Raw genomic sequence first — 57,671 nt, 5'->3', positions numbered from 1 at the left:
GATAATACTATTTCTACAGCTATGAATCCAACCCATATTTTTGAGCAAGAAGGTAATTATACCATTATTTTAATTTCTCTAAACGAATTGGGATGTAGTGATACAACCTCCTATAGTTTAACCGTTGGCGCACCAATGAGTATTTTTGTTCCGAATGTATTTACACCAAATGGTCAGGGCAGTAACCAAGAATGGAGATTTGACGTTTTAGGTATAGATATTTATGATTTCTCTGTATTGCTTTTTAATCGTTGGGGAGAAGTTATTTGGGAAAGCAGAAATCCAAATGCCGGCTGGGATGGAGTTTATAATGGAACTCCTGTAAATGCAGGCGTTTATGTCTGGAGAATGGAATTTACTAGTCCAACTAAAAATGAAAAGCAAATATTAAATGGACATGTAACGTTGCTCAGGTAAACTTTTATAATGGCTTGGGATCGATTTATGGTCCATCATGCTATTGGTTTTTTTATATATTTACTGAACCTTTTCTTTAAAACCTTACTCTATAATTTATGAAAATTGCTTTTATTATATTTTTAACCTTTTTCTATATGGGTTATGCGCATACTCAAAATGCAGATTTTGAATGGGCAATTGCCAATGGTGGTAGTTTTATTGATGTTAGTATGGATAACCATACAGACCTGAATGGTAATGTATATACTAGTGGTTATTTTTATACTACTGTAGATTTTGATCCAGATATTGCTGTCTTAAATTTAACTTCAAACGGAGATGAGGATATTTTCATCCAAAAATTAGACGCAAATGGCTCATTACTCTGGGCTAGGTCGTTTGGCGGTACAGGAGATGATAGAGGCGCTAATATAGTTACGGACCAATTAGGTTCCGTTTATATATCTGGTACTTTCAATAATACAATGGATGCAGACCCAGGTCCAAATGTTTTTAATTTGATTTCAAATGGCTATTCCGATTTTTTTATACTTAAACTTGATTTAAATGGTGATTTTGTTTGGGCAAAAAGTTTTGGAGGATTAAGTGCTGAATATTATATTAATATGGATGTAGACGCTGGTGGTAATTTGTATTTATCTGGAAGTTATAGAGATTCTTTAGATTTTGATCCATCCAATGCTGTTTATCAATTACAGGCAAATGGTAACACGGATGTTTTTGTTCAAAAATTAGACACATTTGGTAATTTTGTTTGGGCAAAATCGATTGGTGGTGCAGAAGCGGACCTCAATAATGGTATTAGTACGGATAATTATGGTAACGCTTATTTGACAGGTAGCTATCGAAATACAGTAGATTTTAACCCTGGTAATGGTGTTTTTAATTTAACTTCAAGTGGAATAGATGATGTGTATTTGTTAAAGTTGAATCATACAGGGGATTTTGAATGGGCCAATAGTTTTGGTAATGTAAATAACGAAAGTGGACGTGCTATTCATGTAAACGACTCTGGCTTTATATTTCTTGCTGGTACCTTTCAAAATACAATTGATTTAGATCCTTCAGGTGGAATTTCGAATGTAGTGTCTAATGGAGGTAATGATGTTTTTGTGGTTAAAATAGATACTAGTGGCGCTTTTGAATGGGGTAAATCTTTTGGCGGGACAATGTATGAAAGTTGTAGTCAAATAATTTCTAATCCTGCCGGGGAATTATATATTGTTGGTAGTTTTTTGGGTACAATAAATTTTAATCAAACCAATTCGATTTCTAACTTTACGTCAAATGGTTATAATGATATTTACATTTTGAAATTGGGGAGTCTTGGTGATTTTCAGTGGGCTAAAACTATTGGCGGTCCTCATCAAGATGCTATGTCTTCAGTTTCATTAGACCTTTCGCAAGACTTATATTTTAGCGGTAATTATCAAAATACGGTGGATCTTAATCCGGATACAGGAATTCTGAATTTTACAGTTAATGGCTATACCGATTTTTTTGTGTTAAAACTAGATCAATGTATCGTGAATTATACAACAGATACCATTATCGCTTGTGAGAATTATACCTGGATGGATGGAGTAACGTATAACACGAGCAACGATACCGCAACGCATATATTGACCAATGTCGAAGGTTGTGACAGTGTGGTAACCTTAAATTTGACGATTTTGTATGGCAATTCATCCATGGATACTATAGTTGCTTGTGATAATTACACTTGGATGGATGGAATAACTTACAGCAGTAACAATACTACTGCAACGCATGTATTAACAAATATATCTGGTTGTGATAGTGTAGTAACCTTGAATTTAACGGTGTTGAACTCTAGTGCCGCTACTGAAGTAATCTCTGCTTGTGGTCCATATATGTGGATAGACGGGATTACTTATGCTGCAAGTAATAATACAGCTACTTACACTTTACCGAATGCAGTGGGTTGTGATAGTGTGATTAGCCTAGATTTAACTATTGACAATGTAAATACAATGACGAGTTTGTCAGGGATAACCATTACAGCTTTGGGGACAGGGACCTACCAATGGTTAGATTGTAATAAAGGGTATGCAGTGATTGTTGGGGCAAATGCGCAAACTTATACGCCAATAGAAAATGGAGATTATGCAGTAGAGCTGTCTAATTCTAATTGTGTGGATACTTCAGCTTGTATCCAAATTACTGGTTTAGGAGTGAATGACAATTTCTCCATAAATGATATCCATATTTTCCCAAATCCTACCAATGGAAAAATAAACGTAACCTTAAGCGAACATCATCTCGTGTCAAGGGTGTTTTTAATTAACATAGCTGGAGAGGTTATTCAAAACCTATGGATAGACAGTGAGCATTTAAATATTGATTTAGAAGCGTTGACACCAGGGCTCTACTTTTTATCTTTTGAAACCTTAAACGCTGGTCGATTAACTTATAAAATAGTTAAAGAATAATATTGTTCAATATGCTTAAAGGCAATGAATAATGCTTTCCTCAATTTATTTAAAAGTATAATTCACTTGGTAGTCTGATGGACATATATTGTAGGGCATGCTAGCCTGTGGGCAATGATCACCGTCAATAAATTCATCATCTAAAAATAATTTAATTTCGTTTTCATTACAATCATTATAAGCGTGGCCTATGGTGTCACCAAGTCCATAGTAAACTTGGCTTTGACAAAAATTTTCTACTACAACTTCAACTACATCTCCACTGTCTATCAAAAATTCCCGCTTATCCATTTCTTGTGAATTCAGCTTAATACTTAGATTTTTAAAATTTTCGTGACCAATCTCGATACGCATTAAATGATTAGCGCTCTCCATAGTTTCGCTTGGAACAGTAGGGGTGGGTATGTCTTTTTTAACACAAGAAAAAAATAGGAAAATGATTGAAATGGCCTGTAAATATTTCATGATATTTGTTTTTGATCTACTTTACTAAACGTATTCAATCCTGATTTAGTTGGTTAAAAATTATATTCTTAGCGAATGAATTATACATTATGAAAAATAATACAGCATCCCCTTATTTGTCTTCGCTAAAGAAAAGGTAAAGTATTATTCGATAAGTTTATGCCTACTGTTTTGTACATTTATAATTTTTAGCCATAATTTTTGTAAAATACAATGACGCCTGTAGTAATCTTACCTATCGTTTTTTCAGTAATTCTCGTGCTTACTTATGCTTATTATGTTAAGTTTTTTCGGACAAAAAAATGGCGAATACCAACTGCTAAAATGGATAAGGCATACAAAGCTATCCTGGAAGAAACAGTTTGTTTTTATCGCAATTTGTCGCCTGCTGAAAAGACTAGATTCGAATTTAAAGTACAATCCTTTTTATTGAATCATGAAATTATTGGTGTGGAATGTGATGTCAGTGTAAAAGATAATATTTTGGTTGCCGCCAGTGCTGTTATTCCAGTTTTTAATTTTGATAATTGGCATTATTCTAATTTAGACCGCGTATTATTATACCCTTCCCAATTCGACGAACATCATCAAGTAAAAGGTAAAGAACGTGTCATTTTAGGGCAAGTGGGAACCGGAGACCTAGCAGGGACCATGGTACTCTCAAAACCATCACTAGAACATGGGTTTGAAAATGAGTTTGATAAGCAAAATACCGCCATCCACGAATTTGTACATTTAATTGATATGCGTGATGGCACTGTTGATGGCGTGCCGGAATTATTAATGGAAAGACAATATGTTATTCCTTGGCTGGATTTAATTCGGACGGAGATCTTGAAGATTAATAAGGGGAAATCACCTATCCGTAATTATGGTGGGACAAATAGTGCTGAATTCTTTGCTGTAGCCGCTGAATTCTTTTTCGAACGTCCTAAGTTATTGGCCAAGAAGCATCCAGAACTGTATGGTTTTATGCGTGAAATGTTTGGTGAAAAGCACTTGATGGATTAAGTAAAAAAACAAAAAAGTAATAAATGTTTCATAATCAGTTGTTATACTTTTTTGTGCCCTTTATGTCTTCATTTACCTACTTAAAATTTTTTCATGGATAAATAATATTGAGATACTGTATTTTAGGTACTCATCAAAACATTAATTATTATGAAAAGTCTATACTTAATTGCGACATTAACCTTGACAATTTCATTGACGTCTTGTAAAAAAGAAGATCCCACTGCTTTGTTTAGTACAAATTCTGAATTGTTTTATATTGGAGAATCGGTCAGTTTTACAAATGAAAGTGATAATGGATTGTCTTATTATTGGGGTTTTGGAGATGGAAATTCTTCCAGTTTAAAAAATCCAAGCTACACTTATCAGGCAGTAGGTGAGTATACTGTTACGCTTCAAACCCAAGGTGCGAAGAAAACGGAACCTAAAGAATATAGTAAATCGATTTCGATAGAAGAGAGAACCGATATATTGAGTAATACTTATTGGAAGGCAGATAGTGTGAATAGTCTTTATTATAATTGTGATGGTTCTACAAGTGAACTTATTTTTGATGTTGACGATATATTTATCAAATTTGATCAAGATGGAACTGCCTTGCGTTATAATGGTAATTATTCTTTCAAAGAAAGTTATACATACATCAATGATGGTCAATTATTGTTTACCAAAGTAGGCTATTATATTGGACAACTTTTTCAATTTGAACGCACAGAAACTACTTTGAAATTAGTGTATGACGATCGAACGAATTGTTCAATGGATGGTAGTAATACAAATATTAAAGGAACTTTTCAAACGTTTTATTATTCCAAAAAATAGATTATATTTCTTATTTACAGTCTATTAAGATTAATAAAGCCCAGTGTTAATATGCTGGGCTTTATCGTTTCAGTGCTAACTATAAAATGTGAGTGGATAAAAAAAACGGATGTCAATAGATAGGTTATAGAGAAGGTTACCAAATAAATAGAAACTAACATGCTGCTAAATTTAGCAGTTAAGCAGCCATTACTTGTATCGTATCGTCTAAACTTTACTTACTTTTGAGCAATATAAAACGATATACATGCGATTGAAAATTATTCTGTTTACCACTTTATTAATGAGTGTAGTGTCGAGCTTTGCTCAAATTACTTCTGGAAATGGTACCCTGACCAATCAAGGATTACCGGTAGATGTTACCAAAGATTATACTTATAGTCAGTTTATCTACACACCAAACGAAGTGGGAAGTTCAGGAGGAATTGACGGATTAACATTTTATAAAAGCGGCAATAGTTTGCAAAATATCGATCAGTGGGACGTGTTTATCGGAACAACGACTAAAGATGTTTTTACAAATGATTCTGATTGGGTGGCACATGCCGATTTAAATTTATTGTACTCAGGAACTGTAATGCAAAACGCGTTAGGCGAGGTGACCGTCAATTTCACAAGTACTTTTGTTTATAATGGAATCGATAATTTGGTCATTGCGATAGATGAAAATTCCGCTGGACAAGGTGGTGTATACGATAAATTTTTTGCGAGTTCAAAATCTGGTTTGCGCAGTATGGTATATGCCAATGATGGTATTGGAAATAACCCTGATCCAGTGAATCCACCAAAAGCCATTGTGACATTAGGTGGACTAAAAGCGGCTGCTCCAAATGTTACATTTCTGGGTATTTCAACAGATTGTAATCAGCCAAAGAGTCATATCTATACCCAAGGTTTTGAAAACTATATACCTACATGCTGGGAAGAAAAAGAAGGCAAGTTAGGTACCGTGAATACCAATTTTACAAACACCACGAGCTCTGATTGGAATGATGGTAATTATGCAAATGTAGCAGGGGAGATTGCAGCAAAACTTAATATTTCCTATAGCAATCATAGGGAATGGTTAATTTCTCCTTCTTTCGATTTAGGAACAGAAAATTATGCCCTAGCCTTTGATCTGGCTTTAAATTACACCTCCAATACGGATGCAGCTGCATTAGATGCGGATGATACACTTGCTTTTGTAATTTCAACGGATGATGGAATTACTTGGAACAATACCAATATACTCCGCATGTGGACCGCTGGAAACGCCATATCAAATGTGGGCTCACATTATGAATTAGATCTTTCTGCTTATTCAGGCATAGTAAAAATTGGTATTTATGGTGCGTCTTCAGGGTTTTCAAATTACAAAATACTATCTGTCGATAATTTTTCAATTTCAAAAAGTTCATCTTGTCTAAAACCGTTTCAGCTTTCCGTAAATAATTTAACGGTGAATAGTGCCGATCTTTCGTGGGATAATGGAGCTACTTTAAATACACAAATTCAATATGGGTTAATTGGTTTTCAATTGGGATCAGGAACAAATACGTTAGCTACCGGTACCTCTTATACCATAAATACATTAGCTGCTGGAGCAACTTATCAGGTGTATATGCGAAATATTTGTGCCGTAGGCGATACCAGTGATTGGTCGATACCTATGACTATCTCTACACCTTGTCCAATTAGTTTTACGCCACCATACGCCCAAAATTTTGAAACTTATTTACCTGCGTGTTGGACAGAAGGACAAGGGACTTTAGGGGGGACAAACACCGTTTTCTCTGCTGGGGCGACTTCACTTTGGGACGGATGGGCATTCGCAAATATTGGTTCAAATGGGGCTAGACTGGCTTTGCAATCAACAACTAATCGAAGGGAAGAATGGTTAATTTCTCCTACTTTCGACTTGGGAACGAGTAATACTTTTCAAGCTGAATTCGAAGTGGCATTAACGCAATGGAATAATGCAGAAAATAATACGTTTGATGCAGATGATACCTTGGCATTTGTTATTTCAACAGATAATGGGGTGACTTGGTCGACGGCTAATATTTTAAAGACCTGGAAAAACGGTGTGAATCCTTCTGGTGCCGGTGATTTTGCAAGTTTTGACCTTTCGTTATATACTGGAACTGTAAAGTTTGGTTTCTATGTCGCTTCTTCAGCAAGTGCATCCGCTAGAAAAATATTTATCGATAATTTTAAAATTGTAAATGCTCCAAGTTGTAACCAACCGCAAACGTTTATTCTGTCTAATCCAACAATAAATAGTATTTCTATAGACTGGACTATACCAACAACAAATGGTGTTGTCATTGAGTATGGACCTGTTGGGTTTGTGCCTGGTACTGGAGTTATTGCTACGGCATTAACGGCTCCTTATACTTTGACTGGTATACAGGCAGAAAGTGAGTATGATATATACATCAGAAACATTTGTGCGATTGGGGATACCAGTGATTATTCTATTAAAAGAACATTTACTACGCTTTGCGCTGTGGTCATTCCTCCTTATTATCAAGACTATTCTATGTATCCTACTAGCTGTTGGGAACGAGACAGAGGTTTTCTTAATAATACAAATACTGTTTTTTTAGGCATTGGCTATTCTAGTTGGTTGTCTGATGGATTTGGAAATGTTGGCTATACAGGTGCTATGCGTATGAATATTGCTGGGTCTTCGAATAAGGATTGGTTTATTTCTCCCACAGTCGACTTAGGAACAACGAATACTTACGACTTAACATTTGATGTCGCATTGACTTCATGGAGTGGCACCAGTTCTTCTACTTTAGGGAATGATGATACCTTGGCAATCGTAATCTCTACTGATAATGGGGTTACATGGAAGCAAAGTAATATTTTACAAGTATGGAGAGCAGGGACCGAACCGTCAAATACTGGGGATGCGGTCAGTATTGATTTATCTTCTTATTCCGGTTTGGTTAAGTTCGGCTTTTATGCCGCGTCAACGGTGAATGGAGGTGATAAAAATGTTTACATTGATAACTTTAGAATTGATAATGGTATCACTTGTGCTAAACCAGCAGGTTTAACAGTTACAAATATTACTAGTCAATCGGCTGATGTTTCTTGGGCCACAGGTGGTGCCGCAACAGTTGAAATTGAATATGGGCCATTTGGATTCGTTCCTGGCACCGGATTCAAAGTGGTAACGAGTACTAATCCAACCACTTTATCGGGCTTGACGGATTTGACAGCATATGAATTTTATATCCGTGATATTTGCTCTCCAGGCGATACGAGTTATTATTCAAGTCCAATAAGTTTTACAACCACATGTCCTGTTTATGCACCAACGTATACGCAGAATTTTGGTGTTTTTCTACCAGATTGTTGGGAAGAAAAACAAGGAGAATTAAAATTAAATGGTACAGTTTTAAGTAGTATTAATTCAAATTGGATTCAGTCAGGTTTTGGAGGGACTTCCGGTTCTGCTGCTGCAAAAACGGTAATTAATGGCGCTAATATTGATGAGTGGCTCATTTCTCCAACCATTGATTTAGGTTCCGGAGCAATTAATTATCATGCTGAATTTAAAATAGCAGTGACGCCGTATTATGCGACCGCAAGTTCAGTTAATTTTGATGCGGATGATACATTGGCTTTTGTTATTTCTACTGATAATGGTATTACTTGGACCCAAGCAAATATTTTGAAAACATGGAAAATGGGTGACCAGCCTGCTATGACAGGAGATTATTTTGCAGCTGATTTATCGGCTTATACAGGATTGGTGAAGTTTGGTTTTTATGCCGCAAGTTCTACCAATACAACAAGTTCAAATGGGTTTATTGATGATTTTAGAATCATGCCGATTCCGAGTTGTGTTACACCAACTAATATTTCTATAAGTAATTTGCTCGCAAACTCGGTGGACATTGCTTGGACTAACGCAGCGACTAATGCCCAAATAGAATATGGAATTTCTGGGTTTTCACCAGGTACAGGTAACTTGATTACTACTACATCAAATCCTTTTAGTCTAAGTGGTTTGACTGATCAAACTACCTATGATTATTATGTCAGAACTATTTGTGGCCCAGGTGACACCAGCAATTGGTCTTTGGTACGTTCCTTCACTACACCTTGTCCAATTTTTACTGCACCATATTTTGAAGGCTATGATACTTATCCTGCAAATTGTTGGACAACCTTTAATGCCAATTTTGTAAACGGTAACTTAAATTGGAATAATTCTAGTAACTGGTGGGCACAAGATGGATTTGGAAACGTTGGGTTTACTGGGGCTGCAAAAATGCACTATTGGTTAACCACACACAACGATTGGTTGGTTTCTCCAAGTATTGACCTTGGAACTAGTGGGAATTTTAGACTTGAATTTGACATTGCATTGACAGACGATAACAATACGAATCAAGGTAGTTTTGATGTGGATGATTCATTGTTTTTATATATTTCTACGGATGATGGTCTAACCTGGAATCAAACAGATTCATTAATGAGATGGTATACAGGAAAAGAACCTACTGCAGCTGGAGATTTTATTTCAATTGATTTATCAGCCTATACCGGAGTGGTTCGATTTGGTTATTATGCTAGGTCATCTGCACCTGGTGGAGATATTAATGTTTATATCGATAATTTTGAAATTCCTTATTGCCCACGTCCATTTGATGTCGCTATGGAAACCCTCACGGCAAATAGTGCTTTAATTAGTTGGAACACATTTGGAACACATACTTTTATTGAATACGGTGCGCCCGGATTTACAATTGGTACAGGTACCACATTGTATTCCGATTCGAGTGAAGTATTAATTGATGGTCTAACCCCAATTACGGATTATGAATTTTATTTAATAGATTCCTGTGGGATTGGAACTTTAAGTCGCTGGAATGGACCGTTCGAATTTTCAACTCCTTGTCCAAATTATATTCCGACTTATACGCAAGATTTTACTGCTTTTTTACCACAATGCTGGGAGAAGTATAGTGGGTTGCTTTCTGCAACAGCCGTAGGTTTAAATTCACCTGGTTCATTTGGATGGACAACAGATGGCTTTGGGAATGTGGGTACCTCAGGTGCGGCAAGAATGAATATTGTTGGCAATGGCATTCATGAATGGTTGGTTTCGCCTAGTATCGATTTAGGAAATGGAACTACTGGATATCAAGTAGAATTTGATTTAGCCATGACCGCTTGGTCAAATTCGAGTGTGGATATTTTAGGGGCTGATGATACTTTAGCTTTAGTGATTTCATTGGATAATGGCGCGACTTGGACCACAAACAATATCTTAAAAACGTGGACATATAACAATCCGCCATCTAATACAGGAGATTTTGAACTATTAGAATTAATAGCTTACACTGGTGTGGTGAAATTTGGTTTGTATTCGTCCACAACTATTTCAGGTAACAATGTAAATGTATATGTCGATAATTTTGCAGTAAAGCCTATTCCGCCTTGTCAACAACCGTTAAATATTACAATTGATGATTTGTCGGATACTAGCGTAACGTTGAGTTGGACTCTTGGCGCGGCTAATTCGGTGATTCAATATGGCACAACAGGTTTTACTTTGGGCACAGGGACCTCGGTGAACACGACAAATTCTACAGGAATTATCAATGGTTTAATGCCAAATACAAGTTACGATATTTATATTTTAGATTCTTGTGGTATAGGTAACACAAGTGTGTGGTCTGGTCCCATTTCAATCCATACCAACTGTCAAGTGGTAGTACCTTATTATTTTGAAGGATTTAGCACTTATTTACCAGATTGTTGGACCGAATTTACAGGAGCTTTAAGTCAGTCGAATACCATAATGACTAACCCTTTCTCTTCGCAATGGGCTGCAGATGGCTTTGGTAATGTTGGTTCATCTGGCGCAGCCAGAATGTATGTGTATTCTCCAGGTAATGGAACGCCGAAATATGAATGGCTAGTTTCACCGTCTATTGATTTAGGTAATGGTACATTAGACCATATCATGGAGTTTGATGTTGCCTCAACAGCATACTTGAGTACCGGTGTTTCCAATTTTGATGCAGATGATTCATTGGCGGTGATCATTTCAACAGATGATGGGGTAACCTGGAAAAGTACTAATATCTTACAAGCATGGACTGCAGCAAACAAGCCTTCCAATACTGGAGACCACACAATAATAAGTTTAAGCGGTTACAGTGGTATTGTTAAAATAGGCTTCTATGCAACTACTTCAGCAAGTGGCGGGAGTGCCAATGTGTACATGGATAATTTTGAGATTACAGTGTGTAATCCTACTTTTAGTAATGTAATCGAAGTGGTGTGTGATACTTATACAAGTCCGAGTGGTACCGTGTATACTGTTTCTGGAATGTACAACGATACGATTTTAAATAATGCTGGTTGCGATAGTATTATTAGTATAGATTTAACCGTGAATTATAGTTCTAGTTTAACCCTTACTGAGACAAGATGTGAATCGTATATCTCTAACGCTGGGTTGACTTATAATAGTAGTGGGACTTATACTGAATTGTTTAGCAATACTGCAGGTTGTGATAGTGTAGTTACCATCAACTTAACCATCATTGATTTAGACAATACAGTTTCTATCACTAATGGTGTTACTTTATCGGCAAATGAAACCCAAGTAGGTGTTATGTATCAATGGTTAGATTGTAGTAATGGAAATGCTCCAATCGTAGGCGCTACTACAGGCATTTTTGAAGCTAGTATTAATGGGAATTATGCGTGTGAAATTACCAAGGATTCTTGTTTTGTAATCACCAATTGTGCTACAGTAACTGGGGTAGGGTTGGATAAGTCATCTGTGGATTATTTTAATATTTACCCCAATCCAAATCAAGGGCTTTTTACCATTACTATACCGGTAAATAATAGTCCGACTCAATTAGTAATTACTAATATGGCGGGTCAAATTATAATTGAAAAAAAGATAACAGAAAACAAAACAACGATTCAATTGTTGGAGGCAAGTCCCGGGATTTATACGGTGCAAGTAACCGGAATCAATGGAATTTATACCAAACAACTGGTGGTGGATTAAAATTTTGATGCCGTTTTTATTCATTTAAGAGGAAAAATTCTGAGTATATATTGTTGCTTTTTATAGCTAATATAATAGAGTTGGCTTTTACAATGGTGAGCTGTTTTTTGATAAATGTAACAGCTAGTCGGTTTTTATGTTGAAAACTCAACGTATAAAAAATACATGTGTAAAAAATGTTATATTTGATTTAAACTAAAATCATGAAAATAAAACTATTATTATCGTTTTTGGCTTTGTTAATGGTTTCAATTAGTATAGCGCAAGTACCAAGTTATGTTCCAACAAATGACTTAGAAAGTTATTGGTCTTTTTCAGGCAATTCTAATGATGCCAGTGCCAATGCCAGTCATTTGACAAATAATGGCGCCGTTCTTACAACGGATAGGTTTGGAAATCCAAATTCAGCCTATTCCGTTAATGGTACCAATCAATATTTGTTACAAACAAATCCTAGTTTTACTTTTGATGATGCAGATGACTTTACAGTTTCTGTTTGGGTGTCGAAAGCGTCTACCGCTGGAGGTGTTTGTTTGATGAATGGAAGCGGGACTAGTGGCAACTTTATTTGGTTGTTACAAGGAGGTGCTACCAACATGTCTTTTGGCACGAATAAACAGTCTCAAACATGGATCAGTATGTCAGCTCCCTTTTCTTTAAATACTTGGGAGCATCATGTAATGGTGTATGAGGCTGGGTTAATGACATATTATAAAGATAATGTATGGCAATCAACGGCTAATTTTACACATACCAATACGGCTTCTGCAAATTTACCCTTTTACGTAGGAAGAGGAATAGGTGGATCTTATTTTAACGGAAGTATTGATGATTTAGGGATTTGGCACAGGGCTTTGTCTACTTGCGAAATAAATGATTTATTCACCGTTACAAATACCCTTCTAACAGTTGATGCTGGCTCAGATGCGACAGTGTGTGCTAACGCGCCTTATACCCTTTCCGGGTCAGGCGCAAATACGTATGATTGGGATAATGGAATTACTGATGGTGTTAGTTTCAATCCAACTGCTGATTTATCTTACATTGTAACAGGTACTGATATTAATGGATGTTCTGCAAGAGATACTGTAACTATAGCCTTGCATCCAGTTTTGGTAAATGCAGGAGCAGATATCACCATTTGTGATGGCAATAGTGTAACCTTAAGTGGTAGTGGTGCTACAACGTATACTTGGGACAATGGCGTGAATGATGGTGTTGCTTTTACCCCCACATCAACGCAAACATATACTGTTACCGCAACAGATGTTAACGGATGCAATGGTACAGATGATGTAACGATTAATTTATACCAACCAAATATTTATGCAGGACCGAATAAATCGGTATGTATAGGAAATGAACTTATTTTAAAAGGGAGTGGTGGTGCTACGTATGTATGGGATAATGGCGTTGTGGATAGCGTTGCTTTTAGTCCAACTACTACCGCTACTTATACCGTGACAGGAACAGATTCTGTTGGTTGTTCTAATACGAGTACGGTAACCATTACGGTTAATCCTAAACCTATAGTTTCTGCAGGAAATGATATTGTCATTTGTCAAGGAGATGCAGTTACATTAACGGGAACAGGGGCTAATTTTTATAACTGGAACAACGGGGTAAGTAACGGGGCGAGCTTTATGCCTAACACCACTGCTACATATGTAGTGAATGGTATAGATGTTAATTTATGTACAAATAAGGATTCTGTAATAGTCACCGTAAATATGCCAGGTCAAACCACATTGAATATAAATGAAGTGGACCAATATACCCTAAACGGAACAACTTATGATTCAACAGGTACTTATACCCAAATTTTATCCACTACCTTAGGTTGCGATAGCGTAATTACGATTAATTTGAATTTAGAATTTACTGGATTATTTAATCCTGAATTGGATTTCTTAACGGTGTATCCAAACCCGACATCAAGTTTGTTGCAAGTTAAAATTAATCCAGAACAAATTGGTGGTAGATTGGTATTGTATGATTTACAAGGAAAATTCATTAATGAGTTTGAACTTACAAATAATTTAAACAGTATTGACGTGAGAGATTTACCTAACGGTACTTATACTTGTGCATTCTATTTCGAAAATAGGCTTCAAAAAACAAGCACTTTTATGAAGGAGTAAAGTTGTTTTTTAGGCCGATAAAATAAAGGACTGGATCAATATGATTCGGTCTTTTTTTTTAATTTACGGAAGAGTAATAGGAGAAGGAGAAATGCTATTTCCTTAAAAAGTAGTATTATTGTATCCTAAACCCTTTTCACATGAAGAAAATTATTTACGGTTTCAGTTTAATTGCCGTTTTAGGTCTACTGTTTTCTAGTAAGGCAATACAGCAAATCAATTCTCCGAACGAATATAAAACAAAGCATGTAATTATTCTTGTGTTAGATGGACCACGTTGGTCTGAAACTTTTGGTGATTCTACCAAACAAAATGTGCCCTATTTAAATAATGAACTAAGGCCACAAGGGGTGTTTTTTAATGATTTTTCAAATGACGGCCCTACCTATACAATAAGTGGGCATACTGCCATGACTACGGGTATTTATCAGCACATGGAAAATTCAGGAAAGGAAATCCCTAAAAGACCTTCTATTTTCCAGTATTACTTAAAGCAATATAAAGCAGATAAAAGAAAAGCTTGGGTAATGACAACTAAAGGAAAGTTAAATGTTTTAGGCTATACAAAAGCTAAAGGTTGGGTGAGAGAATTTTATCCCTCTGTATATTCCGGAATTAATGGTTCTGGTACTGGTTATCCTGGTGATGCGAAGTTGTTTAAAATATTCCAAGAATTAATTACATTAAATAAACCAGCAGTTACGATAATAAATTTATTAGAAATTGACGCATGGGCACACCAAGGTAATTGGAAAAATTATATTCGTGCAATTAAGCAAAACGACAAACTGGCTTTTGAGTTGTGGGACATGATTCAAAAGGATGAGGTAATGAAAGATAATACTACTTTGTTTATTACAAATGACCACGGAAGACATTTAGATAATGTAAAAGATGGATTTAAAAGTCATGGGGATAGATGTGCAGGCTGTAAAAAAATAAGTTTAATTGCAATTGGACCTGACTTTAAAGCTGGTACTGAAATTAATCAACACCACGATTTATTAGACCTAAATGCAACAGCTGCCGAATTATTACACATAAATATGCCAACGGCTAAAGGAAATGTAATTTGGGAACTATTGGGTAAAAAAAGTGAAAACAAGGATCAAAAATGATCGAGTAAGGATTTGATTTCTGCCTTAGTATTGTGTGCATGAATACAAATTCTGATTCTTTCTTGTCCAATTGGTACTGTTGGTGGTGCAATTCCTCGTACTGCAAATCCCGCTTCAATTAATTCGTTTATTTTGTCGACCAGTAATTTTATATCTGGAATGATAATCGCTTGAATGGAAGTGGAACTATTGGTGATTTGTAAGCTTTTTCCTTGGGCCAATGAACGAAAGTAATTGATGTTTTCCCTTAGTGTTTTTCTTTCTTTATTCATGCCTTTCACTAACTCAAAAACTTGTCTAATTCTACCTGCCGTAAAATCAGAAATAGCTGTAGTATAAATAAAAGGCTTTGAAAAGTTGATGAGGTATTCCCGCATTTGATGGGAACATAAAACTACTGCACCAAATGCACCATAAGCCTTGCTGAAGGTGATTAATTTAATGAAAATATCTTCGTCTAAATCAAATTCATGCGACAAACCTCGTCCTTCATTTCCAATTACACCACCAGAGTGTGCTTCATCTACTATGATATATGCACCATATTCCTTTGCTAATTTTACAATTTCAGCCAAAGGAGAGATGTCACCATCCATGGAGTAAATGGACTCTACCACCACATAAATATTACCTTTGGCTAGTTTTAATTTGGAGGCTAAACTTTGAAGGTCATTGTGTTTGAAATTGTATGATTTTGCAAAACTCATTCGAACACCATCACGAATCGAAGCATGGATTAAACTATCAAAAATAACGGTGTCTCCCCGTTCCAAAATGGAAGAAAATATACCATAGTTGGCATCTAAACCTGAATTGAAAAGTAAACCACTTTCATAGTTAAAAAAAGCAGCTAAGTCTTTTTCTAAATCTTCTACATAATTTGAATTGCCAGAAATTAACCTTGATCCAGTTGAGCCATGTGCTAAATCACTATGATATTTCACTTTAGCAGCACCAAAATAATCATTTGAATAAAAGTCAATCAAATGGTCTAAGTCTATCATGGTACGATAACTACCATCCTTTAATCTTTTATCAATTTTAGCTTGTAAGTTTAAGGGGAATTTCATAAGACTTATTTGGGATTTGTGCAAATATAATTGGATTATTGATTAGTATTCAGATTGTTGAAATTATGTTAATAAGGCGTTTTTAATGTCGGTTATGCGTCTGGCAAACCGAGTATTAAAATCGTATAAAATGAACTAATAATTACTGTAACTACTTTTTTATGCGCTTGGAAGCTTTAACTTTGTGTTATGAAAAGTATTGACTTCATTCAAAAAAATACCCAATTAAAAGAGGCACAGATTAAATCGGTTTTAAGTTTAACTGAAATAGGAGGGACTATACCTTTTATCGCGAGATATAGAAAGGAGCAAACTGGAAATTTAGATGAGGTACAAATTGATGCAATATTAAAGTCAAACACCACTTTTGAAAATATAGTAAAAAGAAAAGAGCACATTCTAAAAGTAATGGATGAATCTGGTGATTTGACAGCGGAATTGGATAAGAAAATTAAAGCTTGTTTTGAATTGACCAAGCTGGAAGATATTTATTTACCTTTCAAAAAGAAAAAAGTAAATTTAGCCACAAAGGCTACTAAAGCTGGTTTAATTGGTCTGGCAAAGATGGTCATGTCTCAACAGAATGGAGACCCTCTACAATGGGCAGATCGATTTTTGGCAACAGATTTTGATACGGCCGAACTTGCAATGGCTGGTGCGGAGGCAATTATTGTTTCGTGGATTGTTGAAAATGATATCGTACGAGATAAAATGCGAGATTCATTCCTGAAATTTAGTATTTTAAGTAGTAAGAAAATTAAGAATGCAATAGATAAAGAAGAGAAGTTTAAAGCGTATTATGAATTTACACAAGCTGTAAATCAATGTCCTTCTTATCGCTTATTAGCTGCCTTAAGGGGGGAGAATGAAAAAGTGTTAAGGGTGAAAATTCGTCCAAATGACGACTATAACTTACAGTGGTTAAATCGATTTTTTATCAAACAAAACAACCAAAGTACCGCCGTGATTGAAAAGGCCATTAAAACGGCTTACAAAAAAAACTTAGAACCTAGCCTGGAGACCGAAGTCCGCAATCACTTTAAGGGACTTGCAGACGACAAATCGATTGGTAACTTCAGTAAAAATTTACGCCAAATATTATTGGCTCCTCCCATTGGCTCCAAAAGAATTTTAGCCATAGATCCAGGTTTTAGAACTGGTTGTAAAGTGGTCTGTTTGGCTGAAAATGGGGACCTATTGAACAATACGACAGTTTACCCACATCCACCCAAAAATGAACGCAGCAAAGCGTCGGCCAAAATAGGCCAATTGGTTGAAATGTATAAAATTGATGCCATTGCAATCGGAGATGGTACCGCGGGTAGAGAATCGGAAAATTGGATTAAACACATCCACTTTAACCGGGATGTAAAAGTTTACATTGTAAGAGAAGATGGCGCTTCAATTTACTCCGCTTCCAAAATTGCAAGAGAAGAATTTCCAGATTTTGATGTCACCGTCAGAGGGGCAGTGTCAATTGGAAGAAGGTTGAGTGACCCCTTGGCTGAATTGGTGAAAATTGATCCGAAATCATTGGGCGTTGGACAATATCAACACGACGTCAATCAAGTGAAATTAAAAGAAGCACTTGATTTTATGATATTTCAAGCCGTCAATCAAGTTGGGGTAAATTTAAATACCGCTTCAAAACATTTATTGGCATATGTTTCTGGTCTAGGACCGAAATTAGCGGAATCTATTGTTGAGTACCGATCAAAGAATGGAAGTTTTAAAACGAGAGAAGAATTGAAAAAAGTACCTAGACTAGGTGCTAAAGCTTTTGAACAAGCTGCAGGTTTTTTAAGAATAAAAAACGCATTAAATCCACTGGATAATTCTGCGATTCATCCTGAGCAATATAGTGTGGTAAGTCAACTGAGTAAAACTTATAAAGTTAAACCCGCTGCTTTAATTGGCAATGACACTATTCTTTCAAAAGTACTTGCCGACGAAGCATTGATAAATGAAATTGGTGGATTTACTTTGGCTGATATAGTAAAGGAACTCAAAAAGCCCGGAGTTGATCCAAGGGCTTCGGTAAAAATATTTGAATTTACACCTGGAATTAAAACCATTGAGGATGTAAAGGTTGGGATGATGATTAATGGAATTGTCACCAATGTTACAGATTTTGGCGCCTTTGTTAATGTAGGAATCAAGCAAAATGGGTTAATTCATAAAACACAATTGGCCAATCATTTTGTGGAGACACCAACGGATGTAATTCAAATTGATGCACACGTGCAAGCAAAAGTAATTGAGGTAGATGCTGCAAGAAATCGCATTGGCTTAACGTTGAAAATTTAAATAATTATTATCTTTCCAATATGAAGCATGGCTTTTTATTTTTTTTGTTGAATTTTAACTTGTTTTTTGTAGCTGGACAGGTTTCGAGTCAAATAGGTGCTCGTCAAGTCGGTTTAGGAAATGTAGGGGCAACATTGAGTGATGTTGTTGCAGTGAAAAATAATCCGGGTGCTTTTGGTTTTTTTGAAGGCACAGCAGTAAATTTACAATATGCCAATCGGTTTTTACTGAATGAGTTGGCTACCCAAAATATTAGTTTTGGACATCAGACCGAAGCTGGTAATGTGGGCGTTTTTATACAGCAGTCAGGTTTTCAATTATTTAGGCAGATACAAATAGGTGGGACTTATGCCATGCAATTATCCAATCGCATTGGAATGGGGGTGAATTTAAATTACCATTCTACCCGTTTTGGAGATATATACGGTAAAACACAAAATGTATCTGCTAGTGTCGGCGTAAACTATAAACTAAATAAAAAAGTGCAATTTGGCGCCAGTGTATTAAACATTAACCGGGCTAAGATTTCCGATTTCCAAAACGAAAGGTTGCCTACTTTATTTATTCTTGGAGGTCAGTTTCAACTGAGTAACCAGATTATTTGGCTTATCGATCTTGAAAAAGATTTGTCGCAAAAATTAAATATTAAGTCAGGACTGGAAATTAATGCAAATGCAGTGTTTGATATTCGTTTTGGAATCAATACATATCCTTTTCAGTCCGCTTTTGGTGTGGGGATTAATTTGAATAAGTTTACCATTGATATCGCCAGTGTTTGGCATGCCCAAATTGGCCTTACGCCAACCATAGGGTTAACCTATGCTTTTAAATGAAAAAAATTCTAGCCATTCTTCTTTTTTTTATCACAGGCAATAGCTTTGCGCAAGTGAATGAAATGGAGAAGGATTTAATTTTAGAAAGAACCATAGAATTTATTAGTCAGGAGTTTGAAGATACAGATATAGACTTTACAGGTATCATTGAAATCTATTATTTTTTAATGGATAATCCACTCAATTTAAATCAAGCTACTGCGGAAGATTTAAAGGAGTTAAGATTGTTAACCGATCAACAAATTAATGCCTTGATTTCCTATCGAAAGTCCTTACGTAAAATTTTAAGTATATATGAATTAAACGCTATTCCTGGTTTTGATAGATCCACGATAGATAGAATACTGCCTTTTGTCAGAATTGGAGCGTCTACTTTAGATCAGGTAAATTGGAAAAAAGCTTTTAAATATGGGAAGCATGATTTAATGTTGCGGTACCAAAGGGTGTTGGAAGAAAAAGCAGGTTACCTTACTTTGCCCGATTCTATTTTAGCACTCAACCCGAATAAAAAATATTTAGGGGATGCCAATAAATATTACTTAAGGTATCGGTATACCTATAAAAATAACTTGAGTATTGGTTTAACAGCTGAAAAAGATCCAGGGGAAGCATTTACTTTTAATCCACAACAAAAAGGATTTGACTTTTATTCTGGTCATGTGATGGTACAGGATCTTGGCGTTTTTAAAAAATTAGTAGTAGGTGATTTTCAAGTGAGTTTCGGTCAAGGCTTAAATATTTGGACAGGTTTTAATATGGGGCGTTCGGCTCAAGTTTTGAATGCCAAACAATATGGTCAAGGATTGCGTGCTTATACCTCGGTGAACGAGGGGAATTTTATGCGTGGTGTAGGCATGAGTTTTGGTGAAAATAAATGGCAGACGACCTTATTTGCATCTTACAAAAAAGTAGACGCAGTACTCCAAAATAATGACTCACTATTATTGGAGGATTATGTAAATACTTTTCAATTGACAGGCTATCATAGGACAGAAAAGGAATTGGCGGCAAAAAATACCATAGGTCAAATGAATGTGGGAGGGGCACTAAGTTATCAGACTGAAAATTTTAAAATTAATATGACCGGGATGTACACGCATTTTGATAAAAATATTGAAGGCAGTGATTTGTTGTATAATAAGTTTGACTTTAATGGAACTTCTCAGGTTTCGATAGGTGTAGATTACCAGTATATTTGGCATAAGGTATCTCTTTTTGGAGAGACAGCAAGTGCCCTCAATGGAAAGTTAAATACCATAAATGGAGTGACCTGGCATGTGGATCCCAAATTAGATTTAGTGGTCATGCACCGCTATTTTAGTCTGGCCAATCAAAACTTATATGTCGCTAATTTTTCTGGTAGCTCACAAAACGAGAATGGTATTTATTTTGGTTTTTTGGCAAGACCAACTTCGAAAATAAACGTATCAGCTTATTACGACCAATATCAGTCTAAATGGTTAAAATATTTAGTGGATGGCCCTTCTGTAGGTAGCGCAATTTTCTTCCAAATTGATTTTGATTTGAGTCGGTACGCAAATTTTTATATACGGTATAGAAATAAGTTGAAAGAAAGAAATATAAGTAGTTCTGATGCTTCCATTACACCGCAGGATTTTGAAGCAACACATCATTTTAGGTTAAACTATTCCCATAGTGTAAATAAAAATATTACGGTTAAGTCTCGTTTTGAATACGCGTTTTATGATTTTAATAAAACGACATCAAAAGGCATTGTCTTATTTCAAGATGTGATTTATAAATTTAACAAAATACCGCTTAAATTATATGCTAGGTATGCCGTTTTTGATACGGATGACTATAATTCAAGGATTTATACGTATGAAAATGATTTGCTGTATGTATTTAGTATTCCTGCATTGTACAACCAAGGATTTCGGACTTATTTAATGGGGAAATATGAAATAGGTAGAAAAGTGGATATATGGGTACGTTGGAGCAGAACCACTTTTATCAATGAAAAATCCCTGTCTACCGGCCTAGAAGAAATAGCAGGTAACCACCGTTCGGAAATAAAGGTTCAGTTAAAGTTTAGGTTTTAGTTTAATATTTCATCCAAGGCCTCTAATATTAACTCTCTAGGGACAACTTGTTCAATGATGCCTTTGCCTATTGTATTTATTAACGTAAATTGAATTTTACCATTTTTGTTTTTTTTATCATTCTCCATCAATTTTATCAAAGTAGCTTGCTGCGAACTGTCAAGGTTTAAAGGGGGATAGATGTCCGTGATAATATAACTTATTTCTTCCCATTCCGATTTAGTTAATAAGTTGGATTTATAAGCGATAAAGGCTTCGGCATACATGCCCCAAGCAATTGCGATACCATGTTGGATAGGTTGCTCATTAACGAGTAAAAAACCTTCAATGGCATGGCCTATCGTGTGGCCAAAGTTTAAACTTTTTCGGATGTTTTGTTCTAATGGGTCTAAACGTACAATTTCTTGTTTAATTTCTACGGAATCTTTAATGAAAGGAAGGGCACCTTCCGTTTTTGTGCAGTTGAATTTTTTCAGTTCTTCCCAATGCCTTTTTGAGTATATTAAACCGTGTTTTAACATCTCAGCATAACCAGATAGCATTGCCTCGTGGGGCAAGGTGCTTAAATATCCTGAATTAATAAATACCTTTTGTGCATTAGTAAATACACCAATTTGATTTTTTAAAGGACCTAAGTCAATACCTGTTTTTCCACCTATCGAAGCATCTACTTGGGACAGTAAAGTGGTTGGGATATTGATGAAGTCAATACCTCTTTTGTAAATAGCAGCTATAAAACCACCAATGTCACTCACCATTCCACCACCAAAATTAATCAAGAGATCTGCCCTGGAAATTTTGTAATCCGACAAGGTTTCAATGACTTGAACTACTATTTCCATGCATTTTGACGCTTCTCCTTCAGGAATTTGAATTATCTCAGCGTCATTTAAGGCTGGAATGGAAGTGATAAAATTCTCTATCCAAATGCCAAAAACCTTATCATCCGTCAAAATTATTTTTTTAGATTGCTTGTAATTTTTCTCTAAAAATTCTTGAATTGCTTCATTACTTTCAGTTCCAAAGTATATGGCGTTTTTATCGGTTTGCATTTCATTTTTCATCACCAAACAAAGATAAAATAAATTGGATGGAAGTGATAATAATTATTGCGGAATAGAACTTAAATCAAAAACAGAATTATATTTGCGTATGATTTCATTCGATAATACAGAAATAGCCTTCGAAAGTAAGTCAAATTCTGACTTAAACTGGTCGTACTGGTTATTTAACCTCATGGGAAAACCATGGTTAGTAAAATTTGGTAAAGTAGCAACTAATGTTGCTTTTACTTTGCATTTACCGGTAAAAGGGTTGATAAAGAAAACAATTTTCAAACAGTTTTGTGGGGGAGAGTCTATTCAAGATTGTGACTTGAAAATAAATCAATTGAATAATTATAAAATTGGGACCATTCTTGATTACTCTGTAGAAGGTAAAGAGTCACTTGCAGATTTGGAAGCGACAAAAGAAGAAATAATCGATACCATCCTCAAGGGGAAAGCGAATGATGCCATACCATTTTCTGTTTTTAAAATTACAGGTGTTTCTCGATTTAGTTTGTTAGAGAAAGCAAATGATGGCGTAGAAAATTTAAATGAAAAAGAAAAGCAAGAATTCGCTAGCGTTTTAATGCGAGTGGATGCAATTTGTAAAGCTGCATTTGAAAATGATGTACCTGTATTTATTGATGCTGAAGACAGTTGGATTCAAAACAGTATAGATAGAATGGCAGATGCCATGATGGCAAAATATAACAAAGAGAAAGCTTGTGTTTATAATACCATTCAAATGTACCGTCACGACCGTCTAGATTTCCTAAAAACGAGTCATCAGAAAGCCAAAAATGGCAATTATATTTTAGGTGTGAAATTGGTGAGGGGCGCATATATGGAAAAAGAAAGAGACCGTGCTAAAGCCAAAGGGTATACTTCTCCCATTCAGCCCAACAAAGCAGCTACAGATAGGGATTATAATTTAGCTTTAACCTATATGGTAGAACATATCAATAATATAGCTGTTTGTGCAGGTACACATAATGAAGAGAGTTCAGCTAAACTTATTGCACTTATTGAAACACATCAGTTGGCTAAAAATCATCCGCATTTATATTTTGCACAATTATTAGGCATGAGCGATCATATTTCTTTTAATTTGTCCTTTAAAGGTTATAATGTCGCAAAATATGTTCCATATGGTCCTATCCAAGAAGTGATGCCTTATTTAATACGACGTGCAGAAGAAAATACTTCGGTTGCAGGTCAAATGGGAAGAGAGTTGTCACTTATAGTGAAAGAGAAAAAAAGAAGAAAAGCCATTTAAACGACTTGGACTGGTCCAATTTGCAACATTTCCTTTAAACATGCATTGCAAAGGCAATTATTATATTTTTCATGTATGTAGTTCAATTGCCATTTGTTTAGTTTAATGGTATTGCAATGACAGGCATCTATGTTGGATGCCTTACATTCAAACGATTGGTCACATTTTGCGCAGTTTTTTAACATTTAATGCTTGTTTTTGATTAAAAATTAAACAAAAATAAATATATTTGACTAAATAATACGCATAATGATTGGAGAAAATTTAAAATTCCTTCGTAAAAATAAAAAAATATCACAAGAAGAGCTTGCGAATGAATTGGGGTTAACCCGATCGTCCTATTCTGGTTATGAGAATGGCGTTGCAGAGCCAAATGTGCAAAATCTACTCAAGTTTAGTCAATTTTATGGGGTGCCTGTAGATGTGCTGATTAAAAAAGACTTGCCTAGTTTAGGGGTAGAAAAGTGGCATGAATTATCCCAAGGGGTTCACGTAGATTTAGAAGGTAAAAAGTTAAGAATTCTTGCGACAACCGTCAATGAAGACGACAATGAAAATATTGAATTAGTATCAGAAAAAGCAAGTGCTGGATATACTGCAGGCTACAGCGATCCTGAATTTATTTCTGTATTGCCTACCTTTCAACTACCTTTTTTAAAAAAAGATAGAAAATACCGTACATTTCCAATTAAGGGAGATTCCATGCCTCCAGTTTCTGATGGCAGTTATGTAGTGGGAGAATACGTTGAAAATTGGCGTAACTTAAAGTCGGGATATCCCTATATCGTAGTGACACAGAATGAAGGTGTTGTTTTTAAAATTGTCCACAATAGGCTAGATGATGCGCAAAGCTTCCAGCTGTGTTCTACTAATCCATTTTATGAACCTTATGAAGTACATGCAAATGAGGTGGTGGAGATATGGAAATTTGTGAATTACATTTGTCACGATATTCCATCTGTTAGTTTTAAAGAGAGCGAACTAACCAAAGCTATTTTAGGGTTACAGGCAGATGTGAAACATATTAGAAATACTTATATTCCAAAAAACGATTAATTTTACCAAATGAAAAATTTTTTCCTTCCTTTTATTATTCTATTTTCTTTTACAGTTTTAGCACAAAAGGAAGAGGTATTCATTCGGAAAATATATGATGAAGCGCTCGAGAATGGAGAAGCCTATGAAAATCTACGTTCATTGTGTAAAGATATTGGTGCGAGAGTTACCGGTTCTGCAGAAGCTGAAATGGCAGTTGAGTGGGGGCAAAGACTATTAAAGGCGGCTAATTTTGATAAGGTCTACTTGCAGGAGATCATGGTGCCACATTGGGAGAGAGGTACAAAAGAAGTGGGTTGGATAACCACGGAAAATGGTAAGTTATTAAAGTTAGATATTTTAGCTTTAGGTATGTCTATTGGTACCAATGGTTTATTGTCGGCTGAGGTAATTGAGGTAGAAGATTTGGATGCTTTACGCAATAAATCTGCCGCTGCAATTCAAGGGAAAATAGTATTTATCAATAAGCCTTTCGATCAAAAATTAATCAAAACATTTCAGGCGTATGGCGCTTGTTGGCCAATTAGAGGAAATGGTGCGGTGGAAGCTGCAAAAAAAGGAGCATTGGGTGTGGTTATTCGTTCACTTGCTACACCAACAGATCATTTTGCACATACTGGGTCTATGCATTATGAGGCGAATGTCAATAAAATACCCGCTGCGGCCATAAGTACAAAACATGCAAATGTATTAAGTGATTGGTTAAAGGAAGGTAAGGTTATATTAAAAATGGAAATGGACTGTGCCCAGTTTGCAGATAAAGTATCTTATAATGTTATAGGAGAAATGACGGGTAAAGAAGATGCACAAATAATAACTATTGGTGGACATTTGGACTCTTGGGATGTGGGAGAAGGTGCCCATGATGATGGTGCTGGTGTAGTACATAGTGTAGAGGCATTGAGAATATTAAAAGAACTTGGTTATAAAAATAAACACACGCTTAGGGTGGTGTTGTTTATGAATGAGGAAAATGGAAATTTTGGTGGGAAAACTTACGCAAAAATTGCTGCTGAAAAAAAAGAAGTGCATATTGCTGCCATAGAATCTGATCGTGGTGGTTTTTTACCTGTTGGATTTGATGTTGTCGGAGATAGCACACAACTTAAATTTGTGCAAAATATGTACAAAATATTGAACCCATTTCAAATATATAGACTGGAAGCAGGATATGGTGGGGTAGATATAAATCCCCTAAGAGAATATTATCCGGCTATGTTGCAATTAGGTTTAGCAATTAGTTCTCAAAGATATTTTGATTACCACCACGCACATTCAGATGTATTCGAAAATGTGAATAAAAGAGAATTAGAATTAGGTGCTGCAGCTATGAGCGCCATGCTTTATTTGTTAGATCAAAAATTGTAACAGCATTATTCTAAAAAAGTCACTTTTTTGATTATCCGGCTTCAAACGTTTAAAAATACTTTTGTCTATCAAATAATATGTTCTGTCTGTTTTATTATTCTATCTATCGAATATTTTTTCACATTCAAAAAAAATAACTTACATTGATAAATATATCCTTTCGAGGTAATTTTTAATATTTTGAAAATAAGCTACTTAGTATTTTTATTTATTTCTTTTAATTTATTCAGTTCGTTTGCCAATGACGAGAATGAAATTAAGGTGAATCATGATTCTTTAATTGAAATAGAAAAAAACAACCATAAAAAAATTCAATTGTTATTGAATAAGGCAGATGATTTTCTGTCGCACGATTATACTGTTTCTGCATTAGCCATGTTGGATGCCCAAACCTTATGTAAAGATTCTGGAGATCAAGAGATGCTGTTAAAGGTGAATACTAGGTTAGCAGAAATTTACACCAATTATTTTGCAGATTATTTTAAAGCCATGGAGTATTCAAGCTCAGCTTTGCTGCTTTCTAAAGATTTAGATAATTCGGTAGTCGAAATGTTAATGTATCAGAACATATCTACTGTTTTTGAAGGACTAAAAGATTCCAAAAAGGCGATTAATTATGCTGAAAATGCCTTAAATATAGCCAATCAACTCGATTTACCGAATCATCAAATAGCATTGAATTCAAGATTAGGGAAATTGTATGAAAAAAATAACCACCCACAAATAGCTATTGCCTATTATGGTAAGGTCTTAGAATACGAAAATGCACCTAGTTTCGATAGTTTCGTAGAAAATTACTTAAGCATTGCCAAATATTATGTTTTGGTGGATAGTCTTAAAATGGCGGAGGTGTATTACAAAAAAGCAGTGGACAAGGCAATACAATTTAATAAAAGTAAAGTTTTGGCAGATACTTATGCGCAATTTGCGGAGCTGGAATTGCTTAAAGGAGATGTGGAAGATGCCATTGTTTTTGCAACTAAAGGTTTGGCAATTTCAGATTCCTTGTCTTATATGTTGCAAAAAATTGCGAATCATAAAGTTTTGAATGAAATATATAAATTTCAAAATAAATATCAAGAAGCTTATGAGGAGCTCAACACGTATAATATTCTTAAAGACTCTATTTATAATGAGAAAATAAGTCACCAAATATTTTTATTTGAAGACGATTTTAAAGGTTTATTGGTTAGGTCATTAAAGGATAAGCAGCTCTCTCAAAAGTTAGAATTGAAAAATGAACAATTGAAACGAAATATACTAATTGGTAGTTTAGTTCTTTTTGTATTATTTGGTTTCGTAATGTTTTCTAGATTGCGAGTAACTACAAAGTTAAACAATCAGTTACACAAGCAAAAAGACGAGTTAAAAAGGCTTTCTATTGTGGCTTCTGATATTAATAACGCTGTGCTTATATTGGACGTTAAATTAAATGTAGAGTGGGTAAATAAAGGGTTTGAAAATTTAACGGGTTATGCCTTAAAAGATGTGATTGGAGAAAATCCTTTTTTAATGCAAAAAGGTCTTTTACCGAATGAAGAAAAAATTGATTATATCCTTCAAATGTTTCATTTAAAGGAACCATTTAGTGCAGACTATCAAGGGTTGACAAAAGAGGGTGGTTATTATTGGTTGGACGCAAACATCACGCCTTACTCAAATGATGATGGTGTTTTAGAAAAATTTATTGTTGTTGCAACAGATATTACTGAAAAGAAAGAAGCAGAATTAGGATTAAAAACTTCTTATGAATCTGCCCGATTGTTGAGTGAAATTGGCGTTGCAATTACTGCCGCAGATAATATCGAAGAAATAGTCGATATTGTATATGGTAAAATTGTTTCCTTAATGGATGCATCTTGTTTTGGTGTCGGTTTATTAGATAGTGAAAAACAAGAATTAAATTTCATCAATTTTATTGAAAAAGATAGGCGTTTTAAAAATATTGTTTGTGATTTAGATAATGATAATTTACTAGGGGTTGTTGCGGTTAAGCAAAACAAACCACTTTTGATTCACGATTTTGAAAAGGAAGTTTCTGATTATATAGAAGGTGAAATTCAAGCGGTAGCTGGTGAGATTCCAAAATCAGTAATGTATATTCCTTTGCTTTCTAAAGACAAAACAATTGGTGTGTTAACCGTACAATCTTTTAAAGCAAATGCCTATAAAGATAACCATTATAATTTAGCGAAAAATATAGCCAATTACATGGCTATTGCAATAGAAAAAACGGTGTTGTATCGTAATATGGAAAGTGAAGTGGTAAAAAGAACTGCGGAGATAATTGCACAAAAAAATGAATTATTGCATACCTATGCAAATACGAAATTATTAAGTGAAATTGGATCCGATATTTCTTCTACTTTAAATTTTGATGATGTTTTTGAAAATGTCCATTCAAAGATATCTCGTTTAATGGATGCAGAAATGTTTGGTGTGCGTCTGTATAATGAAGCTGCTAATGAAATTGAATATAGTTATGAAATTGAAAGTGGCGAATTAGATCCGTTGGGTAGCATACCAATTGGTGAAAAAATAAATTATACTATTTGGTGTATTAGAAATAAAAAAGATATTTTCATTGGTAATAATAAAATTGAATACATCAATTACATAGATGATATCGTGGTGCTAAACGGTAAATCACCTAATTCTTTGATGTTTACTCCAATGATAATTGATGGGCAAGTGATAGGAGTGGTTACGGTGCAGAGTATGCGTATCAATGCTTTTGAAAGACACCATTTGGATTTATTAAAGTCTTTGGCGTCTTATATTGGCTCCGCATTAGCAAATGGTGCATTGTATGCTACTTTAGAACATAAGGTTGAGGCCAGAACGATTGATCTAGCAGAAAAAAATAAAAATATTACCGATAGTATCAATTATGCACGTAGAATACAAGCAGGGATATTACCTTCTGATAATTTAATCAATAGTCTTTTACCAAAGTCTTTTGTCTGCTTTAAACCAAAAGATATTGTTAGTGGTGACTTTTATTGGATTGCGGAAAAAAACGGTAAAGTATTTGTCGCTGTGGTAGACTGTACCGGACATGGTGTGCCAGGTGCATTTATGAGTATAATTGGAGAGAGTTTATTAGAGCAAGCCATTAATGAACCATACATCAATCACACGAATGAGATTTTAGACTTTATGCAAGAAGGTTTGCAAAAATTATTTGAACAAGAAAATGCATCAGGAAGTTATAATGATCTTTTTGATGGTATGGACATGTCTATTTGCGCCATTAATATGCATAAAAAGCGACTAGAGTATTCTGGGGCTAGTAATTCTCTATTTAAGATTAAAAATGATAAGGTAGAAAGATATAGAGGAGATAAATTTGGGGTAAGTGCTTTAGTGTACGGTGAGAAAAGAAATTTTTCTAGTCAATATATAGACTTTGAAGCGGGGGACTCGTTTTTTATATTGTCTGACGGTATTCCGGATCAATTTGGAGGGCCAAGTAACAAGAAGTTTGGTTATAGAAGGCTTGGGGAGATCTTGCTTGAAATAAGCAGTCTAAACATAGAAAATCAAAAGGCTGTTTTAGAAACAGCCTTAGAAGAATGGGGAGATGGAATAGAGCAAACGGATGACATTTGCCTACTTGGTTTTAAAATTTAGAAATGAACTTCAAATTGTAATCTCCAATAAATGTTATCATTTTTCCCTTTATTTTCAAAAGTAGTGTTGGGGTAATAATTATCTCGGTAAGAAAGGTCTGTTTGAAATTTAAACTTGTGTGCGTTGAAAAATTTTGAAAAACCAAGGGTGTATTCTTTCATAGAGTTACCTACTACAATGTCTTTTTCTATAGCGGTATATCTTAGGGCTAATTCCACGTTTTTATCAAACATCCAACCCGCAGATAAATTGTAACCACTACCTACGTCATAAGTACCAATTTCATTGTCGTCTTCAAATACATTTGGATTCCCATCCTCGGTATCTTTAAGTGCGTATTCCCCCATAATCGATAACTTTTTATACTTAAACATAAAATCAATAAAAAGGGTATGTAGGGTTTTGGCATTGTTAAAGTCGTTTATTAAGATGTAAGCACCTAATTGGCCTCCTTCTTTTGATGCTTTATCATTGATGTCGTAAGCAGCACTTACCGATAGCTTAGGTTTAGCTTCATATTTCACTGCTGATCCAACATAATCTCCTTTAGAAGCGAATTTTCCAAAAGGTAAAAATTCAACTTTAAAGGTATAGTCGAACCCACCTTGGTTCCCTGCAGTTACGTTTCTACCTTCACCCTGTGTAAGTGCGGCTGTTTCTTGGATGATAAAGTTATTTCCCAGTTTAAAGTGATGGTGAAATTGTAAACCAATATCCCTATCAATATTAAAGGTAGAATTTAATAAGGAACGATCTACAAATTGTAAATTGGCAGAAGAAATGACTCTTTCTCTATTTCCTGGAAGTTTAGTTTGTCCTATTTTAACGGAAAAATTGCGGTAAAAATTCCAATCAATATAGGCGTCTAATACAATACTAGATGCAAAATTGGTTTGGGGATTATTTGCTGCACCAATGTCTCTATTGCTTAATCCTAATTCTAATTTATATTTAATCTTTGGAGAGTATACGATACCATCAAATTTTAATCGCCATCTCCTAATCAGAAAGTTGCTGCTGTAATCTTCCACATAATTTAAATCATCATTTCTTACAGACCATTGGTTAATGAATAAGGTCTGAAATCTAACACCAATTTTCATGGTGTAACTAGAGTCCTTGCCTACAAATTGGAGGCCTTTACCAAAGGTTGGCATAGTGGTTTGTGAATGCCCAAGGTTCCCAAGGAATAAGAAGAAGATGATGAAGCTAAAAATTTTCATAGTTTTTTCGTTTACGGGGCAAATATCATATTAATTTAATTTAAAATTAACCTCACCCCCTTAATCATAACGTTAATTTAATATCGAAAATTAAAAATATTGGTTATAAAAATAGCCTTAATTGCTTTTAATCAATTTGTTTGGATAGTGATTTTGTGTTGTTTGTGCCGAGGTAAAATAAGTTATTCCAGTAATAAAATATAGAAGATTCTTAACATAAGCTTAACATTAAAAAAAATAGTTAGCTTGCTCAAAGGTTTACTTTTGTCGCACTAAAATTAAAAATAAGATACAAATGAAACAAATGTTGTTTTCCCTGTTATTTGTTATTGGAATGATCGCAAATGCTAATTATGCTATTGCCGATACCACTGATGTAAATCAATCTTTAATAGTGCCTTCTAAAAATACGGTGCTATCCTCTTTTACTTATGATTTTACAAATTATACCGATTCTTTAACTTTAAAGGCATTTGGTAATGGTTCTCTAATTTTCACTTGGGAATCTGTTTCCCCTCAAGAAAAGTACATTGGGATAAAATTCAAGGAGCACAATACAGATAAACCATGGACGGAAAATATTGTAACTGCAGCATCTAAAAAAATGTTGGTAGAAGATATTGAGGAAAATATGGTACTTGATCTTTTAATTGGATCGGGAAATTCGGCGGGTAATATTGTATACGGAACAGAAATGGTACACGCTTCTACGCTTAGTGAAACGGTTTTTAAAAGTAACCAGTCAAAAGGAAAAGAAGAAGGTGCGAGTATTACTTGGGGGATTGAAAATGACTTATTACAAAAAATATTGACCATTTATCCTCAAACAAAATATGTATTAAAATACAATACAAAAATTGGTAAAAAACAAAATAAGTCTAATCCTGAAAAATCACCTTGGATAACGGAAGATGATATTTCCATTAATAAAGTTTCCTATAAAATAAAGGAATTAAGTGGCGGTGAAAGTTATGTGTATAAAATAGGTGTTGACACTGGAGAGAAGATAATTTGGGCGAAAGAAGGAAAGTTTACAGCAGAAAGAACTTGGGGTATTTTTAAACTACTCATATTAATTGGGGCTTTAGGTATGTTTATTTTCGGTATGAAAATAATGAGTGAAGGTTTACAACAGGCTGCCGGCTCAAGACTAAGAAACATGCTTGGGTCTATTACTTCTAACAGAATAAAAGGTGTCTTTACTGGGTTCGGTATTACTTCAGTGGTTCAATCTTCTTCGGTAACTACAGTAATGACAGTAAGTTTTGTAAATGCGGGATTAATGACTTTAAGACAGTCTGCAGGTGTGATGATGGGAGCAAATATTGGAACCACTATTACAGCTTGGCTAATTTTGTTGTTTGGCTTTAAAGTGAGTTTAGATTCTTATGCCTTTATTTTTATCGCTTTTGGTGCACCATTACTTTTCTTTTCAAAAGGTAAAGTAAAAGTTTGGGCAAATGTAATTATTGGTTTTTCTTTGTTATTTATGGGACTTGGTGCATTAAAAGATGCGGTGCCGACTTTAGGACCAGATTCTGCTATCGTTCAGTTTTTTGTCGATTTTAAAGATGTGTGGTATGGACCAGTAATGTTTGTTTTATTAGGTGCATTAGTTACCGTAGTTATTCAGTCTTCTTCCGCAGCCATGGCATTAACCATGACTTTAGTTGGTGGTGGTGTTATTCCTTTTGAGGTTGCCGCAGCCATGATTTTGGGAGAAAATATTGGTACCACTATTACTGCAGAGTTAGCCTCTTTAATTGGAAATGTACATGCCAAAAGATCGGCTAGAATTCACTCTTTATTTAACGTGATTGGAGTGACATGGGCCTTGCTACTGTTTCCTTATATTTTAAAAGGAATATCCTTATTTATTAATGGTGATCCTTATACGGATGGGTCAGCAGCGAATACAGGACTAGCAGTATTCCATACCGCTTTTAATTCCATGAATGTAATCTTGTTGCTGCCATTTGTGCCAAAGTTAGTTTCCTTAGCTGAACGAACTGTCAAGTCTAAAGGTGCGGCAGATGAAGAATTCCATTTAGATTATATTGGTACTGGGATGATGGGAACACCAGATTTATCTATTTTAGAAGCGAAGAAAGAAGTAGCGAAGTTTGGTCGAATTACTAGTCGAATGTCTTTATTCAATCAACAACTGTTAACAGAGCAGAACTCTAAAGTTAAAACTAAGTTATACCGTAAAATTAAGAAATACGAAGAAATTACGGATAGAGTGGAAGTGGAAGTAGCTAATTATTTAGCAAAGGTTTCTAAAGGAGAAATGACGGAAGATACGGCTAAGAAAGTGAGATCTATGAACAGCATAGTAAACGATTTAGAACGTATAGGGGATATCTTTTATCAAATTTCAAAAAGTATTGAAAGAAAAGAGGAGTTGAAGGCATGGTTTTTACCTGTGCAAAGAGCCAGTTTATTGAGAATGTTTAAACTCATTGATAATGCTTTTGAAATCATGTGCGAAAATTTAGATGCAGATTGGGATGGTGTTTCCTTAGAAGCAGCAAAAGAAGCGGAAGATTTAATCAATACCAAACGAAATAAAATGAAGGAAGAATATCTTTCAAACTTAAATGATAAAGATTTTAATTTAGAAAGTGGTATGATATTTAGCAACTTGTTTTCTTTATGTGAAAAAGCCGGAGATCATATTATTAATGTATCTGAAGCTGTAGTTGGAGAAATCTAAAAAAAGCGGAATTGTAATATTAGTTAAAACCTGCTTTTTTAAGCAGGTTTTTTATTTTTAGCTATACAATCGGTAATTTTTTAAACTACATTTGTAGCCCTTTTGGAGGAGTAAAAATGAAAGATAGGATTACGATAGGAAGAGTAGACAAGGTGGATTTTGTGGAACTCGGATTAGAAAATATTGATGTAAAAATGGATACAGGTGCATATACCTCAAGTATTCATTGTTCTAAAATTGAAGAACATATTTATGATGGTGTTCCTGTCATAGAATTTCAGTTGCTAGATGAATCATTCCCTGAACCACACGACCGTGTGCATAGGCTAACCCATTACCGTAAAAAAGATATAAAAAGTTCTTGTGGAACGGTGCAATCACGGTTTATTATTCAAACTGAAATAACTATGTTTGGTAAGGTGTTACCTATTGAGCTTTCCTTAACGGAAAGATGGGAAATGAAGTTTCCTATTTTAATTGGACGAAGTTTTTTAAACGGTAAATTTGTGGTGGATACTGCAAAAACAAATAGTTCTTATAAAGCTAAGCAGAAGCATGTGGCTAAATAAGTTTCTTTAAAATTAGATGAACCTTTCTCTGGCTTAATCTTAAATAATTAGTCTATTTGAAAATGATAAGGTTTTATGGTGCTTATTCTTGCGCACCAAAATTAACTGCGGTATCGGCCCAATAATTAGCGAGCTCTGTTGGGTTTGCTCCAATGCTTCTTGCCAAAAATAAAGCAAGTCCCATGACTAAAACTGCAGCCTCGTGCAGCTGCATATTCGTTTTTAATACTGAAAACTTGTCTTGAATGCTTATTTGTAATAGTTCAAAATGATTTTGAACAAAAGTATTTGGGTCATTTAAAGAGGAGGTTATTGCTGGCGTTAATAATATGTCCATCCAATTGGTGCCAATACGCTTAGCTAATTCACTGGCTGACTCTTTTCCCATTTTGCGCCATAGCGCCAATGTTTTTTTATCACCAGATTCTGCTAATCCTGTTTCTAATAGCAATTCAAAAGCAATGTCAGCAATGTTTTGCATGACTTCTAAATAGGCATCTTGTGCTTTTTCGTAAGGGGCTGTATTCTGCTCTTTAATGTAGGTTTGAACCGATAACTTGGGTAACTTTAAAACTTCCTTACAGCCATTTAGACAAGGGAATTCAGTACCTTGAAACATGTAGTGTGCTTTTTCATTTTGTATCTGTCTGCCTAAGGGAAATAATCTACAGGCTAATGGGCGACCAGCATGTAAACTACATCCAAAATTTTCGACGTATTGACTACATGCTTGCTTACCTAAACTGTTTTTCGGCCCGTTGAATTTTAATTGAATGCCTTCCATGTCACAGTATTCTGAGCGAAATTCTTTGCTTGAGATGTTTTTTGTTCTGGCCAAAGCATACAATTCCCATGGATTTAACATCACTACATTTCCATGACAACATGTTCCTTTTCGAGAACAGGTGAGTGGTAGTTGCTCGTCTAGTTTTAATTGGGTTGTTTGCATGTTTAGGGTTGCTTAATTTTTGTTGATTGTGCAATATAAGATATATTATCTCCCAATAAACAATGTGCGTGAATTCCTTTCAGGAACAAAAAAATGGATACCCTTTCCCGCTATTTGACTAAATTGAAGGTCGTCCATTTTTTCCCAACAGGTGGATCATTTTATTTTTATTATTTACTGAAATAGTATACAAACACTAAAAGATATAAAAGGAGAAATTTGTCTAAGTAGTACACTCGACTATATAAATTCTGTTTCTAATTAAAGGTAAATATTATCGTAAAATTCAAGTTAAATGAATAGAATATTTCATGGTTTCATTTGGATAAATTTGAGATAAGTTTAGATTTGTATCACATTTTAGTAAGCAGTAAAAAAAACCATAAAATGGCCAAAAAAGATCCATATGCAGCGCTTAGAATAAAGGAGTTTAAAGTGTTTTTATTATTGCGTTTTTTTTTAGTTTTTGGTTGGTCCATGCAGTTTATTGTCATAGAGTGGCAAGTATATGCGCTTACTAAAGACCCTTTGTCTTTAGGTATTATTGGTTTAATGGAAATTATACCAGCCTTGAGTATGGCTTTGTTAGCTGGTCATATTGTGGATCAAAAAGAAAAACGTAATCTATTGGCTATTTGTATTGCATTGTTTTCATTAATTAGCTTTGGATTATTTTTATTAACCTGGCCTAAAATAGTCGGCGGATGGTCTACGAATACCGTATTGTATAGCATATATGCCCTTGTTTTTTTTGGTGGTTTTTTGCGTTCCTTTTTCGGTCCAACTATTTTTTCTTTGTTGGCGTTAATTGTACCTAAAAAACTTTATCCAAATGCAGCTACATGGAATAGCTCTACTTGGCAAATGGCTTCTGTTTTAGGTTCCGCTTTTGCTGGCCTTTCTATCAATTGGATAGGAGTACATTGGTCTTTATGTATTATTTTTTCTTTTGTTGTCCTTGCATTTATCATTACTTTACAAGTGAAAAAGAAACCTATTTTAAATAATAAAATTGGAGAACCGGTGATGCAAAGTTTAAAAGCTGGCGTACAGTTTGTATTTAAAACAAAAGCTATTTTAGGCGCATTAACGCTCGATATGGTCGCTGTTTTGTTTGGTGGAGCAGTGATGCTTTTACCCATATACGCACAAGATATTTTAAAAGTAGGACCAGAGGGCTTTGGTTTATTAAGGGCTGCTCCTGCTGTTGGTGCATTCATTACTATGTTGATAACGGCCTATTTACCCATCAGTAAAAATGCAGGTATGAAGTTATTAATTGCCATTTTTGGCTTTGGGGTTTGTATTATTATTTTTGGTCTTTCCTCCATTTTCTGGGTTTCTGTTTTAGCCTTATTCTTTAGTGGGGTAACAGATGGTATTTCTATGGTAATTCGACAAACCATTTTGCAATTAAAAACTCCTGATGACATGCGGGGAAGGGTAGCTTCTGTAAACTCAATGTTCCTAGGTTCTTCTAATGAATTGGGAGCATTTGAAAGTGGGGTAACTGCCAAATTAATGGGGACAGTAACAGCGGTTGTGTTTGGTGGGACAATGACTTTAATTACTGTAATAACAGCAGGCCTTGTTTCACCTAGTTTTAGAAAATTAGATTTGCGTAAAGATGTGGAAGCGCATGAAAATAGTTGAATGTAATCGAATTTCTATTTGTTTATAGGTGTAATTGTTGCTGTATGCTAACGGCAATAGTAAAAATTAGGATTAGGCATTAATCTCTACAGCTAATTGTTTTTCTTCTTTTAATGCTTTCTTATCCATTTGTATACCGTATGCCATGCCAATCACCATTCCAATTGGAAGTCCAATACTAAAAAAGGCCATATTATGCAGTCCTAACCCAAATAAAATACCCAAAGGAATTCCGAATGCTGCCATGCCAACAGCTAGCCAAATATTTCTATAATGGTTAATGGGTACAAATTTATAGGTATGTAAAACCAATTTTAATATTTTCTGTTGTGCTTTTGCAATCTCCTTTATTAAAAGAGGATCCTTGTCTTTTATTGTGTTTAATCTTTCAATTTCTTTATTAATTTCTGTGCTAACTTCAATCGATATTTCTTTAATGCCAATGGCATATAGGATTTGCGCCAATTGGATATATTTTCGGTGTAAACGAGGTTGTTTAATTGTATCTGGTCTTTCTATTAGGACCATTAATTTACTTTGCATGCTTAAAGATAGATTTTGTTTTTCAATGGGCTTTTTTTAGTTTATATAAAATTTTAACTAAAGCCATCTAATCGGTTAATTAGCATAAAAATTAACAATAATTTGCGTTTGGAGCACGTTGAAAAGTCATATTTCTTATATTTTTGCAAGAAAGTGCAATGTCGGAGTTAAAATGGGTAATAGAAATGACATAATGGGTGAGAATAGGTTAATGCTACCAAAGCGTTTAATCTTGACTTACCTTTTGTATTTTTTTATCGCACAACCATTTATTTCTTTTGTATTTCCAGATTGGGGTAGGGGAGATCGTGTTTTTCAAATGGTGGAAGAAGAGGAAACCTTACAAAAAAGATTCGTAGAGGAAAGGGTAGGACTTGAAGTGCCAAGTCACATTTATTCATTTAGAAGTACACTCGAGACAGTATTAGAAAAATCAAATTATTTTTATTTGAATACCTTTTATCAAAGGGTAAATATCGAAGTTTTCAATCCACCACCAGAAAGTTTGGTTTAACACCATATTAAGTTTACTATTTTTCTTTACCGGAGTTTTTATATAATGGCTCACTGAAGTTTGTTCCTGCATCTATTAAAATTATTTGTGCAGTTCTATACTTTAAAAATAGTCTATCAAATTAGCATTACTTATTTTCAATCTGTCTTTTAGTCGATTGAATGCAATAATTTTTATCAAAATGAAACAAAATATTTTTAAACATATTAAATCTGATTTACCAGCGAGTATTGTGGTATTTCTAGTGGCCTTACCTCTTTGCCTGGGTATTGCTTTGGCTTCAGGAGCCCCATTATTTTCTGGGGTTATTTCGGGTATTATCGGTGGGGTAATGGTTGGGGCATTAAGTGGCTCTTCTTTGGGTGTTAGTGGTCCGGCTGCGGGACTTGCAGTAATTATATTAAATGGTATTACCGATCTGGGAGGATTTGATATCATACTTGTTGCAATTATGTTGGCAGGTATTATACAAGTGATCATGGGGTATGCCAAAGCAGGAGCCATTGCTAATTATTTTCCATCATCTGTCATCCACGGAATGTTAGCAGGAATTGGGATTTTGATATTTTTAAAGCAACTGCCACATGCAGTTGGCTATGATGCAGTTCCAGAAGGGGATGAAGCATTTCTTCAGCCTGATCACCAGAATACATTTTCTGAAATTTCAAACATGTTTAGTTATATCAGTCCTGGCATTGTCATAATTACTGCTATCTCTCTATTTATTTTAATTCTTTGGCAAAGTAAATTTATTCAAAAGAACAAAATTGCCGCTTTATTACCAGGCCCTTTATTAGCCGTTGTGGCCGGAATAACCTTAAACTTTGCATTTGCGAATTCAACAACACTCGCTGTAAGCGCAGAACATTTAGTTGCTTTACCTGTGTCCAGTTCAACTAGTAGTTTTTGGAGTAATTTCACCTTACCAAATTTTGCCGCATTAGGCCAAGTAGAAGTGTATACTACTGCTATTATTATTGCCGTAATTGCAAGTATTGAAACTTTATTATGTGTAGAGGCTTCCGACAAAATTGATCCAGATAAAAGAATTACACCTAAAAATAGAGAACTAAAAGCCCAAGGTATTGGAAACATTATCGCAGGATTAATTGGAGGACTACCCGTAACGCAAGTAATTGTTAGAAGTTCTGCAAACCAACAAGCTGGAGGGAAATCAAAACTTTCGACTATTTTTCATGGCCTACTTTTATTAATTTCCGTAATTGCTATTCCTACTTTATTAAACCAAATACCGTTGGCCACATTGGCCGCTATTTTATTGATTGTCGGTTTTAAACTAGCAAAGCCCGCTTTATTTAAAGAAATGTATGGGCAAGGAATGGGACAATTTATTCCTTTCTTCGTCACGGTGGTAAGTATTTTGTTAACTGATTTGTTGACTGGGATTTTACTCGGTTTATTAGTCGCGATAATCGTTATCATTATCAATAATTTCCGCACACCTTATGTGTTACAAGTCAAAAATGAAAATAATCAAAAGAAATACAGATTGGTATTGTCAGAAGATGTTTCTTTCTTAAATAAAGCTTCCATCTTAAAAATATTGGATAGAATACCTAAAGGGGAAGAGATTGAAATTGATACACGCCAGACGCGTTTCATGCATTATGATGTAAATGAAATTATAGAAAACTTTATCGAAAAGGCTGCAGAATTGGATATTAAAGTAAAGACGATTAGTCTGGAACATGCTATAAATAAAAAGAATATTCAAAAAGTAAACTAATAAAAAGTCTATACCAAATTGTGGCTGACTTTTAAAAAATATGAAGATATAAAAAAACCAGATGAATTATTCATCTGGTTTTTTTTGTAGGACTAGTCACTAGTCATTTAGATATTATTGAAAAGTAGCTTTTTTTTTGGTCAATTCACTTAAGCTTTCTTTTGCCTCCGATAATGCGGTGGTAGCAGTTGTTTTTGTTGTCATTAATTGCGTATTATTAGCCTCTAATTTTTCAATTGTTTTTTGGCTTTCCGCTATTCCTTTTCCTTGTTCTTCTATGGTGTTTTGTAACTTTCTAACTTTTTCTTCCGCTTTTAGTTTTTTCTTCTCAATCTTTTCAATTTTTACGGCTTCTTTACTTTTATCTTTGGCTACATCACTGATGTCGTCATTCACGTTTTCTAAAGCCTTATTGGCTTCATTCATTGCTTTTGTACTTGTTAAAATTTGCTTTTGTATTATTTCAGAATAATAATTTTTACCAAAGTCATTTACTGTTTTTATGGCAATTGCCGACTCTATTGGGTAAGCTTCTTGAGATACATAAATATCCGTACCATAACTCATAAAATAAGTCAACTCGTTACCTTCACTTGTTTCATTGCAAATGGCATAAATGTTAAAATGCTTGTCTGAAATGCTTGTATTCATTAAGTCTTCCCCTACAATTACAGCAGATTTTATTTTTACATCTAAACTTTTTTTACTTTCTAAGTAGGCTGCAAATGATTTTAATATATCTTTTGTGTCTCCATTAATTCCCATTGAATATCCTGTTCTTTCCACACCGTTTAAAACAACATTATTTTCTTTTACATTCACTTGATTAGGGATTTGAACTTCGTTTTGCGCATAAATTAAAGTGGAGATTAAAATGGCGCCTAATAGTAATACTTTTTTCATTTTCTTAATTTGGTTTATATTCTTTTGACGCAGGAATATTAGGCGGGTCACATTTAAATTAGATTATTTTTTAAAAAAAGTAATTTTTAATTGAACCTCGAGACAGTTATTTAGTATTACTTAAGAATCAAGAATAAAGTGCACTTTTTCTACAAAAAATTAAAAAATGAAAATTATAGGAATAATAGTAGGGTTGATCATTAGCTTGAGTTGTTCGGCACAGAAGCCGCAAAAGGTATATAGTATTACAAAAGAAATAAATGAGGTCAGCTGGTATCAAACACAATCAGATTTGTGGGAAAAGGAGATTAAAAAGAATAAAAAGAATGGAGAGGCTTGGTACAATTATTATGCGGCGAATAGAGCCCTAAGGAATATCTCGCATGATGATTCCTTGGCAAGAGACAAATATCAGAAACTAACCGCTCAAATAGCGATTGATGTTTATCAAACAATCCCCAATTCTTTTGAAGCCAATCATATTGTTTGGTGGGATGGATGGAGTGACCAAACCAAGCTTAAGTACCTCAAAAAGGCTTATGAGATTAATCCTTTGGATACAAGGACTTATGGTGATTTAATGACGCATTATGCAGTTCAATGCAATCAGCCTGAATTTGAGAAGTTCGCATTAATGGTTTATCAAGCGAACGATATGCCAGGAGGAACTTATAATTGGGCCTATAATTTATTGGCTGGGTTAGATGAAAATGCAATTGTATTTAGTGCTGGTGATAATGATACTTTTTTACCCTGGGTCATTCAAGTGGCAAAAGAGCATAGAAAAGATGTGACCGTGATTAATACAAGTTTGATTTTACTAGATGACTATAGAGAAAAAATATTTAATCAACTGAACATTGCGCCAATTGATTTGAAATTTGCAGATGTTAAAACTAAAGCAGGATATGATGCGTTAAATAAAAAGATAAGACAGGCTATTTTCGAGAAGCATGGCGAACGACCAATTTATGTCAGTGGGACAGCAATTCAACAATTTGAGGATGATTATTCAGACCAGCTTTATTTGACAGGATTGGCCTACAAATATGCATTAGAAAGTATAGACAATTTAGCGATCATTAAAAGGAATGTCGAGAAAAGATATCTTTTAGATGGTTTATTGGAACAATTTTCATTTCATCCTTTGGATAAAAAAACAAAACAGTTTAACGCCTTTTATTTACCGGCATTTATGAAATTATATTGTCATTATTATGAAAGCGAAGAATTGTTAAAAGCAGAACAACTGCGTAAACTAATGATTACTATTGCTAAAGGGACAGAGCAAGAAAGCGAAATTGAGGCATGGTTAAATGAAAAACCGTAATCGATAGCCCAGCGATAAATGAAATTATTTAAAACAGATATCACAAAATTGTCAGATGAGGCATTGATGAGTCGTTTGATTAAATCGAACGACTCCATTGCTTTGGCTGAGCTATATCAGCGTTATGGTAAAAAACTGTTGGGTTATTTTATCAATATGTTTAAGGGGGATGTTGCCTTGGCAGAAGATTTCCTACAGGATTTATTTGTGAAATTAATGGATAAAAAGCATCTATTCGATACTGAGAAAAAGTTTTATACTTGGGTGTTTACCATTGCGAGTAATATGTGTAAGACCCACTTCACAAAAATGAAACTACATTACGGAGAAGAAGAAATCATAGAAGGTTCAAAAGCATTTAATGAATGTGCAACAAACCTGCACAATGAGTTTGACAAGCAAGTATTTCGTTTGTTGCTAAAAGAGAAAATTGCAGGATTGAATTACGAGCATAAAGTAGTATTTGTCCTCAGGTACCATCAAACTTTTAGTTTGAAAGAAATAGCAACCATTACCGAAACAAATATAGGTACTGTGAAGTCGCGTTTATTTTATGCTACAAAGCAAATGGCGGCCGAATTAAAGGAGTTTGATCCAAAATTGGAAAGTAAATTATTCAAAATTAATTAGAGATGAAAAAGAAGGAAGCATTAGAAAGTTGGATAACTGATTTAATAGAGAATAAAGATTTTAATGAATTGTCTACGCTTGAACAAAATCATGTTTTGGAACATATTACGGCGGAAGATTATGCGCTTGAACGCGCTATCATTGTAGAATCAAAACAACTATTTTTGTTAGCAGATGATTATGAACCAAAACAGTGGTTAAACGAAAATAGAAGTGGCGGATTTTTATCCGCAACAATACCATTGTACCAAGCATTATTGGCAATAGCTGCTGTGTTTTTGCTCTTGTATATTGTGTTTCCGTTTACAAGGGTGGTAACTGAAGAAAATGGCAGTCATTTAACCGCTCAAGTCGATACATTATGGTTAGAAACTATTAGATATGATACCGTAGAAGTAGTGCTAGAAAAAGAGGTGGTGAAGGAAAAAATAGTTTACGTTAGTCAAGCTGCAGGTCAGGTAGGCAATAAAGAAAAACCACGTTTGTTTAATGTGCCACCAAGTAATTTTAAACCTGATTTAAATGCCATAAATTTTCCCAATAAAGGATTTTCCTTAAAAGATGATTCTATGCGGATTTCTCTACCGAATGTGAATTGAAATAAAAGGCTTTGTTATGTAGTATGTTCCTTTTGTTTTTAAGGAGAGTATCTGGTGGTGGAAGTATTTTTATTAACTTCGAAGCCTATGAAAACACTATTATTTCTAATCAGTCTATTGTTCTTTGTGATTCAAGGAAAGGATGAAAAAGTAAAATCAATTACAGAAATTCGTGATTTTCAAAAAGAATTGAATGTGCAATACAAAGATTCTGTAGCATCTCCATTGTTGGAAAAAGATAGACTTAAATTTAAAAAGCATCAATTTTTTAAGATAGATTTAGATTATAGAATCATGGCAAAACTGGAGCTGACGCCTTTGAGTGATACATTTGGCATGAAAACTTCTACAGCGCGTTTGCCTTTGTATCGAAAGTATGGTATCGCCAAATTTGAAGTTGAAGAACAGGTTTTCGAATTGAGTATTTTTCAAAACATCAAGTACTCCCAAATAGCAGAGTATAAAAACGGTTTGTTTCTATTGTTTAATGACGATACCAATGGTAAATCGACATATAATGGGGGGAGGTATATTGATTTAGAAATTCCTAAAGCCGATTCTATTCTAATTGATTTTAATCAGTCTTATAATCCATATTGTCATTATAACGATAGGTACAGCTGTCCCATTCCGCCCTCAGAAAATTATTTAAAAACAGAAATTAAAGCAGGGATAAAGAAATATAAACATGCTAAAAAGCATTGAGAAAATCATTTTTTTTTACGCCATTACTGTCATCATGATTAACAAAAAAAGCGAAGAATTAAACTATGGTGAAAAATCCAATTCAATGCTAATGGAGAAAGGGTGCATCATAAATGTGTGAGGATTAATAATTACACAAAGTCAAATATAGGTTTTGCAAAGTGCGTTTATGTTTTTTAGTAATTCAAGTTATTTTTAATAAAAAAATAGCTGCTATGAAAAAATTACTCTTGCTTTATTTGTCTGTTATACCAAGTATACTTTTTGGACAAATACCTGCCTTAAATTGGGCAAATTCTACCGACTTTACAGTACAAAGTTCTGCAATTATGCCAAATGGAAATATCATTTCAGGCGGATCATTTAGTGGCACTAACGATTTTGACCCAGGTGCAGATAGTTTAAAATTAACTGCTGCAGGAAGTTTAGATATGTGTTTACAAATGTTAGATGCCAACGGAAATTTAGTTTGGGCCAAAGGTTTTGGTTCGGCTGAGCAAGATGTTATTAAAAGCATAGCGACAGATGAAGATGGTAATATTTTTGTAACGGGTTATTTTAAAGAAACTGTTGATTTTGATTTAGGTCCTGGTGTTAGCAATCTAACTTCTGCTGGTCAACAAGATTTATTTATTCTAAAACTTGATCATTTAGGAGATTTTGAATGGGTAAAGCAAATTGAATCCCAGTACGCTGTATTAGGAAATTCAATCAAATTAGGGTTGAATGGTGAGTTGTTGTTAGCTGGTTCTTTTGGTGGAACGGTAAATTTTGGCACTACAACTTTAACCTCTAATAGTTCAAGTTCTGCAGGTGTAACGGATTTTTTTGTAGCAAAACTAAATGCGACAGGTGATGTGGTTTGGGCCACTAGTGCCGGTAGCCCAGGAACGGATGACTGTAATGATGTTACTGTTGATGCTCAGGGGAATGTTTATTGTACAGGTGATTTTCAAGGGCAAAATATCGATTTTGACCCTTCTATGGCGCAGGGATTATTGTCTGCCCATCTAGGAGACTATGACGGATTTGTGATGAAGTTAAATGCTATTGGTGAATATCAATGGGCCTTTTCAATTGGAGGGGCAGGAAGAGATCGTACAGTAAGTATAGAGGTGGATGCACAAGATAAAATCTATGTGTCAGGTCAATTTGATGGCACTTCTGATTTCGATCCCTTGGGAAGTTCCACAAATTTAACATCCACTTTGAATGATCTTTTTATTCAAAAATTGAATTCTGATGGCACATTGGTTTGGGTGAAAGTAATTTCTGGAGCAGGAACGCAGCAATGTAGGGACATGTTCGTTTCCGAAGCAGGAGAAGTACATGTGGTTGGCTTTGCAATGGGAGATACAGATTTTGATCCATCATCAAATAGTCAGTTAATTACAAGTAGTACGAATGACTGGTATGGTCATATCACTAAATTGGATGTAAATGGTGATTTGGATTGGTATTCGGTTTTTGAAGGCGCAAGTAATTTTATTCAGGCAATTAATTTCGACATAGATGATAATTTGATATTGACAGGTCAGCAATATGGTATTGTTGATGTGGATCCAACTGCGAATGTTAATAATTTAAACGTAGCGCCATATTCAGCAAATGGAGCAATGGTAATTAAATTTGGAAGCAATTCTACCTCATCTGTTCCCGAAGCAGACTGGGTGAACTTAACTGTGTTTCCAAACCCGACTGAAAATAGAATTAATGTGTTAAGTCCTTTTGAAATTGAGCAAATCACTATCTATAATTCTTTAGGTCAAAATATAATGTCCACTACAGTATCAAGTATTGAACTTAATAATTTACCAGCAGGTATTTACTTTGTAAAAGTTAAAACTGCGGAAAGTGAGTATACTCGAAAAATAGTAAAAAAATAATCTTTTTTCATAGGTAGAGAGGTGGGGGATTCTTAATTGAATTCTCCATTTTTTTTTAATTGATAATCCCTACTAAGGTTCAAATTTAAATAAAGTGTTATGAAGCATATATTAGTTACTCACTTCCTTTATAACCACTTAACTGTTACTAGTCAATTCGCAATTGAAAGTTCTTAGAATTTTATCCATTCTGGTAGAAATCAAAGTGTAGAATTGAATTATACAAAACGAAAATCTGTATTCAGTGTTGGGGTTAAATACAACATCAATAACCTGACTAAGTTTTCAAATCAAAACCTATATAAAAAAGCATTTATATACACTAATTTATCTGACCGATTTGGTTGTACTTTAAAGTATGATTATAGAATCGTTGAAAGAAAAGACTTTAATATAAATGTCAGTTACAATTTTGAATTATTTGAGTCGCACCGACTAAATGATTGGTATTTTGCAATAGGCTCCTTAATAGATTTTCCTACGACTGAGTAAGACTTTATTTAGGTTAGGGTAACGGATACAATAAGTAATGTTAGCGCGTTTGCACAAAATATAGGTGTAAAACTCAATTTGAGATTAACGGATCGGCTATATTTTACTCCATTTTTTGGAGGAGGTTTGATTTTTATTTATAACGCTAAATCTACTTTATTAGGCCCCAATAATAAGCCAGTGAAATGGAGCTGGGAATTAGGTAAAAAAATAAGTTTTGGTCTGGGTTATACATTTAAATAGCATTAGTCTATTCTTTTAAACAAGGGTATTGTAGCTATTCATACCGGTAATTAAGCTACAAAATCATTGTATTAGTTACTAGGGGATGTTTCAAATCATTTACTGCTGTTTTCTTAATTGAGCGTGCGATTGCACAGGAAAACAGTACTATAAAAAGCTTTATTGAACAGTATACTATTATTGCTCAAGGCACAAGTTTAGTTTTTTTTCGAATAGTGGACCAGAAAACGGAAGCACCAAATAAGTATTCCAGAATCCCTGAAATTTGACAGGATTCTACTTACCACCTTTGCCGAATTATGAGCAACACTGGAATACTTAGAGCCAATAGTACATAAAACCGACTATTCAATTGGCACCTTTTTCAATGCTATATAGCCACTTATAATTTAAAACATACTATTCCACCGTTAAAATACATTCACGATCAATTGTTACAGTATCTTGCTCATAAGATTGTTCCATGTCGGTACATCTGTCTTTTGCTTTTTTTACTGTAAAAGCTTGAAATTTATCAGCCACAGCACCTACTTCCGTGCCTTGTGCAGTTTCTGTACAGGTACATTCAAATGTTTTTCGGCAAGCACTAAAAAGTACAAGCAGACAGGATAAAATTAAATAATATTTCATCTTCATCATTTATTGTTTTATAAAACGGTTAGTATATAATCGATTTTCAGTTTCAATGGTTAAGATGTAAATACCAGCTTTTAAAACTGAAACGTCAATTTTATTGTTCATAATAGAGACTGGCTTCACTAACTGACCTGAAATACTGTAAATAGCTACTTGCTTAATGTTTTCTTCAGGCAATTGAATATTTAATAAGTTTTGTACTGGGTTAGGGTAGAGTTGGATTGTTGGAGAACTAACCTCGCTTAAACCTACTGTTTGGTTAGAAATTGTAATGGTTTTAGTGCCCTCTGTACCGGAACCGTCTTGTGCTGTTGCTCTTACCTCTACAGTTCCATTTGCTTGAGCTGTTAGTAAACCTGAAGAAGAAATAGACGCCATCCCAGTAACAGGGACAACTGACCAAGTAATTGAGCCGTTGGCTGCATCTAAAGGAACAATATCAGCATACATGAATAAAGTTCCTCCAGGTGTGGTAATGGTACTCAAACCTGATAGCGTATGAACATCTATAAACGCAACTAGTGCTGGGAAGTTGATGTAAATGTCCTTAGTTCCTACCGTTCCTGATCCATCATTTGCAGTTGCAACAACTTGAACATAGCCATTTCCAAGTCCCGTTAATATACCAGTGGTTGAAATAGTAGCATAACCTGTGGCGTTGTTAACGTTCCAAGTGTAGTTAGGATTTGTTGCATTAGTCGGTAATACAATGGCTTCCATTTGTAAAGTGCCTGCTTGTGTATTAATTGTATTTACGCCATTTTGTCCATCAACAAAGATGGATAACACTGAAACTTGTGCACTTGCCCCTAAGCTTATCGTGATAAGGGTGATTATAGATAGTATAATATTTTTCATAATATTTTTTTAATAGCGCGGTACTTTAATTAAAAGTACCGCGCTGGTTAATTACTGCTTTACAAAACGATTAGTATAAACAGCAGTTTCGGTTTTAATGGTTAAGATATAAATACCAGCTTTTAATGCTGAAACGTCAATTGTATTGTTGTTAATGAAGATTGGCTTCACTAACTGACCTGAAATACTGTAAACAGCTACTTGCTTAATTTTTTCTTCAGGCAATTCAATATTTAATAGGTTTTGTACTGGGTTAGGGTAGAGTTTAATTGCAGAGTTTTCTCCCAAATCCTTTATTCCTGCATTGGCAACTGTAGAGAATTTAATGATAAAAGGATCAATTGCTCCGGTGGCTGTCAAAAGGGTAGTTCCTGCTGTTGGATCAAAGTCCGCATTTGCGCCAAAGCCTCCTGTGAAAAAAATGTTTCCTTCATTGTCAAACTCCAATCCTCTCGCGATATCTGTCCCGAGATCGCCAAAGGAATATGCCCATTGAAACTCACCTAATGAATCCAGTTTTTGAAAAAACATGTCTTGCGTATTATTGAAAGCAGTAATGTTATATGCCCCAGCTCCAGGGTCAAAATCAACAGTCCCCTTAAATCGACCAATGGTGTAAACGTCTCCATCATTTCCTACCTGAACACCGAATGATTGCTCTAAGCCTCCAGCTCCAAATGTTTTCACCCAAACTAAATCTTTTAGGGAAGTTAATTTTACAAGGTAACAATCTTGACCTCCATTCGAAGTGATGGATGTAATTCCTGATTTTAAATCAAAATCTGTGGTGGCTTTAAATGGTCCTGTTAGATAAATATTATCGTCACTATCGATATCCATGTCATATATTTCCATGTTATCTGAATTGTCGAAAGAGAAGGCATGCACAAAATCTCCAAGTTCATTGAGTTCGATAATAAAAACATTTCCATTTCCAGCTGAATTGAGAGAAAATGTTCCTGTGCCAGGATTAGCTTCCATGATATTATGGAAACGACCTGCTACCACAATATTATTATCCGACTTTGTTACTAAAGTTGTACCATTATCTGCACCGGTACCGCCCATGGTTTTAATCCAGCTGATATTACCATTGGATAATGCCATTTTGGCAACAAAAACATCTGAACTTGGGTTAACAGAAGTGATGGTCATTGGTGCACCTGCAACATCTAATGTAATGGATTCAGAAAATCCACCTGTAATTACAACTGCCCCAGCAAGATCTAACTCCTGATCTCCGAAGGACTCCATTTCTGTGCCACCAAAAGTTTTTACCCAAAGAAAATCACCATTGTTATCAAGTGCAAGAATAAAGAGATCGGCTGCACCGTTGGATGACCGAATTTCTGTTCCCATTCCTGGGTCAAAATCAACCGTGTCTGAGAATGTCCCCGAAATGATTATTGTGGTACCATAATCGTTGATTACTCTTCCGATATCATCTCCAGTTCCACCAATTTTTTTACCCCAAACAAAATTTCCATTGTCGTCTAGTTTCTGGATGTAAACATCACGCCCTCCTGTGTTAGTTAATTGGTGTACACCGCTACTTGGGTCGAGATCAATGGTGTCTTCAAAGTACCCTGTTGAATAGACATCAGCACCCAATGAGCTCAAAGATAACCCGTATTCAATGCCCGTTCCTTCGATTTGATTTGCCCACTCGAATGTTTGGGCTATGGTGGTGTTCGACAGTCCGCATAGGGTGAAAATTGACAGCACTGTTTTGCCAAAAGATAAATTATTAAAAATGTTCATCATGTAAGATTTTTAAAGTGCCATTTCTATTACTGAAATGACACTTATTATTGAATTTGCTATTGTTTTATAAAACGTTGCGTTGAAATGCCATTTTCAGTGTAAACCTTTATAAAATAAATACCTTTATTTAAGTCTGATATGTTAAGCTTTGACGTAAATTCATTTTTAATTTGAATCACTTTTCCTGATAAATCAACAATGTCGATTTGATTAACTTTAGCATTGTCTATTTTTATGAAGAGTTCATTTTGAGCTGGATTTGGATATACAAGTAATTTATTATTTACACTTGTAGCTACACCTGCAACTGTATTTAAATCTAGCTTTTTAACTGTCATTTTCCCACCTGAATTGCCTTCTTTAAAGGCAATGAATACATGGTCATCATTTATCGCCATGTCGTTAAGATAAACGCTTCCATTTTCAACAGCAGGGCCCACGCTAATCCATGCCGTACCGTTAAATTTCTTTAGGTGCAGTTTTCCATCACCATTATCGTAATAACTTATGTAAGGGATTGAATTGTGAAATAAAATTCTGTTATGTTCCACATTTCCACTTGAAATACCAGCGCCGCCAACATATTCCCAGTCGGTACCGTTGAATTTCATTACTGAAATTCTTCGTCCATTAATACTGTCTTGAAAAGAGATATAGGGTATTCCGTTGTCTACTGCAATATCGCAATAACCAATTCCTCCGGTTGTAAATCCTAAAACCCCACCTACAGCATTAATACTATTTGCTGTTGCCAATACTACAGATGCTTTTCCTTGTTCTGAAATGTCTGAGTAAATAACATATTTATCTGTGCCATCAATGGCTAATCTTGTATACCATGCTTGAGCAAAAGAAATGACTGGACCAGGTGTTGCGGTCCATGTTCCAGTCGGCGTACCAGGGTTGTATTGTTTTAAAGTCGCCTGATATCCTCCAAACACTAAGTAAGGGTCTCCATTATCAATTTTTATCTGTTGGTAAAATTCAGATGGAGAAGATGCAATTCCGTTTGGTCCTAATGGTTCCCACACGCCATTGTTATCGTTGAATTTAGATACGACTATGGCATTTATGGTTGCGTCCGTATACTCTACATAAACATCACCATTTAATTGATCAATAGCGATTGATTGTTCTCTTGAAATACCTGGTGTAAATGCTTGCGATCCTACATATACCCAATTGCTTCCGTTATATCGCATTACCGTACATTTGCTGCCGTTCGCAACATCTTTATACGCAATGTATGGTGTTCCATTGTAAACATCCATGCAGCCATATTGTGTATCACCAGTAGTAAAAGCCGCAGTCCCTATAGTTTCCCATGTTTGGGCCATGGATACCGAGCTTGAAGCCAGTACCAATGTTAAAATTATTTGTTTTAAATTCTTCATGTTTATGGTCTTAAAAGTTAACGGTTCTTACTTCTTCTTTAAATATGCCATCTCTTCCGTTTTGGCCTCTGTTATAGCCATATGTTCCTGCACCACCAGTACCTCCTTTTAAGGAGTAATTTAAATTATAACTGGTTACACTTGGGTCTTTAATTACGGTAATGTTACCACCATTTCCTGCGTTTGCGCCTGGTCCAGTTTCGTTACCTACTCCTACAGTCTTATATCCATTTGCACCATCCGTTTTAAAGTGTAGCGTTTGATCGGCTCTTAGTTTAAAAACCTGAACAGGGTCGTAACCGTCTAAGTCAGTAACTCTATATAGCAAAAGATCTGTTCCGTTAGATTGATGCTTTACTTGTTTTATTTCTATTTTATAATCGTTTGCAGAAGTTCCCCAATTTTTTGCTTGCATGGTATAATACAAAGCCTCATCATAATTTAAAACCACTTCTTGAGTTGCTTTAATGGATGGATCGAACTTTGATGAAACAGTCACTATTATTTTATCATCTTTTACGAGAGTTGTTGGTTTAATCGTTGCACCATCATAGTCTCCGTTAGTGTATGTCATTGTATAGTCCGACCAAAAGCCACCGTCTTTTGTGGAAATGGTTTTGCCATTTTTTAATGTTGCTTTAACTTGAAAACTAAAGCCTCTAAAATATCCAAATTTGTGTGGGGCTTTAACATCTGTAATTTCAACTTTAGCTAAATTTTTACCTTCAATCGACCATTTAGCCTTTTTTTCAGCAGCTGCTTTATCGGCATCAGCTGCTTCTTTTTTTGCGATTTCAGCTAGGGCGTCGGCTTGATGTACTTTTGAAGCTTCCAAATATCTTGATATCGTTTGAGAGTAGGCGTAATCTAGTTTTCTGTTAATAAAATATTTCCCTTTAACACTCGTTTCGTTATGTGTATAGGTGAATACATAAGCCCAAGACTCTGCAAATACGATACATAAATTACCAGGAGACTTATAATACCGAACAAAATCTGAGATTCCTTCATGGTCTGCTCGGTATTCTGCACCGTCATAAGTAACCGCAACTACTTTACCATCTTCTCTAGTGAATTTTAAATCTATTTCACTTGGAGTTTGTTGACAAGAGCTGCCATTAAAATAGTATTCATTGTGTTTGCCGTCGGCCCAAGTTGTCATAATTGCTTCTTGACTGATGTCAGGGTCTAAGGTGTCTATATTGCTAAGAGCTCCTAATTTTTCATTTAGTTTAGCTTCAAGTGCAGCTTTTTTAGCTTCTAGCTTTTCTTTCATGGTTTGAGCATTTAAATTGCTGCCTAAAACAGTTAGAAATAAAGCGCTTAATAATATTGCTTTTCTTGTCATTATAATCTTTTTTAAAGGTTTTATATAAATTATGTGACAAATCTAAAATGATAGTGGTCATAGAATGGATACACTTTGCAAAACAGAATGCTGACTTTGTGAAAATGATAGATGATATCATTTTTTTGTGCAATGGGATATAAACTGGCTGTTTGCCTAGTGACTTGAATGGAGAGTGTAAGTTGTGCCTACTTTTGGATTGCTAAATTGAATGCGGTAATTTTTGTGGGAGAAAGCTTTGCTATAATATCATTGGAAAGGTAAATGTTTCCTTGGTTGGCATTGTATTTTTTAATGTGATCAAGGTTAATAATCCATGACTTTTGTGATCGAAAAAAATTGCTTTCTTCTGGAAGAGATTTCTCAAAGTATTTGAGGTTTTTACTGACCGTTAACTTTTCGGTATTTAGCTGATGAATGATCACATAACTCCCATAACCTTGAATACAAATAATGTCTTTCAGGTTTAAAATAAGATTGCCATCAATTTCTGGGATGACAATTTTATCGAATGTTTTATTTTGAAGGGTTTCCAGTAAGACAGCATAAGCTGCATGCGTATTTTTTTGATCTACCTTTTCTGAAATCCGTTGTAAACTTTCGTTTAATCTTGTTCTGTTTATTGGTTTGACCAAGTAATCAATGGCACTCATTTCAAATGCTTTTAAAGCATATTTATCATAAGCTGTAATAAAAACAATTTCGAATTCCATTTCATCAAAAAAGTTTACAATTTCATATCCAGCATATTCAGGCATTTGTATGTCTAAGAAAACAACATCAGGCTTTAATTGCTTGATGTTGGTAACAGCCTCTTTTAAGCTCTTGCACATGGCCTGTATTTCAATTGGAAATTGAGAAAAATTAATCAGCGTTTTTAATACATCTCTTGCATCTTCTTCGTCATCAACAATTATTGCTTTAATCATTTTCATAGTGCAGTATTAATGATTTATTTAAAATAAATTGAAATCAATTTTTAAAACCATTCTTTCAGTTTGCCAAATACTAGTATTTATTAATAAAAGGGAAGTTGATCGTTGCCTTTGTTCCAATGGCATTTCCTTTTTCGTCGTATAAATCCGTAATTGTATAATTGAATTGACGGCTATTTTGTTCACTCAATATTCTCAGTCTTTCATCTGTGGCACCAAGAGAAAAAGAGGTGTAATTGTACTTTTGTCTATTTTTAATTTCAGTAGCTTTAACTCTACCTATCCCATTATCTGTAATCGCACAAGATACTAGGTCGTCATTTAAGTGAAAATCAATCAAAAGTGTTTTATTTCCTTTTTTGTGCAACAAGCCATGATGAATTGCATTTTCTAAAAATGGTTGTATCAGTAAAGAAGGAATCATTATACCTTCTTTAATATTTTTTTCAATTTTAAATTGAAACTCTTCCTTCATCCTCAAACTTTCTAGATTTAAATAAATGTTTAAAAATGTTATTTCTTCATCAAGTGGCACATAATTCTTTTCTGAAAAATTTAAGGTTTTACGTACCAAGTCTGCAAACATTTCAATATAATCATATGATTTTTGTGTGTCTTGTTTTAACACCAATGCTTGTATTGAATTTAATGAATTGAAAATGAAATGTGGATTCATTTGTGAGCGAATGGCTTTTAACTTAGACTCAAAAATATCAGATTGCATTTTTTGTTTTTCGAGCATTATTTTTTGGTCTCTTTTATTTTTTCTGTTTTGTAAAAAAAAGAAAGAAGAAACTAAGAGAACGATTAATAAAAATAGGAGTAATATAAACCACCATTGAAACCAAAATGGCTGTTTTATTTTAAAATTGTATCGTAATGTTTTGGTTTCATTTCCTCGGTAGGTAGCCTTAATTAAAAAAGAATACTTACCTGGTGCTAGAGATGGGAATACCAAAGAGTTTACTTTAGTAGATAATGTTTGCCATTCCTCTGAAATTCCAATTATTTTATAGTTGAAAATGGCTTCTGTTTTGGTTTCGATATTTCTATAGTCAAAATAGAATTTAATGTCATTTTTATCATAAGAAAACAATGAATCGCTATCCAATAGTATGGCTTTATTATTGACCTCAATAGAATCTAAATATACTCGACCAAACTCATTGTAGTTTTCCTTGGATGTTAATCTTTTCAATTCATAAGCATAATAGCCTTGCTTGTCTAAAAGCCACAATTTATCATCACTTATTGAAAAGTTTATGACTTTTCCCGTTAAAACACCTTCGTTTTCACCAAGACCAATAAATTGTTTTGACACTAAATCGTATACCTGTAAGCCTTTGGTTGTTAATATGAATAAAAGTGAGTTCTTCACTTCTAACTTTATGACTGTTTTCGATTTAAGACCATCTTTTAAATCGATTAAACTTTGGACAACATTGTCCTTATACAAAAGTATCCCAAATTTTTCAGTCCCGATAAAAAGTTGGTCTTCATACAATGTCAAGTCATTCGCATCCAACATTGCATTATTGAAAAGTAGTGTATCCGTATTTAAAGCATTCCATTTTCTAGCAAAAACACCAGCGCTTGTAATGTAATAGAGTTTTTCAGTTTTTTGATGGTAGGTAATGGCCCTTCCTCTATTTTTTATCGGAATAACGTATCGATTGGTTTCTAATTTTGTAGCAAAATTTGGCGAAATTTCCACGCCATTTTTCGTAACTATTATAATCGCGCCAGTACTTATGAAAACAAAAAACTGACCAGGGACTTCAACTAAATCTTTAATATTATTGTAAAATGGGACTCCATCCTGATAATGTAAAATGTTTCTAATTACTTTTTTGTTAAGCGTATAGATATCTTTTAAAGTGAATAATTTCTTTATATTATAATCGTGTTTGGATTGCAATACTGGTCCATTTTCATGTTTATATAAAGTATTTGCATTATTCGATAAATAAACAACATTTTTATGGGAAGTAGTTATCCCTTCAAATGAAAGTCCAGTGTCGTATCTTAAAATGTCCCAACTTGGCACCACCATTATCCCTTCTTTAAACGTGCCTAAAAACGTTGTATTGTTTACGTTTTCTGTAACTGTAGAAATAAATTTGTCACCGAAATAAGTTGGAGACGCCGTAATACTATCTTCGTTTGACTTGATCTTCCTTACACCGTTATTCGCATTTATAATGGTAACTTGATCTGAGTTTTTTTGATAAATGATGGAATTAATTTGGAGTGAATTTTTCAATCTTATTTCTTCATCTTTAGATTTAGCTATCCCAAGCTTAGAATTGTAGAAAATATTAGATCCCAATTGAAAGAAAAGTACCTTCGTGTTTTTTAATTTTGATTTCCTTGACTGGAATGCTAGTTTAAAAATCTCAAGATGACCATTCTGATAAGTGAAATAGCTGTTATTACTTCCGATAATTTTCCCCACTATGGTACCGTCCGGCAATTGAGTGCACCCATAGAGGTTGAATTTGTCGTATTTCGTTTTTAAAAGGATTTTAAGTTTCTTTTGATTAAGAATAGAGATTGTTTTACCGGATGGTTTTACCGATTTCAGTTGGAGTCTTGTACTGTATAAAAGATGGTTTTGGTCATCAAAATAAAATTTAAAATCAAGGATATTCTCTACCTCTGGCGTTTCATAAAAAAGGCTAATGCTGTTTCTTTCAATTTTAAATATTTGGCCCTGCAAGTTATTGCAAAACAAATCTCCTTTTTGATCTCTTGTTAAATTAAAAAATGAATTCCCTTTTTGTCCATTTAATGGCGGTAAAGGATTGAATTTATTTTGAGAGTAGAAAAACAATCCACGGTTTGTACCCACATATAAAATGTCTGTTTCGTCATCATAATTTAAAGTATAAATATTGATGTTTGAAAATGCTTCAGCGCCAATTACGTAATAAGGCGGATTTTGCGCTATTAGATTAAAACCAATGAAACAGTATATGGTTAATGAAAGGACTATTTTTTTCCACACAAAACAAATATAGTTTTTATTGGGCCAGTCACAAATGTTGGTGATGAATTTAAATAAAAAAGTTATTGTTTGCCATTAGTTTATGAGTTGAATGTAAAATATATACAGTTGCCATAATTAAATATAACTATATAAATAGTTTCAAGTAGTTTGATTCTTGAAAGAAGTCAAGTTTATTATGTAAAACATATTTCTTGTTGCTTGTTTTGTTTTAAGGAAGGTCTTCTAAAAAAAAGTTTATAAAACAACAAAAGCCAGACCGTACAGTCTGGCTTTCTAGTGATAGCTAAGGGTGGAAGCCCCGTCACTATCATTAACAAAAAAACCGAAGCATAAACTTCGGTCTTTTGTACTCGAGGCGGGTCCCGATAGCTATCGGGATGACCCCGTTTAAAGGTAAGTTTCCTTTAGTTTTTCAATGATTTCAGTATGTTTTTTAGGTTATTTATATACTTTTTAGATTTCATGCTTTTGATATTGTTTTCGATTTTTCTGGCTTGATTGTAATGAAGGTTGTCAATTTGTAGGAACACAACCCAATCATTAGCCCTATGAGTAAAGGCCGTTTTAAATGTGTTGCTTTTGTGATCCTTTAATCTTTCGATAAGACAGATACAGCTTCCAATGTAAAATTTGTCAATGTTTGTTGAATGTAAAATATATACAGTTGCCATAATTAAATATAACTATATAAATAGTTTCAAGTAGTTTGATTCTTGAAAGAAGTCAAGTTTATTATGTAAAACATATTTCTTGTTGCTTGTTTTGTTTTAAGGAAGGTCTTCTAAAAAAGTTTATAAAACAACAAAAGCCAGACCGTACAGTCTGGCTTTCTAGTGATAGCTAAGGGTGGAAGCCCCGTCACTATCATTAACAAAAAAACCGAAGCATAAACTTCGGTCTTTT

At 34.5% G+C, this 57,671-nt stretch carries 41 protein-coding genes (1 of these 41 running past the window's edge); 25 read left to right on the top strand and 16 right to left on the bottom strand.

Annotated features, from left to right (window positions below; genetic code table 11):
• On the top strand, positions 1 to 417 hold the 3' end of the coding sequence (locus tag DNU06_RS00995; RefSeq protein ID WP_111061342.1) for a PKD domain-containing protein. It extends 2,331 nt beyond the left edge of the window; only the last 417 of its 2,748 coding nucleotides appear in the window; the start codon falls outside the window, past its left edge; the stop codon is at positions 415 to 417.
• Between the two features lie 98 nt (positions 418 to 515).
• Positions 516 to 2,873, top strand: coding sequence for a T9SS type A sorting domain-containing protein (locus DNU06_RS00990; protein WP_111061341.1), 2,358 nt, complete (start codon positions 516 to 518; stop codon positions 2,871 to 2,873).
• Positions 2,874 to 2,918: 45 nt separating this feature from the next.
• Here the strand turns inward: DNU06_RS00990 and DNU06_RS00985 are convergent, their stop codons facing one another.
• Positions 2,919 to 3,338, bottom strand: a complete 420-nt coding sequence (locus tag DNU06_RS00985; RefSeq protein ID WP_111061340.1) for a hypothetical protein — start codon at positions 3,336 to 3,338, stop codon at positions 2,919 to 2,921.
• A gap of 213 nt (positions 3,339 to 3,551) precedes the next feature.
• Here DNU06_RS00985 and DNU06_RS00980 point away from each other — a divergent pair, with 213 nt between their 5' ends.
• The 5 genes from DNU06_RS00980 (at position 3,552) to DNU06_RS00960 (ending at position 15,469) form a co-directional block, all read left to right on the top strand.
• Positions 3,552 to 4,349, top strand: a complete 798-nt coding sequence (locus DNU06_RS00980) for a M90 family metallopeptidase (RefSeq protein ID WP_111061339.1) — start codon at positions 3,552 to 3,554, stop codon at positions 4,347 to 4,349.
• Between the two features lie 150 nt (positions 4,350 to 4,499).
• Positions 4,500 to 5,171, top strand: a complete 672-nt coding sequence (locus DNU06_RS00975) for a PKD domain-containing protein (RefSeq protein WP_111061338.1) — start codon at positions 4,500 to 4,502, stop codon at positions 5,169 to 5,171.
• A gap of 247 nt (positions 5,172 to 5,418) precedes the next feature.
• The gene (locus DNU06_RS00970; RefSeq protein WP_111061337.1) at positions 5,419 to 12,210 is read left to right on the top strand and encodes a T9SS type A sorting domain-containing protein; all 6,792 of its coding nucleotides are present in this window, start codon (positions 5,419 to 5,421) and stop codon (positions 12,208 to 12,210) included.
• Positions 12,211 to 12,413: 203 nt separating this feature from the next.
• Positions 12,414 to 14,351, top strand: a complete 1,938-nt coding sequence (locus DNU06_RS00965; protein WP_111061336.1) for a LamG-like jellyroll fold domain-containing protein — start codon at positions 12,414 to 12,416, stop codon at positions 14,349 to 14,351.
• 140 nt (positions 14,352 to 14,491) lie between these two features.
• Complete coding sequence (locus DNU06_RS00960; RefSeq protein ID WP_111061335.1) at positions 14,492 to 15,469, top strand: sulfatase-like hydrolase/transferase; 978 nt, start codon at positions 14,492 to 14,494, stop codon at positions 15,467 to 15,469.
• Here the strand turns inward: DNU06_RS00960 and DNU06_RS00955 are convergent.
• Entirely contained in the window at positions 15,460 to 16,539 is a 1,080-nt protein-coding gene (locus DNU06_RS00955) for an aminotransferase class I/II-fold pyridoxal phosphate-dependent enzyme (protein ID WP_111061334.1), read from the bottom strand. The genes DNU06_RS00960 and DNU06_RS00955 overlap by 10 nt on opposite strands.
• A 189-nt stretch (positions 16,540 to 16,728) precedes the next feature.
• Here DNU06_RS00955 and DNU06_RS00950 point away from each other — a divergent pair, with 189 nt between their 5' ends.
• Genes DNU06_RS00950 through DNU06_RS00940 form a run of 3 tightly spaced genes read left to right on the top strand, consistent with a single transcriptional unit; the run spans position 16,729 to position 21,742 of the window.
• Positions 16,729 to 18,846: a helix-hairpin-helix domain-containing protein gene (locus DNU06_RS00950; protein WP_111061333.1), complete on the top strand. Its 2,118-nt coding sequence runs from the start codon at positions 16,729 to 16,731 to the stop codon at positions 18,844 to 18,846.
• A 20-nt stretch (positions 18,847 to 18,866) separates the two neighbouring features.
• Positions 18,867 to 19,679, top strand: coding sequence for a PorV/PorQ family protein (locus tag DNU06_RS00945; protein ID WP_111061332.1), 813 nt, complete (start codon positions 18,867 to 18,869; stop codon positions 19,677 to 19,679).
• Positions 19,676 to 21,742, top strand: a complete 2,067-nt coding sequence (locus DNU06_RS00940) for a ComEA family DNA-binding protein (RefSeq protein ID WP_111061331.1) — start codon at positions 19,676 to 19,678, stop codon at positions 21,740 to 21,742. Before DNU06_RS00945 ends, DNU06_RS00940 begins: the two co-directional genes overlap by 4 nt.
• Here DNU06_RS00940 and aroB read toward each other — a convergent pair.
• The gene (gene aroB / locus DNU06_RS00935; RefSeq protein ID WP_111061330.1) at positions 21,739 to 22,806 is read right to left on the bottom strand and encodes a 3-dehydroquinate synthase; all 1,068 of its coding nucleotides are present in this window, start codon (positions 22,804 to 22,806) and stop codon (positions 21,739 to 21,741) included. The genes DNU06_RS00940 and aroB overlap by 4 nt on opposite strands.
• An 88-nt stretch (positions 22,807 to 22,894) precedes the next feature.
• On the opposite strand from aroB, the gene DNU06_RS00930 reads away from it, so the two are divergent.
• Positions 22,895 to 24,064, top strand: coding sequence for a proline dehydrogenase family protein (locus DNU06_RS00930; protein WP_111061329.1), 1,170 nt, complete (start codon positions 22,895 to 22,897; stop codon positions 24,062 to 24,064).
• Here the strand turns inward: DNU06_RS00930 and DNU06_RS18170 are convergent.
• Entirely contained in the window at positions 24,061 to 24,249 is a 189-nt protein-coding gene (locus DNU06_RS18170) for a cysteine-rich CWC family protein (RefSeq protein ID WP_111061328.1), read from the bottom strand. The genes DNU06_RS00930 and DNU06_RS18170 overlap by 4 nt on opposite strands.
• Positions 24,250 to 24,313: 64 nt before the next feature.
• Between DNU06_RS18170 and DNU06_RS00920 the strand changes: the two genes are divergently transcribed.
• From DNU06_RS00920 to DNU06_RS00910, 3 genes are all read left to right on the top strand, one after another.
• On the top strand, positions 24,314 to 25,120 hold the full coding sequence (locus DNU06_RS00920) for an XRE family transcriptional regulator (protein WP_111061327.1): 807 nt from the start codon (positions 24,314 to 24,316) through the stop codon (positions 25,118 to 25,120).
• Between the two features lie 9 nt (positions 25,121 to 25,129).
• Positions 25,130 to 26,488, top strand: a complete 1,359-nt coding sequence (locus tag DNU06_RS00915) for a M20/M25/M40 family metallo-hydrolase (protein WP_111061326.1) — start codon at positions 25,130 to 25,132, stop codon at positions 26,486 to 26,488.
• 180 nt (positions 26,489 to 26,668) lie between these two features.
• Complete coding sequence (locus tag DNU06_RS00910) at positions 26,669 to 30,121, top strand: GAF domain-containing protein (RefSeq protein ID WP_111061325.1); 3,453 nt, start codon at positions 26,669 to 26,671, stop codon at positions 30,119 to 30,121.
• Here the strand turns inward: DNU06_RS00910 and DNU06_RS00905 are convergent.
• Complete coding sequence (locus DNU06_RS00905; protein WP_111061324.1) at positions 30,118 to 31,344, bottom strand: porin; 1,227 nt, start codon at positions 31,342 to 31,344, stop codon at positions 30,118 to 30,120. The two genes, DNU06_RS00910 and DNU06_RS00905, sit on opposite strands and share 4 nt — an antisense overlap.
• Positions 31,345 to 31,639: 295 nt before the next feature.
• On the opposite strand from DNU06_RS00905, the gene DNU06_RS00900 reads away from it, so the two are divergent.
• Complete coding sequence (locus DNU06_RS00900; RefSeq protein WP_233502913.1) at positions 31,640 to 34,060, top strand: Na/Pi cotransporter family protein; 2,421 nt, start codon at positions 31,640 to 31,642, stop codon at positions 34,058 to 34,060.
• A 116-nt stretch (positions 34,061 to 34,176) separates the two neighbouring features.
• The gene (locus DNU06_RS00895) at positions 34,177 to 34,629 is read left to right on the top strand and encodes an ATP-dependent zinc protease family protein (protein ID WP_111061323.1); all 453 of its coding nucleotides are present in this window, start codon (positions 34,177 to 34,179) and stop codon (positions 34,627 to 34,629) included.
• An 82-nt stretch (positions 34,630 to 34,711) separates the two neighbouring features.
• Here the strand turns inward: DNU06_RS00895 and DNU06_RS00890 are convergent, their stop codons facing one another.
• Positions 34,712 to 35,578 carry a YkgJ family cysteine cluster protein gene (locus DNU06_RS00890; protein WP_111061322.1) on the bottom strand — a complete coding sequence of 289 codons (867 nt, stop codon included), beginning with the start codon at positions 35,576 to 35,578 and terminating at the stop codon, positions 34,712 to 34,714.
• 387 nt (positions 35,579 to 35,965) lie between these two features.
• Here DNU06_RS00890 and DNU06_RS00885 point away from each other — a divergent pair, with 387 nt between their 5' ends.
• Positions 35,966 to 37,231, top strand: coding sequence for an MFS transporter (locus tag DNU06_RS00885; protein ID WP_111061321.1), 1,266 nt, complete (start codon positions 35,966 to 35,968; stop codon positions 37,229 to 37,231).
• A gap of 72 nt (positions 37,232 to 37,303) precedes the next feature.
• Here DNU06_RS00885 and DNU06_RS00880 read toward each other — a convergent pair whose 3' ends face one another.
• Positions 37,304 to 37,774, bottom strand: a complete 471-nt coding sequence (locus DNU06_RS00880; RefSeq protein ID WP_111061320.1) for a hypothetical protein — start codon at positions 37,772 to 37,774, stop codon at positions 37,304 to 37,306.
• 172 nt (positions 37,775 to 37,946) lie between these two features.
• Between DNU06_RS00880 and DNU06_RS00875 the strand changes: the two genes are divergently transcribed.
• Together DNU06_RS00875 and DNU06_RS00870 are read left to right on the top strand one after the other, a co-directional pair.
• The gene (locus tag DNU06_RS00875) at positions 37,947 to 38,288 is read left to right on the top strand and encodes a hypothetical protein (RefSeq protein WP_111061319.1); all 342 of its coding nucleotides are present in this window, start codon (positions 37,947 to 37,949) and stop codon (positions 38,286 to 38,288) included.
• Between the two features lie 181 nt (positions 38,289 to 38,469).
• Positions 38,470 to 40,035, top strand: coding sequence for a SulP family inorganic anion transporter (locus DNU06_RS00870; protein ID WP_233502911.1), 1,566 nt, complete (start codon positions 38,470 to 38,472; stop codon positions 40,033 to 40,035).
• Between the two features lie 114 nt (positions 40,036 to 40,149).
• On the opposite strand, the gene DNU06_RS00865 is transcribed toward DNU06_RS00870, so the two are convergent.
• Complete coding sequence (locus tag DNU06_RS00865) at positions 40,150 to 40,938, bottom strand: hypothetical protein (protein ID WP_111061318.1); 789 nt, start codon at positions 40,936 to 40,938, stop codon at positions 40,150 to 40,152.
• 166 nt (positions 40,939 to 41,104) lie between these two features.
• Here DNU06_RS00865 and DNU06_RS00860 point away from each other — a divergent pair, with 166 nt between their 5' ends.
• From DNU06_RS00860 to DNU06_RS00835, 6 genes are all read left to right on the top strand, one after another.
• Positions 41,105 to 42,268 (top strand): hypothetical protein, encoded by a 1,164-nt coding sequence (locus tag DNU06_RS00860; protein WP_111061317.1) that lies wholly within the window; start codon positions 41,105 to 41,107, stop codon positions 42,266 to 42,268.
• An 18-nt stretch (positions 42,269 to 42,286) separates the two neighbouring features.
• Positions 42,287 to 42,898 carry an RNA polymerase sigma factor gene (locus DNU06_RS00855; RefSeq protein ID WP_111061316.1) on the top strand — a complete coding sequence of 204 codons (612 nt, stop codon included), beginning with the start codon at positions 42,287 to 42,289 and terminating at the stop codon, positions 42,896 to 42,898.
• A 2-nt stretch (positions 42,899 to 42,900) separates the two neighbouring features.
• Positions 42,901 to 43,497, top strand: coding sequence for a hypothetical protein (locus DNU06_RS00850; protein ID WP_111061315.1), 597 nt, complete (start codon positions 42,901 to 42,903; stop codon positions 43,495 to 43,497).
• 87 nt (positions 43,498 to 43,584) lie between these two features.
• On the top strand, positions 43,585 to 44,202 hold the full coding sequence (locus DNU06_RS00845) for a DUF1684 domain-containing protein (RefSeq protein WP_111061859.1): 618 nt from the start codon (positions 43,585 to 43,587) through the stop codon (positions 44,200 to 44,202).
• Between the two features lie 215 nt (positions 44,203 to 44,417).
• Positions 44,418 to 46,088 (top strand): T9SS type A sorting domain-containing protein, encoded by a 1,671-nt coding sequence (locus tag DNU06_RS00840; protein ID WP_146239099.1) that lies wholly within the window; start codon positions 44,418 to 44,420, stop codon positions 46,086 to 46,088.
• Positions 46,089 to 46,301: 213 nt separating this feature from the next.
• Positions 46,302 to 46,580, top strand: coding sequence for a hypothetical protein (locus DNU06_RS00835; RefSeq protein WP_111061313.1), 279 nt, complete (start codon positions 46,302 to 46,304; stop codon positions 46,578 to 46,580).
• 642 nt (positions 46,581 to 47,222) lie between these two features.
• On the opposite strand, the gene DNU06_RS00830 is transcribed toward DNU06_RS00835, so the two are convergent.
• From DNU06_RS00830 to DNU06_RS18165, 8 genes are all read right to left on the bottom strand, one after another.
• The gene (locus tag DNU06_RS00830; protein ID WP_111061312.1) at positions 47,223 to 47,453 is read right to left on the bottom strand and encodes a hypothetical protein; all 231 of its coding nucleotides are present in this window, start codon (positions 47,451 to 47,453) and stop codon (positions 47,223 to 47,225) included.
• A gap of 9 nt (positions 47,454 to 47,462) precedes the next feature.
• Positions 47,463 to 48,317, bottom strand: a complete 855-nt coding sequence (locus DNU06_RS00825) for a T9SS type A sorting domain-containing protein (RefSeq protein ID WP_111061311.1) — start codon at positions 48,315 to 48,317, stop codon at positions 47,463 to 47,465.
• A gap of 51 nt (positions 48,318 to 48,368) precedes the next feature.
• Positions 48,369 to 50,081, bottom strand: a complete 1,713-nt coding sequence (locus DNU06_RS00820) for a T9SS type A sorting domain-containing protein (protein WP_111061310.1) — start codon at positions 50,079 to 50,081, stop codon at positions 48,369 to 48,371.
• Between the two features lie 56 nt (positions 50,082 to 50,137).
• Complete coding sequence (locus DNU06_RS00815) at positions 50,138 to 51,475, bottom strand: T9SS type A sorting domain-containing protein (RefSeq protein WP_111061309.1); 1,338 nt, start codon at positions 51,473 to 51,475, stop codon at positions 50,138 to 50,140.
• A gap of 10 nt (positions 51,476 to 51,485) precedes the next feature.
• Positions 51,486 to 52,823, bottom strand: a complete 1,338-nt coding sequence (locus tag DNU06_RS00810; RefSeq protein WP_111061308.1) for a hypothetical protein — start codon at positions 52,821 to 52,823, stop codon at positions 51,486 to 51,488.
• A 188-nt stretch (positions 52,824 to 53,011) separates the two neighbouring features.
• Positions 53,012 to 53,758: a LytR/AlgR family response regulator transcription factor gene (locus DNU06_RS00805; protein ID WP_111061307.1), complete on the bottom strand. Its 747-nt coding sequence runs from the start codon at positions 53,756 to 53,758 to the stop codon at positions 53,012 to 53,014.
• Positions 53,759 to 53,831: 73 nt separating this feature from the next.
• Positions 53,832 to 56,765, bottom strand: a complete 2,934-nt coding sequence (locus DNU06_RS00800; RefSeq protein ID WP_111061306.1) for a sensor histidine kinase — start codon at positions 56,763 to 56,765, stop codon at positions 53,832 to 53,834.
• A gap of 407 nt (positions 56,766 to 57,172) precedes the next feature.
• Positions 57,173 to 57,439 carry a GIY-YIG nuclease family protein gene (locus DNU06_RS18165; RefSeq protein WP_111061305.1) on the bottom strand — a complete coding sequence of 89 codons (267 nt, stop codon included), beginning with the start codon at positions 57,437 to 57,439 and terminating at the stop codon, positions 57,173 to 57,175.
• Positions 57,440 to 57,671 lie beyond the last annotated feature (232 nt).

This window comes from Putridiphycobacter roseus (assembly GCF_003234935.1).
Taxonomy (GTDB): Bacteria; Bacteroidota; Bacteroidia; order Flavobacteriales_D; family Crocinitomicaceae; genus Putridiphycobacter; species Putridiphycobacter roseus.
The sequence above is the reverse complement of the archived record's forward strand: the minus strand, read 5'-3'. Positions and strand labels throughout refer to the sequence as shown.

What these genes read in the sequence shown, in the direction of transcription:
- DNU06_RS00990 (WP_111061341.1), top strand. Translation starts at nt 516, where the DNA reads ATGAAAATTGCTTTTATTATATTTTTAACCTTTTTCTATATGGGTTAT.
- DNU06_RS00985 (WP_111061340.1), bottom strand. Translation starts at nt 3,338, where the DNA reads ATGAAATATTTACAGGCCATTTCAATCATTTTCCTATTTTTTTCTTGT.
- DNU06_RS00980 (WP_111061339.1), top strand. Translation starts at nt 3,552, where the DNA reads ATGACGCCTGTAGTAATCTTACCTATCGTTTTTTCAGTAATTCTCGTG.
- DNU06_RS00975 (WP_111061338.1), top strand. Translation starts at nt 4,500, where the DNA reads ATGAAAAGTCTATACTTAATTGCGACATTAACCTTGACAATTTCATTG.
- DNU06_RS00970 (WP_111061337.1), top strand. Translation starts at nt 5,419, where the DNA reads ATGCGATTGAAAATTATTCTGTTTACCACTTTATTAATGAGTGTAGTG.
- DNU06_RS00965 (WP_111061336.1), top strand. Translation starts at nt 12,414, where the DNA reads ATGAAAATAAAACTATTATTATCGTTTTTGGCTTTGTTAATGGTTTCA.
- DNU06_RS00960 (WP_111061335.1), top strand. Translation starts at nt 14,492, where the DNA reads ATGAAGAAAATTATTTACGGTTTCAGTTTAATTGCCGTTTTAGGTCTA.
- DNU06_RS00955 (WP_111061334.1), bottom strand. Translation starts at nt 16,539, where the DNA reads ATGAAATTCCCCTTAAACTTACAAGCTAAAATTGATAAAAGATTAAAG.
- DNU06_RS00950 (WP_111061333.1), top strand. Translation starts at nt 16,729, where the DNA reads ATGAAAAGTATTGACTTCATTCAAAAAAATACCCAATTAAAAGAGGCA.
- DNU06_RS00945 (WP_111061332.1), top strand. Translation starts at nt 18,867, where the DNA reads ATGAAGCATGGCTTTTTATTTTTTTTGTTGAATTTTAACTTGTTTTTT.
- DNU06_RS00940 (WP_111061331.1), top strand. Translation starts at nt 19,676, where the DNA reads ATGAAAAAAATTCTAGCCATTCTTCTTTTTTTTATCACAGGCAATAGC.
- aroB (WP_111061330.1), bottom strand. Translation starts at nt 22,806, where the DNA reads ATGAAAAATGAAATGCAAACCGATAAAAACGCCATATACTTTGGAACT.
- DNU06_RS00930 (WP_111061329.1), top strand. Translation starts at nt 22,895, where the DNA reads ATGATTTCATTCGATAATACAGAAATAGCCTTCGAAAGTAAGTCAAAT.
- DNU06_RS18170 (WP_111061328.1), bottom strand. Translation starts at nt 24,249, where the DNA reads ATGTTAAAAAACTGCGCAAAATGTGACCAATCGTTTGAATGTAAGGCA.
- DNU06_RS00920 (WP_111061327.1), top strand. Translation starts at nt 24,314, where the DNA reads ATGATTGGAGAAAATTTAAAATTCCTTCGTAAAAATAAAAAAATATCA.
- DNU06_RS00915 (WP_111061326.1), top strand. Translation starts at nt 25,130, where the DNA reads ATGAAAAATTTTTTCCTTCCTTTTATTATTCTATTTTCTTTTACAGTT.
- DNU06_RS00905 (WP_111061324.1), bottom strand. Translation starts at nt 31,344, where the DNA reads ATGAAAATTTTTAGCTTCATCATCTTCTTCTTATTCCTTGGGAACCTT.
- DNU06_RS00900 (WP_233502913.1), top strand. Translation starts at nt 31,640, where the DNA reads ATGAAACAAATGTTGTTTTCCCTGTTATTTGTTATTGGAATGATCGCA.
- DNU06_RS00895 (WP_111061323.1), top strand. Translation starts at nt 34,177, where the DNA reads ATGAAAGATAGGATTACGATAGGAAGAGTAGACAAGGTGGATTTTGTG.
- DNU06_RS00890 (WP_111061322.1), bottom strand. Translation starts at nt 35,578, where the DNA reads ATGCAAACAACCCAATTAAAACTAGACGAGCAACTACCACTCACCTGT.
- DNU06_RS00885 (WP_111061321.1), top strand. Translation starts at nt 35,966, where the DNA reads ATGGCCAAAAAAGATCCATATGCAGCGCTTAGAATAAAGGAGTTTAAA.
- DNU06_RS00880 (WP_111061320.1), bottom strand. Translation starts at nt 37,774, where the DNA reads ATGCAAAGTAAATTAATGGTCCTAATAGAAAGACCAGATACAATTAAA.
- DNU06_RS00875 (WP_111061319.1), top strand. Translation starts at nt 37,947, where the DNA reads ATGGGTAATAGAAATGACATAATGGGTGAGAATAGGTTAATGCTACCA.
- DNU06_RS00870 (WP_233502911.1), top strand. Translation starts at nt 38,470, where the DNA reads ATGAAACAAAATATTTTTAAACATATTAAATCTGATTTACCAGCGAGT.
- DNU06_RS00865 (WP_111061318.1), bottom strand. Translation starts at nt 40,938, where the DNA reads ATGAAAAAAGTATTACTATTAGGCGCCATTTTAATCTCCACTTTAATT.
- DNU06_RS00860 (WP_111061317.1), top strand. Translation starts at nt 41,105, where the DNA reads ATGAAAATTATAGGAATAATAGTAGGGTTGATCATTAGCTTGAGTTGT.
- DNU06_RS00855 (WP_111061316.1), top strand. Translation starts at nt 42,287, where the DNA reads ATGAAATTATTTAAAACAGATATCACAAAATTGTCAGATGAGGCATTG.
- DNU06_RS00850 (WP_111061315.1), top strand. Translation starts at nt 42,901, where the DNA reads ATGAAAAAGAAGGAAGCATTAGAAAGTTGGATAACTGATTTAATAGAG.
- DNU06_RS00845 (WP_111061859.1), top strand. Translation starts at nt 43,585, where the DNA reads ATGAAAACACTATTATTTCTAATCAGTCTATTGTTCTTTGTGATTCAA.
- DNU06_RS00840 (WP_146239099.1), top strand. Translation starts at nt 44,418, where the DNA reads ATGAAAAAATTACTCTTGCTTTATTTGTCTGTTATACCAAGTATACTT.
- DNU06_RS00830 (WP_111061312.1), bottom strand. Translation starts at nt 47,453, where the DNA reads ATGAAATATTATTTAATTTTATCCTGTCTGCTTGTACTTTTTAGTGCT.
- DNU06_RS00825 (WP_111061311.1), bottom strand. Translation starts at nt 48,317, where the DNA reads ATGAAAAATATTATACTATCTATAATCACCCTTATCACGATAAGCTTA.
- DNU06_RS00820 (WP_111061310.1), bottom strand. Translation starts at nt 50,081, where the DNA reads ATGATGAACATTTTTAATAATTTATCTTTTGGCAAAACAGTGCTGTCA.
- DNU06_RS00815 (WP_111061309.1), bottom strand. Translation starts at nt 51,475, where the DNA reads ATGAAGAATTTAAAACAAATAATTTTAACATTGGTACTGGCTTCAAGC.
- DNU06_RS00810 (WP_111061308.1), bottom strand. Translation starts at nt 52,823, where the DNA reads ATGACAAGAAAAGCAATATTATTAAGCGCTTTATTTCTAACTGTTTTA.
- DNU06_RS00805 (WP_111061307.1), bottom strand. Translation starts at nt 53,758, where the DNA reads ATGAAAATGATTAAAGCAATAATTGTTGATGACGAAGAAGATGCAAGA.
- DNU06_RS18165 (WP_111061305.1), bottom strand. Translation starts at nt 57,439, where the DNA reads ATGGCAACTGTATATATTTTACATTCAACAAACATTGACAAATTTTAC.